General features: G+C 63.9%; 46 protein-coding genes and 1 pseudogene. 22 read left to right on the top strand and 25 right to left on the bottom strand.

The annotated features are described in order from the left end of the window. From AX702_RS22530 to AX702_RS10395, 3 genes and pseudogenes are all read left to right on the top strand, one after another. Positions 1 to 508, top strand: a pseudogene (locus AX702_RS22530) (hypothetical protein); the annotation flags it as partial. A gap of 42 nt (positions 509 to 550) precedes the next feature. Beyond that, positions 551 to 925 (top strand): fluoride efflux transporter CrcB, encoded by a 375-nt coding sequence (gene crcB, locus AX702_RS10400; protein WP_066779133.1) that lies wholly within the window; start codon positions 551 to 553, stop codon positions 923 to 925. After that, positions 922 to 2010 (top strand): RluA family pseudouridine synthase, encoded by a 1089-nt coding sequence (locus AX702_RS10395; protein WP_066779131.1) that lies wholly within the window; start codon positions 922 to 924, stop codon positions 2008 to 2010. The genes crcB and AX702_RS10395 overlap by 4 nt, the downstream gene beginning before the upstream one ends. Positions 2011 to 2291: 281 nt before the next feature. Here AX702_RS10395 and AX702_RS22870 read toward each other — a convergent pair whose 3' ends face one another. Further along, positions 2292 to 2660 (bottom strand): hypothetical protein, encoded by a 369-nt coding sequence (locus AX702_RS22870; protein WP_231731811.1) that lies wholly within the window; start codon positions 2658 to 2660, stop codon positions 2292 to 2294. Positions 2661 to 2682: 22 nt separating this feature from the next. On the opposite strand from AX702_RS22870, the gene AX702_RS10385 reads away from it, so the two are divergent. Continuing rightward, positions 2683 to 2895 carry a hypothetical protein gene (locus AX702_RS10385; RefSeq protein ID WP_066779126.1) on the top strand — a complete coding sequence of 71 codons (213 nt, stop codon included), beginning with the start codon at positions 2683 to 2685 and terminating at the stop codon, positions 2893 to 2895. Beyond that, the gene (locus AX702_RS10380) at positions 2892 to 3575 is read left to right on the top strand and encodes an ATP12 family chaperone protein (protein WP_066779123.1); all 684 of its coding nucleotides are present in this window, start codon (positions 2892 to 2894) and stop codon (positions 3573 to 3575) included. The genes AX702_RS10385 and AX702_RS10380 overlap by 4 nt, the downstream gene beginning before the upstream one ends. A gap of 3 nt (positions 3576 to 3578) precedes the next feature. On the opposite strand, the gene gmk is transcribed toward AX702_RS10380, so the two are convergent. The 4 genes from gmk to AX702_RS10360 all read right to left on the bottom strand — a co-directional run bounded on the left by gmk (position 3579) and on the right by AX702_RS10360 (position 6617). After that, on the bottom strand, positions 3579 to 4253 hold the full coding sequence (gene gmk, locus AX702_RS10375; protein WP_066779120.1) for a guanylate kinase: 675 nt from the start codon (positions 4251 to 4253) through the stop codon (positions 3579 to 3581). A 142-nt stretch (positions 4254 to 4395) separates the two neighbouring features. Beyond that, entirely contained in the window at positions 4396 to 4611 is a 216-nt protein-coding gene (locus tag AX702_RS10370; protein ID WP_066779117.1) for a hypothetical protein, read from the bottom strand. A gap of 46 nt (positions 4612 to 4657) precedes the next feature. Then, entirely contained in the window at positions 4658 to 6046 is a 1389-nt protein-coding gene (fumC, locus tag AX702_RS10365; RefSeq protein ID WP_066779114.1) for a class II fumarate hydratase, read from the bottom strand. Positions 6047 to 6134: 88 nt separating this feature from the next. Further along, positions 6135 to 6617: an SspB family protein gene (locus AX702_RS10360; RefSeq protein ID WP_066779111.1), complete on the bottom strand. Its 483-nt coding sequence runs from the start codon at positions 6615 to 6617 to the stop codon at positions 6135 to 6137. 72 nt (positions 6618 to 6689) lie between these two features. Between AX702_RS10360 and hisB the strand changes: the two genes are divergently transcribed. The 11 genes from hisB (at position 6690) to AX702_RS10305 (ending at position 19990) form a co-directional block, all read left to right on the top strand. Then, positions 6690 to 7277: an imidazoleglycerol-phosphate dehydratase HisB gene (gene hisB / locus AX702_RS10355; RefSeq protein WP_066779109.1), complete on the top strand. Its 588-nt coding sequence runs from the start codon at positions 6690 to 6692 to the stop codon at positions 7275 to 7277. 43 nt (positions 7278 to 7320) lie between these two features. Then, complete coding sequence (gene hisH, locus AX702_RS10350) at positions 7321 to 7926, top strand: imidazole glycerol phosphate synthase subunit HisH (protein WP_066779102.1); 606 nt, start codon at positions 7321 to 7323, stop codon at positions 7924 to 7926. After that, the gene (gene hisA / locus AX702_RS10345) at positions 7923 to 8657 is read left to right on the top strand and encodes a 1-(5-phosphoribosyl)-5-[(5-phosphoribosylamino)methylideneamino]imidazole-4-carboxamide isomerase (protein WP_197420561.1); all 735 of its coding nucleotides are present in this window, start codon (positions 7923 to 7925) and stop codon (positions 8655 to 8657) included. Before hisH ends, hisA begins: the two co-directional genes overlap by 4 nt. A 76-nt stretch (positions 8658 to 8733) precedes the next feature. Further along, positions 8734 to 9495, top strand: a complete 762-nt coding sequence (gene hisF / locus AX702_RS10340; protein WP_066779155.1) for an imidazole glycerol phosphate synthase subunit HisF — start codon at positions 8734 to 8736, stop codon at positions 9493 to 9495. Between the two features lie 250 nt (positions 9496 to 9745). Further along, positions 9746 to 10081, top strand: coding sequence for a phosphoribosyl-ATP diphosphatase (locus AX702_RS10335; RefSeq protein WP_066779097.1), 336 nt, complete (start codon positions 9746 to 9748; stop codon positions 10079 to 10081). A 10-nt stretch (positions 10082 to 10091) separates the two neighbouring features. After that, a complete protein-coding gene (locus tag AX702_RS10330) occupies positions 10092 to 10484 on the top strand; it encodes a histidine triad nucleotide-binding protein (protein ID WP_066779095.1) in 393 nt (130 codons plus the stop codon). 125 nt (positions 10485 to 10609) lie between these two features. Further along, positions 10610 to 12187, top strand: coding sequence for an amino acid permease (locus AX702_RS10325; RefSeq protein ID WP_066779153.1), 1578 nt, complete (start codon positions 10610 to 10612; stop codon positions 12185 to 12187). Between the two features lie 115 nt (positions 12188 to 12302). Continuing rightward, positions 12303 to 14429 (top strand): NAD-dependent DNA ligase LigA, encoded by a 2127-nt coding sequence (gene ligA / locus AX702_RS10320; protein WP_066779093.1) that lies wholly within the window; start codon positions 12303 to 12305, stop codon positions 14427 to 14429. A 175-nt stretch (positions 14430 to 14604) separates the two neighbouring features. Next, on the top strand, positions 14605 to 17880 hold the full coding sequence (locus AX702_RS10315) for a TonB-dependent receptor (protein ID WP_066779090.1): 3276 nt from the start codon (positions 14605 to 14607) through the stop codon (positions 17878 to 17880). Positions 17881 to 18023: 143 nt separating this feature from the next. After that, the gene (locus tag AX702_RS10310; protein ID WP_443026293.1) at positions 18024 to 19100 is read left to right on the top strand and encodes a sensor histidine kinase; all 1077 of its coding nucleotides are present in this window, start codon (positions 18024 to 18026) and stop codon (positions 19098 to 19100) included. An 89-nt stretch (positions 19101 to 19189) separates the two neighbouring features. Continuing rightward, on the top strand, positions 19190 to 19990 hold the full coding sequence (locus tag AX702_RS10305) for a LytR/AlgR family response regulator transcription factor (RefSeq protein WP_066779150.1): 801 nt from the start codon (positions 19190 to 19192) through the stop codon (positions 19988 to 19990). A 72-nt stretch (positions 19991 to 20062) separates the two neighbouring features. Here the strand turns inward: AX702_RS10305 and AX702_RS10300 are convergent, their stop codons facing one another. Further along, positions 20063 to 22393 (bottom strand): TonB-dependent receptor, encoded by a 2331-nt coding sequence (locus AX702_RS10300; RefSeq protein WP_443026292.1) that lies wholly within the window; start codon positions 22391 to 22393, stop codon positions 20063 to 20065. 175 nt (positions 22394 to 22568) lie between these two features. Between AX702_RS10300 and AX702_RS10295 the strand changes: the two genes are divergently transcribed. Next, complete coding sequence (locus tag AX702_RS10295; protein WP_066779085.1) at positions 22569 to 24419, top strand: ABC-F family ATP-binding cassette domain-containing protein; 1851 nt, start codon at positions 22569 to 22571, stop codon at positions 24417 to 24419. An 88-nt stretch (positions 24420 to 24507) separates the two neighbouring features. Here AX702_RS10295 and AX702_RS10290 read toward each other — a convergent pair whose 3' ends face one another. Both AX702_RS10290 and AX702_RS10285 read right to left on the bottom strand, forming a co-directional pair. Beyond that, on the bottom strand, positions 24508 to 24969 hold the full coding sequence (locus tag AX702_RS10290; protein ID WP_066779083.1) for a DUF1465 family protein: 462 nt from the start codon (positions 24967 to 24969) through the stop codon (positions 24508 to 24510). An 80-nt stretch (positions 24970 to 25049) separates the two neighbouring features. Beyond that, positions 25050 to 25247, bottom strand: a complete 198-nt coding sequence (locus AX702_RS10285) for a YdcH family protein (protein WP_066779144.1) — start codon at positions 25245 to 25247, stop codon at positions 25050 to 25052. 184 nt (positions 25248 to 25431) lie between these two features. Here AX702_RS10285 and AX702_RS21625 point away from each other — a divergent pair, with 184 nt between their 5' ends. After that, entirely contained in the window at positions 25432 to 25587 is a 156-nt protein-coding gene (locus tag AX702_RS21625) for a YdcH family protein (RefSeq protein WP_082746196.1), read from the top strand. A 56-nt stretch (positions 25588 to 25643) separates the two neighbouring features. Here AX702_RS21625 and AX702_RS10280 read toward each other — a convergent pair whose 3' ends face one another. The 4 genes from AX702_RS10280 to AX702_RS10265 are packed head-to-tail and all read right to left on the bottom strand — an operon-like array spanning position 25644 to position 28505. After that, entirely contained in the window at positions 25644 to 27053 is a 1410-nt protein-coding gene (locus AX702_RS10280) for a coniferyl aldehyde dehydrogenase (protein ID WP_066779075.1), read from the bottom strand. Between the two features lie 18 nt (positions 27054 to 27071). Beyond that, positions 27072 to 27512 (bottom strand): hypothetical protein, encoded by a 441-nt coding sequence (locus AX702_RS10275; protein ID WP_231731810.1) that lies wholly within the window; start codon positions 27510 to 27512, stop codon positions 27072 to 27074. Next, a complete protein-coding gene (locus tag AX702_RS10270) occupies positions 27512 to 28261 on the bottom strand; it encodes a prepilin peptidase (RefSeq protein ID WP_066779070.1) in 750 nt (249 codons plus the stop codon). Before AX702_RS10270 ends, AX702_RS10275 begins: the two co-directional genes overlap by 1 nt. Further along, a complete protein-coding gene (locus tag AX702_RS10265) occupies positions 28254 to 28505 on the bottom strand; it encodes a hypothetical protein (protein ID WP_231731809.1) in 252 nt (83 codons plus the stop codon). The genes AX702_RS10270 and AX702_RS10265 overlap by 8 nt, the downstream gene beginning before the upstream one ends. 90 nt (positions 28506 to 28595) lie before the next feature. Between AX702_RS10265 and AX702_RS10260 the strand changes: the two genes are divergently transcribed. The 4 genes from AX702_RS10260 (at position 28596) to AX702_RS10245 (ending at position 33705) form a co-directional block, all read left to right on the top strand. Continuing rightward, entirely contained in the window at positions 28596 to 29780 is a 1185-nt protein-coding gene (locus AX702_RS10260) for a thiolase family protein (protein WP_066779065.1), read from the top strand. 3 nt (positions 29781 to 29783) lie between these two features. Continuing rightward, complete coding sequence (ppk2, locus tag AX702_RS10255; RefSeq protein WP_066779063.1) at positions 29784 to 30539, top strand: polyphosphate kinase 2; 756 nt, start codon at positions 29784 to 29786, stop codon at positions 30537 to 30539. A gap of 77 nt (positions 30540 to 30616) precedes the next feature. Beyond that, positions 30617 to 32437, top strand: a complete 1821-nt coding sequence (locus AX702_RS10250; RefSeq protein WP_066779062.1) for a flavin-containing monooxygenase — start codon at positions 30617 to 30619, stop codon at positions 32435 to 32437. A gap of 143 nt (positions 32438 to 32580) precedes the next feature. Continuing rightward, positions 32581 to 33705: an alcohol dehydrogenase catalytic domain-containing protein gene (locus AX702_RS10245; RefSeq protein ID WP_066779058.1), complete on the top strand. Its 1125-nt coding sequence runs from the start codon at positions 32581 to 32583 to the stop codon at positions 33703 to 33705. Between the two features lie 20 nt (positions 33706 to 33725). Here AX702_RS10245 and AX702_RS10240 read toward each other — a convergent pair whose 3' ends face one another. From AX702_RS10240 to AX702_RS22525, 13 genes are all read right to left on the bottom strand, one after another. Continuing rightward, complete coding sequence (locus tag AX702_RS10240; protein ID WP_231731808.1) at positions 33726 to 35441, bottom strand: glycogen debranching protein; 1716 nt, start codon at positions 35439 to 35441, stop codon at positions 33726 to 33728. Between the two features lie 125 nt (positions 35442 to 35566). Continuing rightward, on the bottom strand, positions 35567 to 37186 hold the full coding sequence (locus AX702_RS10235; protein ID WP_066779053.1) for an alpha-D-glucose phosphate-specific phosphoglucomutase: 1620 nt from the start codon (positions 37184 to 37186) through the stop codon (positions 35567 to 35569). After that, the gene (glgA, locus tag AX702_RS10230; RefSeq protein WP_066779051.1) at positions 37183 to 38616 is read right to left on the bottom strand and encodes a glycogen synthase GlgA; all 1434 of its coding nucleotides are present in this window, start codon (positions 38614 to 38616) and stop codon (positions 37183 to 37185) included. Before glgA ends, AX702_RS10235 begins: the two co-directional genes overlap by 4 nt. A gap of 91 nt (positions 38617 to 38707) precedes the next feature. After that, positions 38708 to 39967, bottom strand: coding sequence for a glucose-1-phosphate adenylyltransferase (gene glgC, locus AX702_RS10225; protein WP_082746195.1), 1260 nt, complete (start codon positions 39965 to 39967; stop codon positions 38708 to 38710). A gap of 115 nt (positions 39968 to 40082) precedes the next feature. Next, entirely contained in the window at positions 40083 to 42236 is a 2154-nt protein-coding gene (gene glgB / locus AX702_RS10220) for a 1,4-alpha-glucan branching protein GlgB (protein WP_066779049.1), read from the bottom strand. Continuing rightward, complete coding sequence (locus tag AX702_RS10215) at positions 42233 to 44662, bottom strand: glycogen/starch/alpha-glucan phosphorylase (protein WP_066779046.1); 2430 nt, start codon at positions 44660 to 44662, stop codon at positions 42233 to 42235. The genes glgB and AX702_RS10215 overlap by 4 nt, the downstream gene beginning before the upstream one ends. A 67-nt stretch (positions 44663 to 44729) precedes the next feature. Continuing rightward, complete coding sequence (locus AX702_RS10210) at positions 44730 to 45083, bottom strand: HesB/IscA family protein (RefSeq protein WP_066779043.1); 354 nt, start codon at positions 45081 to 45083, stop codon at positions 44730 to 44732. After that, entirely contained in the window at positions 45083 to 45541 is a 459-nt protein-coding gene (locus AX702_RS10205; RefSeq protein ID WP_066779040.1) for an SUF system Fe-S cluster assembly protein, read from the bottom strand. The genes AX702_RS10210 and AX702_RS10205 overlap by 1 nt, the downstream gene beginning before the upstream one ends. Continuing rightward, positions 45538 to 46749 (bottom strand): cysteine desulfurase, encoded by a 1212-nt coding sequence (locus tag AX702_RS10200; protein WP_066779037.1) that lies wholly within the window; start codon positions 46747 to 46749, stop codon positions 45538 to 45540. Before AX702_RS10200 ends, AX702_RS10205 begins: the two co-directional genes overlap by 4 nt. A gap of 154 nt (positions 46750 to 46903) precedes the next feature. Further along, entirely contained in the window at positions 46904 to 47983 is a 1080-nt protein-coding gene (locus tag AX702_RS10195) for a SufD family Fe-S cluster assembly protein (protein WP_082746194.1), read from the bottom strand. Beyond that, a complete protein-coding gene (gene sufC / locus AX702_RS10190; protein WP_066779034.1) occupies positions 47980 to 48723 on the bottom strand; it encodes a Fe-S cluster assembly ATPase SufC in 744 nt (247 codons plus the stop codon). Before sufC ends, AX702_RS10195 begins: the two co-directional genes overlap by 4 nt. A 142-nt stretch (positions 48724 to 48865) precedes the next feature. Further along, entirely contained in the window at positions 48866 to 50329 is a 1464-nt protein-coding gene (gene sufB, locus AX702_RS10185) for a Fe-S cluster assembly protein SufB (RefSeq protein WP_066779033.1), read from the bottom strand. Between the two features lies 1 nt (position 50330). Beyond that, the coding region (locus tag AX702_RS22525; RefSeq protein ID WP_231731807.1) for an RrF2 family transcriptional regulator at positions 50331 to 50592 on the bottom strand (262 nt) is incomplete at its 5' end.

Genomic DNA, 50592 nt, shown 5'->3' with positions numbered 1-50592 from the left:
GCCCGAGTCTTTGGCACTGCCGCCCGAGACCATCGCGGACGCTGCGCACAAGCCGGTCGCAGGCGCGCTTCGCACCGCACCGGCACCATCCGCGAATTGTCCGCAATGTGCCTCCGCCCGGCGTGCGCTCACCCTGGGCGCGCTCGCCGCCAGTCAGGGCGGGTCGGCCGACTGTGTCCGCAATGTGCGCTATTCCACCAGCTGGGCGAACCGCCTGCCCGATGCCGTGCCGCTCTATCCCGACGCGCGCGTGATCGAAGCGGCGGGTGCCGACGGGAACGGCTGCGCGCTGCGCGTGGTCAGCTTCGCCAGCGCCGCCCCCATGCAGCGCCTGCTCGACTGGTATTACACGCGGACGACCGATGCGGGCTATCGCGGAGGTCACGGCCAGGACGCTGGCGAGCATGTTCTTGCCGGTACGCGTGAGGCCGCCGCCTTTATGGTGCGGCTGCGCCCGCGCGCCGATGGCGGCACGAATGTCGATCTGATGGTGGACGCGCCGCGCTGACTGCCCTTCCGCCCTGACCTTCATGGGTCTAGGGGCGGTGGGATGAATGCATTGGTTCTGGTGATGGCTGGTGGCGCGCTTGGCGCTGGCCTGCGCCATCTCGTTGGTCGCGCGGCATTGTCCGCGCTGGGGGCCGCTTGGCCCTGGGGTACGCTTTTCGTCAACGTCAGCGGCGGATTGGCCATGGGGCTCCTCGCCGCTACCCTGTCGCGGATGGTGAGCGGGGAGCCGTGGCGGCTGTTCCTGGGTGTCGGTGTGCTTGGCGGCTTCACCACATTTTCGGCTTTCTCGCTTGATGCCGTGATGATGATGGAGCGCGGCGCCTGGGCGCAGATGCTGGCTTATGTCGTCGCATCGGTGCTCGGTTCGATTGCCGCACTGGCGCTTGGTTTTGGTCTGGCGAGGTCGGCAGCATGAGCGAATCGGTTCGCCAGTTCACCGTTGGCTCGGACGACGATGGCATCCGCGTTGACCGTTGGTGCAAGCGGCACCTGCCGGACACCAGCTTCACAACCGTTGCGAAATGGGCCCGCACGGGTCAGCTGCGGCTGGACGGTGCGCGCGTCGGCCCAGGCGACCGGGTCGCTGCCGGTCAGGTGCTTCGCCTGCCTCCACCCGAACCGGTTCGTGTCGATCCCAAGCCAAAGCGGGAGCGTCCGCCGCTCAGTGAGGACGAGGCGGCGTTCGCGCGTGAAATGGTGATCCACAAGGACCAGGCTGCGCTTGTTCTGAACAAGCCGCCAGGTCTGGCCACGCAGGGCGGCACGAAGACCACGGCGCATGTCGACGGCTTGCTGGACGCTCTGCAGTTCGAGGCAGAGGGGCGCCCGAAGCTGGTGCATCGTCTGGACAAGGACACGTCTGGCGCGCTGCTGGTTGCCCGTTCCGCTCGCGCGGCGGCGTTCTTCTCCAAGGCGTTTTCCAGCCGCTCGGCGAAGAAGGTTTATTGGGCACTCGTCGTCGGTGTTCCGTCGATCGATGATGGCACCGTCGATCTTCCGATCGCCAAGCAGCCGGGCACCGGCGGCGAGAAAATGCATGTCGATGAGGAAAACGGTCAGCCCTCGCGCAGCCGCTACCGCGTGATCGAGCGCGCCGGCAATCGTGCCTGCTGGGTCGAACTCCAGCCGTTCACCGGTCGCACTCACCAGTTGCGCGTCCACATGGCGGCGATCGGCCATCCGATCGTCGGCGATGGCAAATATGGCGGACCGGCCGCGTTCCTGACCGGCGGGATAAGCCGCAAGATGCACCTCCACGCGAGGCGGATCCGGGTGGATCATCCCGATGGCGGTGCCATCGACGTCACCGCTCCGCTGCCAACGCACTTCGCCGAAAGCCTCAAGGGGCTCGGGTTCGAGGAAATGGCCGGTGAAATGATGCCGATGGACACAAGGCCAGAGCCGACCCGAGAGGATCGCAAGGCCAGGGCGCGCGCCCATGCCAAGCAGGTCCGCAAGGCACGGCGCGGCGAACGGCGCGGCCGCGGGTCCGCGCAGTGACCCGCGACACCCCGATCAAAGACCCTGGCTGATGCTCGAATGGCGGGCCTGCCGCCGCAGGTCCGCAGCTGACTAAGATGCGAATCGGCTGCCGTTGAGCGGCCGCAGCCTGCTCAGGAACGAGCTCATCGTGCCGGGCCCGTCCCGGCATCCACCCGGCCGCAAACCGCGATCCACCGGCCCACGTGACGATCGCGTGGCGTGGGGGATCGCAGACCCACCGCCGCGCGCAGCGTTATCGCGGCGATCGGCTCACCTTCAGAAGAGGCGCGCCCTGCTTATCAGATCGCGAGTGCAATCAGGGGAAAGCCGGCCGACAGCCCAAGGGCATGGGCGAAGAGCAGCAACGAAGCGCCCGTGGTTACACCCACCAGTACATAGCCGACATAGGTCACGATCGGCGGGTTAGGCCGCTGCAACTTGGCGTTGCGCGACGCACCCGAGAAGATGAAGCTTACCAGCAAACCATAAACAAACACTGCCGCGCCGACCATCGCCGTACCATTCCTGATAGTGACATGTGAGGCTCGCCCCCCCGGGCCCGCTCTCGCTATTATCGGCAATAAACCATAAAGTGCATCTGTAACCAAGAGGTTGACGGCCAGCTGGGCTCGCGCCGCTGTCATCTGGTCGTGGCTGGCGCGCGTCATTCGCTTGCGTCATAGGCGGAGCATGGCAACTGACCCCGCCCGATCGCGCTGGCTTGTGCTGGTGCTCGTTCGCCTGGCCACCGCTGCCGCCGCGATCCTCGGCATCGTCCTGCTCGCGCGGGCGGTAGATACTCCGACGAAGATACTCGGCGGGGCGATCGTCCTGGTCGCCTTGTGGAGCATGGCCGTCCTTCCTCGATCGCTCGCGCGCCGCTGGCGGAGCCCACAACCGTGAAGCGTTTCTGGACCGAGGTTGCCGTCGATGAAGATGGCGGTATCCGGCTCGATGGCCGACCCGTGCGAACGCCCGGCCGCGCCGCCCTCGCGCTGCCCACCCCTGCCCTTGCAGCAGCCGTCGCCGCGGAATGGCGCGCGGTTGGAGAGACGATCGATCCCCGCGTCATGCCGCTCACCGGGCTTGCCAATGCCGCGATCGACCGTGTGGCGCCCGATCCCGCAGCCTTCGCCGCGGGACTGGCCGCCTATGCGGAAAGCGATCTTCTCTATTACCGCGCCGAGTCGCCGCCAGAACTCGTCGCGCGCGAGGAAGCGGCATGGGATCCGCTGCTCGCCTGGGCGCGCGATCGATACGACGTCCACTTCGAAACGATCAGCGGTGTGATGCACCGTCCGCAGCCGACCGCCACCGTTGCGCGTCTCGCGGAAGCGGTCGCCAGTCGTCCGCCGTTCGCCTTGGTGGCGCTCCAGCCGCTGGTCACGATCGCAGGCACGCTGGTCGGCGCGCTCGCGCTGGCGGAACGGGCCATAAGCGCGGATGACCTTTGGTCGGCCGCCATCATCGACGAGGCGTGGCAGGCCGAATTATGGGGCGAGGATGCCGAGGCCGAGAAGGCACGTGCGGTCCGCAGGCGCGATTTCGACTCGGCGGTGCGGTTCCTCGGCCTTCTTGGTTGAGGCTCAGGCCGGATCAGTCGCCGGATCGTTCTTCAGCAGGCTGCGGATGAAGCCGATAATGCCTGTCTGCCGCGATCGCTTCAGCCGCTCCGCCGCCAGGATCATGCGGACGCACTCGAAACAATGTTCGAGGTCATCGTTGACCAGGACATAGTCATAGCCGTCCCAGTGGCTCACCTCATTGGCGGCCCGCGCCATGCGCGCGTCGATCACGTTCTGGCTGTCCGTCGCGCGCTTCTGTAACCGATCGCGCAAGGTTGCCATGGAAGGCGGCAGGATGAACACCCGAACCACGTCGCCCCCGGCCAGCTGGTGCAATTGCTGCGCGCCTTGCCAGTCGATGTCGAACAGGATGTCGTGCCCCTCGCTCAGGGTATGGAACACATCGGCCTTGGGGGTCCCGTATCGGTTGTCGAACACGTGCGCCCATTCCAGGAACTCGTGGTTCGACACCATCGCGCGAAATTTCTCGAGCGAGACGAAGTTATAATCCTTGCCGTCCACTTCCCCCGGCCGGATCGGCCGCGTCGTATAGGATACCGACATGGTCAGCTCAGGCTCTGCGGCCAGCAACTTCCGAGCGATGGTGGATTTGCCGGCACCCGACGGCGAAGACAAAACGAACAGCACGCCGCGACGGCGCATGCCGTGCGGGTCGGTTGGAGAGGAAGCGGCCATGCGCGCTACTGCCGCGGCACGGGCGGAAGCGTCAAGGGCAAGCCCGCGTGTGGCCGAAATACTCCAATCTGTGCCAGAGCCAGGCCGATCCGCTCGGGTCGTACACCGGGATCGGCCGCGCCATCGCTACGACATACCTCGCTTATCGGCTAGTGCGCGCCCCCATGCCCTTGCTCGCGCGCCGGCGATCATACATTTTCTTCGCCACGTAACCGCCACCAAGCAGCAGTCCCAGCGGTCCGGTTCGCGTCACGGCGCGCGCCGCCAGCATGCCGATCGCCGCGCCCTTCAGGCCGCCGCGCCCATCCCGCTGGTCGATCTCCTTGCCAACAAGCGCGCCGATGATGGTGCGAAGCATATTCGTCCTTTCCGATACTTACCGTGATCAACCCGGGGCATGCCACTCAGGTTCCCAGCATCGCCTCGGGTCTGACAACCCGGTCGAACGTCGCTTCATCGACCAGGCCCAGCGCCATCCCGGCCTGCCGCAACGTGAGCCCCTCGGCATGGGCGTGCTTGGCGATTTTGGCGGCATTGTCATAGCCGATCTCGGGCGCGAGCGCCGTCACCAGCATCAGCGAACGGTCGAGCAGATCGGCGATCCGCCCCTCGTCCGCCTCCAGGCCTTCGACGCATCGCTCGGCAAAACTCTCCATGCCGATCGCCAGCAAGTCCATCGACCGCAACACAGCTGCGCCAATCAAGGGCTTGAAAACATTCAGTTCCAAGTGGCCCTGCATGCCACCGACCGTGATCGCCGCATGGTTCCCGATCACTTGTGCAGCGACCATCGTCAGCATCTCGACCTGGGTCGGATTGACCTTGCCGGGCATGATCGAGCTGCCCGGCTCGTTCGCCGGAAGGATGAGCTCGCCAATGCCGCAGCGCGGCCCCGAACCGAGCAGCCGGATATCGTTCGCGATCTTCGTCAGCGCCACGGCAAGGGTGTTCAACCGCCCGGAAAGATCAACCAGCGTGTCATTGCTGGCCAGCGCCTCAAACTTGTTACCCGCGGTCTGAAACGGAAAGCCGGTCAGATCCGCCAACTCCGCAGCAACATCCTCCGCAAAGCCTGGCGGCGCGTTGAGGCCCGTTCCGACGGCCGTTCCCCCCTGCGCAAGGCGCGAAAGCCCTTCTTCGATCAGCGGCTGCAGTCGCCCTCGCGCGAGTTCGAGCTGAGTCGCATAACCGGAGAACTCGTCGCCCAGCGTCAGCGGTGTCGCATCTTGCATGTGGGTGCGACCGATCTTCACGATCCCCTGCCACTTGTCCGCCTTTGCAGCCAATGCGCGCTGAAGATGCTCCAGCGCCGGCATCAGCCTGCGGCTGGCGGCCAGCGCGGCCGCGACATGAAGCGCCGTCGGAAAGGAGTCGTTGGAGGATTGGCCACGATTGACGTCATCGTTCGGGTGAACGGGCGTTTTACCTCCGCGCTCGCCCGTCAGCATCTCGTTGGCGCGTCCGGCAATCACCTCATTCACGTTCATATTGCTCTGGGTGCCGCTGCCGGTTTGCCAGATCACGAGCGGAAAATGATCGTCCAGACTGCCTGACACCACCTCGGCGGCCGCGGCCTCGATGGCGTCGGCCTTCTCCGCCTCCAGCCCGTGCTTGCGGTTCACGCGAGATGCCGCCTGCTTCACCAGCGCGAGCGCGTGAACGATTGCCATCGGCATTCGCTCGGATGGCGGAAAGGGAAAGTTCTCGATCGAGCGCTGGGTCTGTGCGCCCCAATACGCATCGGCCGGCACCGCTATGGCGCCGATCGAGTCGGTTTCAGTCCGGTTGTTCATGGCTCATCCCCGCGGAAGACGGAAAAGAGAAGCAATGAACCCGTGCTTCGGTTGCATGCAGGCCCGGCATCGCGTGGCGGGCCGCTGCTTACTTCTTGCGCTTGAAATCCACGCTGACGACGTTCGAACCATCCTCGCTGGAGGACGGCGGCCCGTCATTCTCTGCCGGATCGTGCGGTTCGGGGCCGTCACCCGGACCTTCCTGCGCCTGGAACCGCAGCTCGAAGTTCACTGCGGGATCGTGGAAGCCAGTGATCGCGGAATATGGGATCACCAGCTTCGAAGGCACCTGGTTGAAACTGAGGCCAACGGAAAACCGCTCGCTGTCGACCATCAGATCCCAGAAGCGGTTCTGGAGAACGATCGTCATCTCGTCCGGGAAACGCTCGATCAATCGCTGCGGAATATCTACCCCGGCGGCCTGGGTCTTGAACGTAATGTAGAAATGATGCTCGCCCGGCAAACCGCCGCCGGTGGCCACGGAGCCAAGCACGCGCGCCACCACGGCGCGCAGTGCCTCCTGTACGATTTCGTCATACGGAATCAGGCTGTCTGGTGCTTGGTCGTCCATTCTCGCCATGGGTAACGGTCGCAAACGGCTGGTCAAGATTGCATGACGCACAGGCCCCGCTATGTGCGCTCAATGCGCACCGCCACAATCCGCCGCGACACCAGCGAAACCAAGATTGCGGTCACCGTCAATCTCGACGGCACCGGCACCTACCGCATCTCGACCGGGGTTGGCTTTTTCGATCATATGCTCGAGCAACTGTCGCGCCATTCCCTGATCGATCTCGACGTGGAAACCCGGGGCGATCTGCACATCGATCAGCATCATACGGTGGAGGACACCGGCATTGCCATCGGCGAGGCGCTCGCCCGCGCGCTTGGCGATAAGCGCGGCATTCGGCGCTACGGCGATGCGCTTTCTCCGATGGACGAAACGCTTACGCGAGTCGCGCTCGATATCTCCGGCCGCCCATGGCTCGTGTGGAATACGGATTTCAGCCAGAAGCGGCTCGGCGAGATGGATACGGAGCTGTTCAAACACTGGTTTCACAGCTTCGCGCAGGCGGCCGGCATCACGCTGCACGTCGAGACCCTGCACGGCGAAAACAACCACCACATCGCCGAAAGCGCGTTCAAGGGGCTTGCCCGGGCGCTGCGCCAGGCGATCGAGATCGATCCGCGCAAGGCCGATTCCATCCCCTCTACCAAGGGGGTCTTGTGAGCGTCCGCCCCACTGATCGCCCGGTCGCCCGATCACGGGTGCGCTGATGCTTGCGCTGGTGGATATTCAGTCCGGCAACCTGCACTCGGTCGAAAATGCTCTGCGCGCGGCCGGCGCGGCCGATGTTTCGGTGACGGCCGATCCCGAGCGCATCAGTCGCGCCGACCGCATCGTCCTGCCGGGCGTCGGTGCCTTTGGCGCGTGCGCCGCCAATCTGCGCGCGGTGGATGGACTTGAGGCCGCCTTGCGCCAGCGAGTTCTGAATGAGGGCGCTCCATTTCTCGGCATTTGCGTCGGGATGCAGCTTCTGGCCGAACATGGCGAGGAACTGGGTCATCACCGTGGCCTCGGATGGTTTGCCGGCAGCGTCAGCCGGCTTGATCCAGCGGGCACCGACGCGAAGGTGCCTCACATGGGCTGGAACGATGTTCGCCCGCGTGGCGAGCATCCGTTGATCCCGGCCGGTGAAGCCTACTTCCTCCACAGCTATGCCTATGCTGGCGAGGGCGTGATCGCGGATACGTCGCATGCCGGGGCAGTGACGGCGGCGATCGGCCGCGACAACATTGTTGGCGTGCAATTTCACCCCGAGAAAAGTCAGCGCTATGGCCTCGATCTTCTCGCTCGTTTTCTGAAGTGGCGTCCATGAGCCTGATCGTATTTCCCGCAATTGACCTGAAGGGCGGCCAGGTGGTTCGTCTCGCCGAAGGAGATATGGATCGCGCCACCGTCTACGGCGACGATCCTGCCGCGCAGGCGATGCTGTTCGCGGAGGCTGGCGCCGGGCACCTTCACGTCGTTGATCTCGACGGTGCCTTTGCCGGGGAAAGCCGCAATGGCGAAGCGGTTCGCGCGATCGTCGAGCGATTTCCTGGGCGGGTGCAACTGGGTGGCGGCATCCGAACGCCTGAGAGCGTCAAGGCGTGGTTCGATGCAGGCGTATCGCGAGTGGTGATCGGCACCGCCGCGCTCGAGAACCCGCAGTTTGTGCGGGACATGGCTTCCGCTCATCCAGGCGGGATCGTGGTTGCGGTGGACGCCCGTGACGGCATGGTCGCTACCAAGGGCTGGGCCGAGGTTTCTACCACCACCGCGGCCGATCTCGCTCGCCGTTTCGAAGACGCTGGCGTCGCCGCGCTCCTGTTCACCGACGTAGGGCGCGACGGCCTGCTCAAAGGGTGCAACGTCGAAGCCACGGTGGAGCTCGCGCGTGCCGTCGCGATTCCGGTGATTGCGAGCGGCGGGGTAAAGGCGATCGACGATATCGAGATTCTGGCGCGTCACGCCGTGGACGGGATCGAAGGGGTGATCACCGGCCGGGCTTTATATGACGGCCGACTGGATCTTTCCGCAGCCCTCCAGCTCGCGGCTGCGGCATGAAGGCAACGTGGCGTGCAGCAATATCGGCACACAAGCCCCGTCTGATGCGCTGCGACTGCAATGTCGGGCAGAACCGATGACGGTTCGGGCCAGGGTCATCCCCTGCCTGGACGTCGCGAATGGTCGCGTCGTGAAGGGCGTGAACTTCGTCGACCTGATCGATGCCGGCGATCCGGTGGAGCAAGCCCGCGCCTATGACGCGGCCGGGGCGGATGAGCTGTGTTTCTTGGACATCACGGCCAGCCATGAGGGCCGGGATACGATCTTGGACGTCGTGCGCCGCACGGCGGCGGTTTGCTTCATGCCGCTAACAGTTGGCGGCGGGGTCAGGAGCGCTGATGATGCGCGCGCCCTTCTCCTCGCGGGGGCCGATAAGGTGGCGGTGAACTCCGCCGCGGTGACCCGCCCGGAGGTCGTTGCCGACATCGCGGAACGCTTCGGCAGCCAATGCTGCGTGGCAAGCGTCGACGCGCGGCGGACGGGCAGCGGCTGGGAGGTGTTCACCCACGGCGGGCGCCGCGCCACCGGCATCGACGCGGTCGAACATGCCTTGCGCCTGGCCGATCTCGGTGCCGGAGAGATCCTTCTCACCTCCATGGATCGTGACGGAACACGCGACGGCTATGATCTCGAGCTTGTCCGGGCGGTGGCTGACCGCACGAGCGTGCCGGTGGTTGCTTCCGGCGGCGTGGGCAGCTTGAATGATCTGGTTCGCGGCATAACGGAAGGTCATGCATCCGCCGTTCTCGCGGCCTCGATCTTTCATTTCGGGGAAGCGACTATCGCCGAGGCACACGATGCGCTGGCGCAAGCCGGCGTGCCGGTGCGCTCGCATTAATCGGCGCATGGCCCCGTCGGCTCCGGCTGCGATGGGAGCCGATCGACAGTGCTGACACTCGCAAGTTCGGCAACAAACCAGGCCGCTGCAACGAACGTCGCCACCGTGTCCACGCCCCGCACCGGCCCCGAGCCGTCCGACGTCGCCTTGTTCCTTGTCGCCGCCCTCATCGTTTGGCTGGCACGGCGCAGCCTGCGCAATCGCGGTCGGAAAGGTTGACCTGAGCGCGCCTGCGCGGCACCTCGCGCGAATGGCCGACGACATTCTCGAGCGTCTTGAAGCGACGATCCGTACCCGCAAGGACAGCCCGGCGGTGCGTTCCTACACCGCCAGCCTGTTCTTCCAGGGACGGCACAAGATTGCACAGAAGGTCGGCGAAGAGGCCGTTGAAACGGTGATCGCGGCCTGTTCCGGCGACGATCAGGATATCGTGCCGGAGGCGGCTGACCTGATCTTCCACCTTCTGATCCTGCTCGCCGACGCGAACCTCAGCCTCGATGATGTCCGGCGCGAGCTTGCGCGGCGCGAAGGTCAGTCGGGTCATGACGAGAAGGCCGGACGCCCCCTTTCCTTCCGCCCGGAATAAGGCAGAGCATATGCCCGTCGATGCAACCACGCCCTACGACGATCAGAACATCTTCGCTCGGATCCTGCGCGACGAGATCCCGTCGAAGAAGGTTTATGAGGATGAATTCGCCCTAGCGTTTCATGACATCGCGCCTTGGTCACCCACGCATATCCTCGTCATCCCGAAGGGCCCTTACGTCAGCTGGGATGATTTCTCAGCGAAGGCCAGCGATGCCGAGATTGCTGGGTTCGTCCGCGCCGTCGGTCATGTCGCACGGGAAATGGGCTTGGTGGAACCAGGATATCGGCTGCTCGCCAATGCCGGTCCGCACAGCCACCAGGAAGTGCCGCATCTCCACGTCCACATCCTTGCCGGGCGCCCGTTGGGGCCGATGCTGATCGAGAACGACAGTCGAAAGTGACATCGCGGACACGATCTGGCGCGGCGATGCGGTGAGGGATTGCGCCTGACCGATCTCCCGCTACTTTCACGCGATTCAATAATGGGCGGTCGGCAAGGCCGCGCCTCGTGGGGGAAAAGGGCCGCATGATCTTTGGCCGAGTAAAACCGCTCGACGCCATCTTGGCGACTGCCGAGAAGAAATCGCTTCATCGAACCTTGGGCTGGTTCCAGCTCACGTTGTTCGGCATCGGCTGCGTCATCGGCACGGGAATCTTCGTGCTGACCTCGGCGGGCGCACAAAAGGCCGGCCCCGGCCTTATGCTGGCTTTTGCGATCGCGGGGGCGATCTGCATCGTGGCCGCGCTGTGCTACGCTGAAATCGCCGCCATGATACCGGTCGCCGGCTCCGCTTATACCTACAGCTACGCCACCATGGGCGAAGTGATCGGGTGGACCGTCGGGTGGGCGTTGATCCTTGAATATGCCGTGGCGGCCAGCGCAGTCTCGGTCGGCTGGTCCGGATATTTCACCGGAACGATCCTCAACGAGTTCCTTGGCATATATCTGCCGCCATGGCTGTCCGGCGCCCCGCTTGCACTTGGCGGCGTCGAAGGCGGCTTCATCAATCTCCCTGCCGTTGTCATCTCGCTGCTGATCACGTGGCTGCTGATGGTGGGCACCACCGAAAGCGCGCGGGTCAATGCGATCCTCGTCGCGATCAAGGTCACCGCTCTGACGGCGTTCATCGTCCTGACCTTGCCGTCTGACGCCTTCAGCACCGATCGGTTCAATCCCTTCCTGCCCGCCGGCGTGTTCGGTGGCTTTGGCACCGGCGTTGGCGCGGTCGGCGCGGCCGCGACGATCTTCTTCGCCTATGTCGGCTTTGACGCGGTTTCCACTGCCGCAGAGGAGACCAAGAACCCGCAGCGAAACGTACCGATCGGCCTTGTCGGATCGCTGCTGTTCTGCACCGTATTCTACATTCTGGTCGCCGCGGGTGCGATTGGCACCGTCGGTGGTCAGCCGATCATGGGACCGAACGGCGTGCCGTTCCCGGCCGGTTCTGAGGAACTTGCCCGGCAGTGCGCGACCTATGCCGCGAACGAATTGCCGCTGGTGTGTTCAAACGAAGCCCTCGCCCATGTCCTTCGACAGATCGGCTGGTCGGGCGTCGGCAACATGCTGGGGATCGCTGCGTTCCTCGCGTTGCCGTCGGTCATCCTGATCCTGATGTTCGGCCAGACCCGCATCTTCTTCGTGATGAGCCGTGACGGTCTTCTGCCGGAAGCGCTGTCTGCGGTGCACCCGAAGTGGAAGACGCCGTATATCGTTACCGCAATCACCGGCGCAGCCGTGGCATTCGCAGCCGCGTTCCTGCCGGTGGGCAAGCTGGCGGACATCGCGAACGCAGGCACGCTGTACGCATTCATGATGGTCGCTTTCGCGGTGATGATCCTGCGCCGGACCGAAGCGAACCGCCAGCGCAGCTTCCGCACTCCTGTGCTGTGGCTGGTCGGCCCGCTGACGATCGTTGGCTGCGTCTTCCTGTTCTTCAACCTGCCGTTGGATGCGATGCTCGTGCTCCCGATCTGGGGCGCTGTCGGCCTCGTCATCTATTATGGCTATAGCTACCGCGCTTCGCACCTCGGCCGGGGCCTGGTCGAGGTGCACGAGGGCGAGTCGGTTCACACCATCGACCCGTCGGTGCCCGGTACACACTGACCTTCAAGGGTTGGCGCAACAAACGAGGGCCGGGGCATCGCTCCGGCCTTTTGCGTTGGCTCGGCGACGGGTGCGCCGGCTTGGCGGCGCGCCTCCCCTCGCCTAACCAACGACCATGACCGCGATCCCGAACACCGAAGAAGCCGCTGCCGCCGAGCTGGAACATCTGGCTGCCGAGATCGGACGTCACAATCGGCTGTACCATGGCGATGATGCGCCCGAGATCTCGGATGCCGACTATGACGCGCTGGTACGGCGCAACAATGCGATCGAGGCGGCCTACCCGAACTTGGTCCGCAAGGATTCGCCATCGCAACAGGTTGGCGCGGCGCCGGCCGGGCATCTCGCCAAGGTTGCGCACGCGCGCCCGATGACAAGCCTCGACAATGCCTTCTCGGACGAAGACGTCGAGGAGTTCGTCGCCCGTGTTCGTCGCTTCCTCCGCCTTTCAGACGCCGCTGACGTTGCGCTCACCGCCGAGCCGAAGATCGATGGCCTGTCCTGCTCGCTCCGCTACGAGAACCGCCGCCTCGTTCAGGCGCTGACCCGCGGGGACGGCACGACCGGCGAAGACGTGACCGCCAACGTACGCACCATCGCCGACATCCCCGCCGATCTCCCGAACGGTGTGCCGGAGATCTTCGAGGTTCGCGGCGAAGTTTACATGGCCAAGGCGGATTTTGCCGGGCTCAACCAGCGCTTGGCGGACGAGGCCGCTGCCGCCGGCAAGGAACCGCGGCAATTCGCCAATCCGCGCAACGCGGCAGCTGGCTCGTTGCGGCAGAAGGATGCGGCGATCACCGCCAGCCGGCCGCTCCGCTTTCTGGCGCACGGATGGGGCGAGGTCAGTTCGCTCCCCGGGGAAACGCAGTATGAGGTCGTCACCGCTTTGCGGCAGTGGGGTTTTCCGGTGGCGGACGACTTCGTCCGCGTTTCCAGCGCCTTGGAGGCACTCTCGCAATATCGCCAGATCGAGGCGCAACGTGCGGATCTCCCGTTCGACATCGACGGTGTGGTGTACAAGGTTGATCGGCTGGACTTGCAGGAGCGGCTGGGTTTTGTCGCGCGGGCACCGCGTTGGGCCATCGCCCATAAGTTTCCTGCAGAACGGGCGCAGACCACCCTAAATGATATTGACGTACAGGTCGGCCGCACGGGCAAGCTCACTCCCGTCGCGAAGCTGGAGCCAGTCACCGTCGGCGGTGTGGTGGTGCGAAATGCGACCCTCCACAATGCGGACGAGATCGCACGGCTCGGCGTGCGGCCAGGCGACCGCGTCGTTCTGCAGCGTGCGGGGGACGTGATCCCGCAGATCGTTGAGAATTTGACGAGAGACGCGGAGCGGCCGGAATGGCACTTTCCCACCCATTGCCCCGAATGCGGATCAGAGGCGGTGCGCGAACCCGGCGAGGTTGACTGGCGCTGCTCGGGCGGGCTCGTCTGCCCCGCTCAGGCGATCGAGCGGCTGCGGCATTTCGCCTCGCGTCACGCGCTCGACATCGAGGGCCTGGGCATCACGAATATCGAGAACTTCTATGCCGATGGGCTGATCGCGCGGCCGGCCGACATCTTTCGCATTACGGAAGAACAGCTCCTCACCCGCGAACGCTGGGCCGAGATCTCGGCCCGCAATCTGGTGGCGGCGATCGACGCCAAGCGTCAGCCGCCGCTCGACCGGTTCCTCTTTGCACTTGGCATCCGCCACATTGGCGAAGTCACGGCGCGCGATCTCGCTCGGCGTTGGCAAAGCTGGCCTGCCTTTCGCAATATGGTGCAGACGGGGATCGATGCTCGTGACGCCATGCTTCAGGCGATCGGAGAGAGCGACGACAAGCATCTGTCCCGTACCGCCAAGGAGCTCGCTACCGTTGTCGACACCAAGCAGGTCGGGCCTGAAGTCGCGCTCGCGCTGATCGACTTCTTCGCCGAGGAGCGCAACGACGCTGCCATCGCCGATCTGCTGACGGAGGTGACACCCGCAGACGTGGTGCACGAAACCCGTGCGTCCGAGGTCTCGGGCAAGACCGTCGTCTTCACCGGAACACTGGAAACGATGAGCCGCGACGAGGCCAAGGCTCAGGCGGAAGCGCTCGGCGCGAAAGTCTCGGGATCCGTGTCGGGCAAGACCGATCTGGTGGTCGCAGGCCCCGGTGCTGGATCGAAGGCGAAGAAGGCCGCGGATCTTGGGGTAAAGGTGATCGATGAAGCAGGCTGGCAAGCCATTGTCGCGGCGGCCAGCTGAGAAAACGCACCTGTCGCCTTTTTGCAACGCAGCATGATCGAATCCGGTTCCGTGCCGAATCCCACTTCGCATGTAACCGAAGAGAAATATTAGGGGCGCAACGGCGCGCCAGAAGGTTCGCCGAACGGTTCAGGACCGGACGTAACACAGCGGCGTTCGCTCAAGGGGAAAGTAGATGCGACATAACCTGTTTTTGGGCGTGGCTGCGGTCGCGCTCATCGCGCCGGCTGGCGCGATGGCACAGGAAACCACCTCCTCCATTCGTGGTGCGGTGACGAATAATGGTGCGCCGGTTGCCGGTGCCTCGATCGCCGTGATCGATACCGGCACGAACAGCCGTTCCACCGCCACGACGAACGCCAACGGCGCGTTCAACGTCGCCAACCTTCGCCCCGGCGGCCCCTACACCGTCGAAGTGACCAGCGCTGAGAGCAGCAAGACCGTCACCGACGTCTACACCGTTGTTGGCCAGCCCTATGACGTGACCGTCGAACTCGCCGCGGCCGAGGGCCAGGAGGGCGGCGATATCGTCGTCACCGCATCGGCTCTGTCGCGTGCCGGCGTCACTTCGGACGGTCCTCAGACGGTTCTGACCCAGCGCGAGATCGGTCGTGTCGCCTCGATCAACCGCGACATTCGCGACCTCGCGCGCCGCGATCCGTTCGCCCGCTTCGAGGAAACCGCCAGCGGCGGCCGCTCGATCTCGTTCGCCGGCATCAACCCGCGCTACAATCGCTTCTCGATCGACGGCGTGGTCGTATCCGACAACTTCGGCCTGAACCCGGACGCGAACCCCACCCGCCGTGGCCCGGTGCCGCTCGACTCGGTCGGCCAGTTCAGCACCTCGGTCGCGCCTTATGACGTGCGCCAGGGCAACTTCCTCGGCGGCGCGATCGACGCGATCCTGACGACCGGCACGAACGAGTTCCACGGCAACGCCTTCTACAGCCAGAACACCGATGGTCTGACCGGCGAGCGGATCGGCCGCAACATCGACACCAACCTCGATTTCAAGAGCGAGACCTATGGTGCGACGCTGTCGGGCCCGATCATCAAGGACAAGCTGTTCTTCATGGTCTCGGCCGAGAAGAACACCGAGGGCAACCCGCTCTCGCCGACCCCGAGCCAGGTTCCCGGCCTGACCCAGGGCCTCATCGATACCGTCGTCGGCACCGCCGATTCGGTCTACGGCTTCGACGCCGGTGGCACGCTGCTGACCTCGACCGAGAAGGACGAGAAGATCGTCGGCAAGATCACCTGGAACATCAATGACGATCATCGCCTGTCGCTGAGCTACATCAACGCCTACGACGAAGCGAACTTCCTGCAGAACAGCGGCACCAGCTCGTCGAATCCGCAGTATGGCCTGTCGTCGAACGCCTACAAGGCGACCGAGCTGCTGCGTGCGGGCATCGCGCAGCTGAACTCGCAGTGGACCGAAGTCTTCTCGACCGAAGCTCGCTTCCTCTACAAGAGCTACGAGCGCGGCGCGCTTTCGCTCAACGGCAACCAGTTCGCTCAGTTCGGCGTCTGCACCGACGCTACGTCGCGCGGCACGCTGAACCAGTGCACGGCACCGTCAGGCGGCGGCGCTACCCAGCCGACCCTGTTCTTCGGTCCGGACAGCTCGCGTCAGTCGAACGAGTTCTACACCGACACCTATTCGGGCTCGGTTCTCGCGCGCCTGAACATGAACGGGCATGACTTGAAGGTTTTCGGTCAGTATGACGAAATCCGCGTCTTCAACCTGTTCCTGCAGAACACCACCGGCAACTATTACTTCGACTCGCTGGCCGACTTCCAGGCCCGCCGTGCGAATTCGGTGACGTTCCAGCGTCCGGCTTCGGGCAACGTCAACGATGCGGCTGCTGACTTCAAATATCGTCAGTATGCCTTTGGTATCCAGGACGACTGGCAGATCACCGATCGCCTGAACGTTTCGCTCGGCATGCGCTACGACCTGTTCGACAGTGCGAACGACATTCCGTTCAACCAGGGCTTCCAGGACCGCTACGGCTTCCCGAACACCAAGAACTTTAAGGGCCTTGGCCTGTTCCAGCCGCGCATCGGCGTGAACTGGGAACCGATCGACGACGTGAAGCTGCGCGGTGGCTTCGGCATCTTCGGCGGCGGTACGCCGGACGTGTACCTGTCCAACAGCTACTCGAATGCCGGTGCGGGTCGCGGCGGGGTTGGCATCAACTCGGTCAACATCCAGCGCGTGCCGGTAACGGCGGCGAACCCGACCGGGTTCACCGTGAACGGCGCCGTCCTCGACGCGGCGACTGGTGCCGCGATCCTCAACAATGTGTCGGGCAGCAGCATCCCGGCCGAGCTTCAGGCGCAGATCCCGAATACGGGCGCCAACCCGACGGCGAACATCAACGCGCTGGATCGCGACTTCAACATTCCGTCGGTGTACAAGGCGACCCTGTCGGCCGACTGGACTCCGCGCGACTTCCTGGGCGGTGGCTGGCGTTTCGGTGCGGACTATTACTTCAGCCGCACCAAGGACTCGCTCCAGTTCGTCGATTATCGCTCGGTCCAGATCGGCGTTCTGCCGGATGGTCGTCCGCGCTTCGGCCCGCTGGTCGGCACGAACACCAACACCGATATCGTCCTGCGTAACGGTGATCGTGGCCGCAGCCACGTCGGTGTGGTCCGCGTCGACAAGACGTTCGACTTCGGCCTGATGCTGAACTTCGCCTACTCGCTGCAGGACGTGAAGGACGAGACCCCGGCGACGTCGTCGACCGCGGGCTCGAACTACGCGAACGGCGCGTTCCTTGGCGATCGCGCAGCCTATGGCACGTCGAATGATCAGGTGGCCTGGTCGTTCAAGTATGGCGTCGGTTTCGATCGCGCCCTCTTCGGCGACGCCCGCACCATTGTTCAGCTGTTCGGCGAAACCCAGGCCGGCCGTCCGTACAGCTACACGATGGAAGACGCCGGCAGCACGACGCGCAGCTCGGTCTTCGGCCTGACCGGTCGTGACGACCGCTTCCTGTTCTACGTGCCGACGTCGGGCAGCGATGCGCTCGTGACCTACGACACCCCCGAGACGCAGGCGCAGGTCGAGCAGATCATCGAAGGGTCGGTGCTAAAGAACTACCGCGGCAAGATCGCACCGCGCAACGTGGCTCGCTCGCGCGCCTACACCCGCATCGATCTCCACCTGGAGCAGGAGGTTCCGACCTTCCTCGGAAATTCGAAGCTGTCGGTGTTCGCCGACATCCAGAACGTGCCGAACCTGCTCAACAAGAACTGGGGCGGTTTCCGCCAGGCGGTCTTCCCGTACCTGGAGGACGTGGTTCGCGTCTCTTGCGTGCCGTCGGCAACCAACCCGTGCGCGCAGTACCTCTACACGCAGGCACGCCCTGCCAACGACAGCGTCGCGGAAATTCGTCCGTCGCTGTATTTCATCCGCCTGGGTGCGCGCTTCAAGTTCTGATCCGCGCCTAGTCACCTACGTTTCGGGGCCGCCGCTTCCTTTCAGGGAGCGGCGGCCCTTCCTTTTTGCGCGGCGGTGAACAGCCGTGTACAGGAGCCGGGATGGCGACCACCCTTCCCGCGCCCGCTTCTACGTCGACCCCGATCCGGCCAAGCAACTTGGCCGTGAGACCCTTTTTCGAGGACAAGGCTCGCGCGTTCTGGGTTCTTCAGGCAGCCGGCTGGACCGGCTATCTCGTTCTCAGAACCGTTTCATCGATCTCGAACGGCTTCACCATCCAGGGCGTGATCAGCACGATCGTCGAAACAATCGTCGGCTATTGCATCACGTTGCTGCTGTCGGTGCTCTACGGCTTCTACCGGGGGCTTCCACGGATTACCGCGATCATCCTGACCGTGCTGACGCTCGGCGCGGCGACGTTCATCTATGCCTTGCTGGACACATTCTCGTTCAGCTTCATCAAGCTTTCCGCGCCAGGCGTTGACGTGAAGCTGCTGATCGGCGCGCTCTTCCTGAACTTCACCGTGCTTGCCGGCTGGTCGGCGCTCTATTTCGGGATCAACTTCTATCTGATTGTCGAGGAGCAGATCGATCAGCTCCAGCACCTCGAAACACAGGCCTCGTCCGCGCAGCTGGCGATGCTCCGCTATCAGCTGAACCCGCACTTTCTGTTCAACACGCTGAATTCGATCTCGACGCTCGTGCTGCTAAAACAAACGGAGCGGGCGAACGCGATGCTCAGCCGCCTGTCGAGCTTCCTTCGCTATACGCTGGTCAATGAACCCACCGCGCACGTCACGTTGGCGCAGGAGGTTGAAACGCTGAAGCTGTATCTCGAAATCGAGAAGATGCGTTTCGAGGATCGACTGCGTCCCAAGTTCGAGATCGATCCGGCCGCCGAACGGGCGCGCCTCCCCTCCCTGCTGCTGCAGCCGTTGGTCGAGAATGCAATCAAATATGCGGTCACGCCGAAGGAGGAAGGTGCGGAAATCTGCGTCACCGCGCGGCTCAACGGCGATCGAGTACGGATCGGCGTATCGGATACCGGGCCGGGCTTGCAGCCAACAAAGAACAAGCCGAGCCTTTCCACCGGCGTCGGCATCGCCAACATCAGGGAGCGACTACAGCAATCCTTTGGAGCGGATCACCGGTTTGAGCTGCGCGCCATGCCCACAGGCGGGTTCGGCGTCGAGCTCGAGATACCGTTCCAGGTAGAATAACGGGGTGCAAACGGGGGTAGTGAAGTTTGATGACCGTCAGTCCGGAACAGCACGGGCCGGCGGCATTCGCATCGGAGATCGACCAGACCATGACCATCCGCACCATTCTCGTCGACGACGAGCCGCTCGCAATCCAGGGGCTTGAGCTCCGGTTGCAGGCGCACGACGACGTCGAGATCATCGCCAAGTGCCAGAACGGCCGCGAAGCGATCAGCGCGATCAAGACCCACAAGCCAGACCTGGTCTTCCTCGACATCCAAATGCCCGGTTTCGACGGGTTCTCGGTGGTTCAGGGATTGATGGAGGTGGAGCCGCCGCTCTTCGTCTTCGTCACCGCTTATTCGGATCACGCCTTGCGCGCCTTTGAAGCACAGGCGGTGGATTATCTCATGAAGCCCGTCGAAGAAGCGCGGCTGGGGGATACGCTGGACCGCGTGCGCCAGCGCTTGGCCGAGAAGTCGAGCGTGAACGAGGCGGAAAAGCTGAAGGAAGCGCTGGCCGAACATGCACCCGAGGCCGCGGCCGAGATCGTCGACGGCGGGGATGGCCCGACGGCGAACCGCTTCGAGAAGCTGATCAACGTCAAGGATCGCGGGCAGATCTTCCGCGTCGATGTCGACACGATCGAGATCGTCGAGGCCGCGGGCGATTACATGTGCATCAAGACGGCGGATAACACGCTGATCCTGCGTGAGACGATGAAGGATCTGGAAAAGCGGCTCGATCCGCGCCGGTTTCAGCGCGTCCATCGGTCAACCATCGTCAACCTTGATCAGGTTCGACAGGTAAAGCCGCACACCAACGGCGAATGCTTCCTGGTGCTGGACTCCGGCGCTCAGGTGAAAGTCAGCCGCAGCTATCGCGACGTGGTGGCACGCTTCGTCCACTGACACGGCCGTTCGACAGCCGTACGCCGTCTAAGGGAACTGGAGCAGGGCATCGTCGCCCTGCTCCATCTTCTCTCAGCGTGATTTGATCGCGAACGAGACGCCCAGGATGCGCGGCTCGTTATAGACCGCGGCGTTGTAGTTCTCGATCACGCCCTTCAGGTTCTTTTCGCCCGTGATGTTCCGCGCGAACGCTGCGATTTCATAACGGTCACTAGGATCGGTATAGCCCACCTTCAGACCGGCCTCGAAGTTGCCGTCGGAATAGAACTCCCGCGTCCGGTACAGCACGAAATTGGTGTAGCCCTGCGCGTTGAAATCGCCGGAAACGAACAACGCTCCGTCGTTCCACAGCGGAATGTCATAGCGGACCGCAGCGTTGATCTGCCACTTGGGGGCATTGGGCAGCGGATTGCCGTCGATCTGCGCAAGCACCGCCGGCGCGCCAAAGATGGGGCGCGTGATCGTCGGATCCAGCACCGTGCAGGTGACCTGCCCGTTCAGCGCGCAGACCTGCGCATAGACGCGGTCATCCTTGACCTCGGTCTTCAGGACGTTGCCGCCCAGCGAGAAGCTGATGTTGCGGATCGGCCGCCATTCCACCTCGGCCTCCACGCCCCAGGCATCGGCCTTGTCGGCGTTGAACAGCACGCCGTTGCCATCCGCGTCATTGCCGTTGAGCTGAATGTCGTCGACCTGCCAGTGGAAGGCAGAGGCATTCAAACGCAGGTTGGAGAAGGGCTCGCTCTTGAAGCCCAGTTCATAGGACATGATCGTTTCGGAATCGGCGGTCGTGAATGCCGAACCGAAGACAGCCGATCGACCCTGGATGGTCGGGCCGCGGAAGCCGCGCGCCACCCGCGCATAGACGTTCAGGTCAGGTGCGACTTCATACAGAGCCGACAGGTCCCAGCTCGGTTCCTTGCCAACCAGGCGCACGTCACGCGGCGCGGTCGCCGGGAAATTCACCGTGGCGCCCGTCATCGCGGGCTTGAGCAGCGTGGTGCGTTTGCGATCCTCGGTATAGCGGGCGCCAGCCGTCAACGTCAGCCGGTCGCCCAACTCATAGCTTGCCTGTCCGAACACCGCCCATGACGTGTTCACATTGCGCAGGCGAACCCAATTGTCGGGATTGTTGGTGTTGCCGTTGGACGCGACGAAAGGCGCCGTCAGGAAGAAGCGCCGCTGATAGAATTCCGTCGTGTCGCGGCTGTCGAAATAATATCCGCCGACCTGCCATTTGAACGGCCCTTGACCGTCGCTCGCCAGCCGCAGTTCCTGCGTCCACTGGTCCAGATCGCGAATGTTGCCTTGGCTCTGGCCATAGCCGTTCGGCACGTTGTTGACCGGATAGTTCACTGCGGCACCGCCATCGGTGTCGCCGCGGCTGTACCCCGATGTCGTCTCGTATCCGGTGATCGACGTGAGGGTGAGACCGCCAAAGTCCCAGGCGATGTTCGCCGAGCCGCCGTAGGTGGTATAGCCCTGCGGGTTGTCGAACGCTTCGTCCTGCACGATGACGTCGCGGCGCTTGTTCGGGTTGTTCGATCCGCGGGGCAGCGCGTTGCGATAAAAGATCGTGGACGTGCCATCATAATCGCGCACGTGCCCTGACAGGTTGATCGACAAGGTCTCGGTCGGCGTGAACAGCAGTTGCAGGCGGGCGTTCCGATCCTCGAAGCCGCCCATCACGTCTTCGCCGCCGCGAGTTCCGTCGAGACCGACACCCGTGAACGCATTGTCGATCCAGTCGTCGCGGCGCTGGTAGAGCCCGGACACGCGGAAAGCGATCTTGTCCTGGACGATCGGCCCGCCGACACCAACGTCAGCCGTGACGGTGTTGTAGCTGCCGTAGGAGAAATTGCCGCGCGCCTCGAAGTCCATCGACGGACGGATCGTATCGAACTTGATGATGCCCGCGGTCGTGTTGCGCCCGAAGAGCGATCCCTGCGGTCCGCGCAGGACCTCCACCTGCGCGACGTCGAACACCGGGTTCGACTTCAGCACCACATGTTCCAGAACGATGTCGTCCTGAATGATGGAGACTGGCTGCGAGGCGCCGAGGTAGAAGTCGATATTGCCCAGGCCCCGGATGTAGAATCGGGGGAAGATACGGCCGGTGGTCGTCTCCGCGTACAAGCCCGGCACCCGGCCCGCGAGCGCAACGATGTCCTCGCCGCCCGACTGGAACTGGCGAAGCGCGTCGCCCTGAACTGCCGTAAGCGACACCGGCACGCGCTGGAGGTTTTCCTCGCGGCGCTCGGCCGTGACGACGATCTCTTCAAGGCCACCTTCGGCCTGGGGCGCATCTGCTGCGGCAGATGTTTGCGCGATCGACGTTCCGGGAAGGGCGATTGTGGCAGCGGCAGTAAGGAACAGCGCGCAGCGTGCGGCACGGAAGGACACGAATTTTCCCCTTTGTACAGACAAGTCCGGCCACGTCTTCGTCCGCACGGGAGTCTGAGGGTCGGCCCCACTCACGCCGCTACGAACCAATTGCGTCCGGTTAATGACGAACCCGTTTGTTTGCATCCACGCAGAAAAGTTACCCCCGCGCGCCGGACCTGCTAGGGGGCCCGCCATGCTTACGATCAACGGCATCACCGTGCGCCTGGGCGGGCGCGCGATCCTCGACAGCGCTTCGGCATCCCTGCCCCCCGGCAGCCGCGTCGGGCTGATCGGGCGCAATGGCGCGGGCAAGTCGACGATGGTCAAGGTCATCGCCGGGCAGATCGAGCCGGACGGTGGCTCGATCGACATGCCCCGCGGCGCCCGCATCGGCTATATCGCGCAAGAGGCTCCGGCCGGGGACGCCACGCCGTTCGAAACGGTGCTGGCTGCCGATACCGAGCGCGCGCGCCTCATGGAGCAGAGCGAGACGGAAGCCGATCCGGAGAAACTCGGCGACATCTATGAGCGCCTGATCGCCATCGACGCCTATACGGCGCCGGCCCGCGCGTCACAGATCCTGCTGGGCCTCGGCTTTGACGAGGAGGCCCAGAACAAGCCGCTCGACAGTTTTTCCGGCGGATGGAAGATGCGCGTCGCGCTGGCAGCCCTCCTGTTCTCGCAACCGGACCTGCTGCTGCTCGACGAGCCGTCAAACCACCTCGACCTTGAAGCGGTCATGTGGCTGGAAGATTTTCTTCGCTCCTATCGTGCCACGATCGTCGTCGTCAGCCACGAGCGCGATTTCCTGAACAACGTGGTGGATCACATCCTCCATCTGCAGGGCGGGAAGACCACCCTGTATGTTGGCGGCTATGACGCGTTCGAGCGGCAACGGGCGGAGCGCATGGCGCAGATCGCTGCCGCCAAGGCCAATCAGGAGGCGCAGCGGGCCAAGCTCCAGGACTATATCGCCCGCAATTCCGCGCGTGCGTCGACGGCCAAGCAGGCGCAGAGCCGGGCCAAGATGCTGTCCAGAATGCAGCCGATCGCCGAACTTGCGAACGATCCCTCGCTTTCCTTCGCCTTCCCCGATCCCGAGCCGCTGCGTCCGCCTTTGGTCACCCTGGATCATGCGAGCGTCGGCTACGGCGAGACGCCGATCTTAAGGCGGCTAAACCTGCGCATGGATCCGGATGACCGGATCGCGCTGCTCGGGCGCAACGGCAACGGCAAGACCACGCTCGCCCGCCTCGTCGCGGCGCAACTGGCGCCGATGGACGGCTCCATGGCGGCCAGTAATCGCATGCGGGTCGGTTACTTCACGCAATATCAGGTGGAGGAACTGGACTCGGACGATACGCCGCTTGCCCATATGACCCGCGTGATGCCTGGCGCCACACCCGCCGCGGTGCGCGCCCAGCTCGGCCGGTTCGGCTTCTCGGGCGATCGCGCTACGTCAAAGGTCGGCAAGATGTCGGGTGGCGAACGCGCCCGCCTTGCACTTGCGCTGATCACACGAGAGGCGCCGCACCTGCTGATCCTCGACGAGCCGACCAACCACCTCGATGTGGATGCCCGCGAGGCGCTGGTTCACGCGCTGAACGACTATAAGGGCGCGGTGCTCATCGTCAGCCACGATCGTCACATGGTGGAGCTGACCGCAGACCGGCTGGTCCTGGTCGATGCGGGTACCGCGCGCGAGTTCGACGGAAGCCTGGACGATTACGTCTCGCTTGTTCTGGCGAAGGAGCCGAAGTCCGAAGGCAAGGTCCGCAAGGAAGATCGCAAGGCTGCGGCCGAAAAGCGGGAGAGCGACAAGCTCTGGCGCAAGGCGGCAAAGGACGCCGAGGCCGAAATCGCGAAGCTGGGCGTGGAGCGATCAGCGGTGGACCGGGCCATGTTCGACCCTTCCAGCGCCGAAAAGTCGCTCGCCGGATTGACCATGACGGAACTGATGAAGCGGCGCGCTACGCTCATCGAGCAGATCGAGGCCGCTGAGGCGCGCTGGCTCGAGGCGACCGAGGCACTGGAGGCGGCCTGATTGCACCTCCGGTGACGGCCGCATCATCGCAGGCCATCACCGGAACAGTCGTATGTTTTCCGCGCAGGTCGTGGCCTGGTGTGATCGCTCAGAACGACAGCGCGAGTCGCTGGAACATCTGCCGCGCCGGGCTCTCGTCGCTAACGACGGCCTTCTGAGCTTCATCGAGCCTTGCGACGCGGCGGTGAAGGTCCGCGCTCGCATGCACGAGCCGGCGGGCACGCTCCGGCAGCTCGAGGGCGACCTCCTCGTTGGTCACCGGCGCTTCTCCCAGCCGACGCGAATGGTCGAGCGCATCGGCCGCGCGCAGCTCTCCTGCGAATACCGCCCGCTGCGTCAGCAGCCAGGCGATCACGTGCATCAGCCGAGTTGTCACCTTCAGCGACTCGCAGCTGAACGTCACGCGCGCCATGGTCGAAAGGGAATCGCGCTCGTCCCGATTCCCATCGTCGAAATAGCTTCGCGCGTCGTCGGCGAGCACCATCGCCTCGACATACAAAGAGTCGATCAACCGTCGCTGCACCGACGAATCCTTCGTGCCCGCATACATGAGCCTCTGTTACCCCTGGGCAGGGATGAGGACAGCCGCCTGCTCACCGCCAGCCCGGTCGAGCCGTCCCAAAGCGATACTTACGCGATAATGTCCGGAATCAGCTGATCCTCGATCATCGCGATTTCATCGCGAAGCAGCAGCTTGCGCTTCTTCAGCCGCGCGATCTGCAACTGGTCGGAAGGCCCGTCGCTGGAAAGCGCCGCGATCGCGGCGTCGAGATCGCGGTGTTCGACCCGAAGCACACCAAGCCTAGCGATCAACTGATTATCGTCCACCACCTGGCTCCCTCGTTCGGCGTCCTAGCAGAGACTCCGCTTCCCGTCGCAGATTGTCGTTACACCCGCGAGACGTCCTGCAACATGGTCGATCGGTCGCGCATTAACCCTTTTCGTCCGGGACTTTTGGCGCCGTTGGTGATTTACTCCTGAGTCCCGTCAAGCAAGCAAGGAGGTTCCTGATATGCAGACTGCGCATCGTTCGGCTTTGGAGGCCAAGCATGCCGTGCTCGATCAGCGCATCGACGACGAACGGCATCGGCCGATGCCCGATACCATGTTGATTGCGGACCTCAAGAAGCAGAAATTGCGCCTCAAGGAAGAGATTTCAGCTCACTGACGATATGCCGGGTTCGGCGCGGTCATCCCGCGCCGAGCTCCCTTGAACCTCTCGCCTCAGCCGCCGATCTGGCGCGCGACAGCCTTCCGGGTAGCCGGGCCATAGGGCGGCTTCAGACCGGCAATCTTCGCTACGTCGAACTTCGACTGCTGGAACACCGCCTTGGCGTGGCTGAACGTGCGGAAGCCATCAAGCCCATGGTACGAGCCCATGCCCGACGGGCCCACCCCGCCAAACGGCAAGTCCTCCATCGAAACGTGAAAGATCACATCATCCAGCGTCACGCCGCCGGAGATCGTTCGATCCAGCACGCGGCGCCGCTCCGCTTCGTTCTTACCGAAATAGTACAGGCCTAACGGGCGATCACGCCGGTTCACTTCGGCGATCGCGCCGTCGATCATATCGTAGCGGCGTACCGGCAGAACGGGCCCGAAGATCTCTTCCTGCATCAGCGTCATGTCGTCGGTAACATCACGAACGATGTGGAGCGGCATCTTGCGGCTGTTGGTGCTCCCGAAATCCTCGTTCGCCGGATTGACCACCTCGACCTTCGCGCCCTTGGCCTGGGCATCCGCGATCCAGTCGTTGAGCCGTTGATAATGCCGGTCGTTCACCACGCTGGTGTAATCGGGATTGGACAGCAGGGTCGGGTACATGGCGGTGGCGGCCGACTTTAGCTCTTCCACAACGGCGCTTTCCTGACTGGAAGGCACCAGCACATAGTCGGGCGCGAGACAGATCTGGCCGGCGTTCAACATCTTGCCCACCACGACTCGTTCGGCGACCTGAGCGGTGTCCGCATCCGTCCCCACGATCACCGGGGATTTGCCGCCAAGCTCCAGCGTCACCGGTGTGAGATTGTCGGCGGCAGCATGGAGGATGTGACGGCCGATACCGGTCGCCCCAGTGAACAACAGATGGTCGAACGGCAGTTCGGCGAATTCCTTGCCAATCTCCGGCCCGCCGGAAACAAAGGCAAGCTCGGTCGGGTCGAAATAGCGGCCGGCAAGTTCCTCGAACAGGGCGGCCGTCGCCGGGGTATATTCGCTCGTCTTCACCATCGCCCGGTTCCCGGCGGCGAACACACCTGCCAGAGGCGACATCACGAGGTTCACCGGGAAGTTCCAGGGCGCGATGATGCCGATCACCCCTTTCGGCTGATATTCGACCCAGGCCTTCGCGCCCAGCAGACCAAGCGGGAACTGCACGCCACGCTTCTCAGGCTTTGCCCACTTCTCCAGGTTCTTCAGCGCGTGGTTGATGGGGGAGATCGATCCGCCGATGTCCGTGATCATCGACTGCTCGCGGCTGCGATGGCCAAAATCCTCGCTGAGCGCGTCGCAGAATCGATCCGCATGATCGCGGATCATCGCCGACGCGCGCTTCAGCCGATCTTTTCGAATGGAGAATGGTTCCGGCAATGCCGCCATGAAGCTTTCACGCTGAGCGGCCAATATCCCCTTCATTTATCCTCTCCCCTCCTTTTAGGATGTCTGGGTTGCGCATCCGATCAGGCCTGCAAGCGGCAGAATGATACTGTCTTCCCCGGGCCGATCCACGCGCAAAGTACCACGATCGACGATCGCGCCCTGCGTCAAGTCCCGCCGCGTCTGGATCTCGAGGTCAAGCCGGGCCGACATCTGCTCCGCGGCATAGTCGGTCGTCAGTGCGAAGCCGTAGCCGGCGCTTCCCGCCTGATTGCTGCGCGCAAGATCGATCGTCCTGCCGCCCATGGACAGCCGAAGAGAACCCGGCTCAGCACCCGCGACCGCCACCAGCGCGCGGGTCTTCCCCGTGCTGAACAGATAAGCCGCGCAACCGCGCGCAGGGAGGGATTGCGGCGGCAAGCCTCCGAGCGGCAGACCGTCGATCGAGGTCGGCGTCTTGGGCGGGTCGGCAGCCGCAAGGGCAAGGAGCAACGCCATCATGTCTCGAGATGTACCATGAGCAGCAACGCCGGGTAAGCCGCCGCGGCCAGATAGGCGCCGAAGGGAACGGCCTCGTCGCGCGCAACCGCGCGGCCCGCCGCAAGGCGCAGCGCCACCATGCCGAGCCCGATCATCGCTGCGAACAGCAGGACGGCCGGAAGCAGCCGCCATCCCAGCCACAATCCGATCGCACCGAACAGCTTGGGATCAGCGCCGCCCAGTCCCTCCTGCCCTCGCAGGCGCAGATAGGCAAAACCGATCAGCCAGAGCGAGCCGAAGCCGGCGGCACCGCCGATCAGCCGATCGGAAACCGGCGGCGGCAGTAGAACAGCGGTCGCCAGCCCTGTCACCGCGACGATCGCGATGAGCGGATCCGGTATCCACAATTCCGTTGCGTCCAGCGCCGCGACGAGCACGAGCAGCCAGCCAAAGGCCGCAATCACCAGGCTTGTCACGTCACTCGCCACCAGTCCGGCCGTCAGGCCACATATGGCGCAGGCGATCTCGACGGCCGAATGCAGCCTGCTTATCCGCGCGCCGCAGCAACGCGCCCGTCCCCGTAGGAGGAGCGCGCTAAGGATCGGGACGAGATCGCGCGCGGCGACAGGTCTGCCGCACCCGTCGCACAACGAGCGGCCGGACAGCGCAGAGCGCCCTGCCGGCCAGCGGATCGCTACCGTCGCAAGGAAGCTGCCGAGGATCGCGCCGAGAATAGAAAGCTCGAGCGGCCAGAAGAAGTCACACACCCTTCTTGCGTATCAGATATCGATAGACACCGAACAGGTTGATCCCGAACAGCACGGCATTCTGCGTGCCCAGCGCCCAGTCTCCGGTCAGCGCCGAGCCGCTGATCCAGCAGATCGATGAGCCGACGAACAGCACGAAGCCCCATCCTGTCACTCGGCGCCCGAGGTCGAGCGATACCATGAAGGCGGCGATCATCCCGCTGATCGAGGCGGACCATTTCAATATGTCGGTAAGCGTGTCCATCGCCCCCAAACGCCAATCTGTGGCCTTTGTATTCGAGATTGTTCGTGACTAGATCGGGACAAACAAAAATTCCCGCGGAGCAACATTCCCATGGCAACCGACCCCGTCGTCATCCTTTCCTATGCCCGCACCCCGATGGGGGGCATGCAAGGCGCGCTTGCCGATGTGTCCGCGACCGATCTTGGCGCCACGGCGGTGAAGGCCGCCGTTGAGCGCGCCGGGATCGACGGTGCCGATGTTGAGCGGATCTATATGGGCTGCGTCCTCCCCGCTGGCCTTGGTCAGGCGCCCGCACGGCAGGCGGCGATCAAGGCTGGTCTACCCAAGTCGGTCGAGGCGACGACGGTTAACAAGGTTTGCGGCTCCGGCATGCAAACGGTGATCATGGGCGCGGAGGCAATTTCTGCCGGCTCCGCCGATCTGATCGTGGCGGGTGGCATGGAGAGCATGACCAATGCGCCGTACATTCTGAAGAAGCACCGCTCGGGCGCGCGGATCGGCCACGACACGGCTTATGACCACATGTTCCTCGACGGGCTTGAAGATGCCTATGAACAGGGTCGGGCGATGGGCACCTTCGCGCAGGATACCGCCAACGAATATCAGCTGACCCGGCAGGCGCAGGACGATTATTCGATTGAGTCGCTCCGTCGCGCCCAGGAAGCGATCAAGTCCGGTGCATTCGCGGAAGAAATCGTCCCTGTGACGGTTGCGACCCGAAAGGGCGAGATCGTGGTCGACACGGATGAGCAGCCCGGGCGCGGCATGCCGGACAAGATCCCGTCGCTGCGGCCGGCTTTCGCCAAGGATGGCACGATTACGGCCGCGACCAGCTCGTCCATCTCTGACGGCGCGGCCGCGCTGGTGCTCAGCAAGGCGAGCGTGGCAGAGGCGAAGGGACAGAAGCCGGTTGCGCGCATCGTCGCTCATTCGGCTCACGCGCAGGAACCCGCCGCCTTCACCACCGCTCCGGTCGGCGCAATCGAGAAGTTGCTGAAGAAGGCCGGCTGGTCGATCGACGACGTCGATCTGTTTGAAATCAACGAGGCTTTTGCCTGTGTCGCAATGTTTGCGATGCGCGATCTCGGCATCCCGCACGAGAAGATCAACGTGAACGGCGGCGCAACCGCGCTTGGCCATCCCATCGGGGCGTCCGGCGCGCGGATCATCACGACGCTCATCGCGGCTCTGAAGCATCGCGGCAAGACCCGCGGGGTCGCCAGCCTGTGCATCGGCGGGGGCGAGGCGACGGCGATCGCGGTGGAGTTGATCTGAGCCATGGGAGCGGATCACGAGAAGGAGGACCACGATCTTCAGGTCGCGCTGGTCCGCTACCAGAGCTGGGCTGCAACGTCCGGCTCGCGCGCCGTTGTCGTGTTCGAAGGCCGCGATTCGGCCGGCAAGGACGGCGCGATCAGGACCATCACCCGTCACTTGGCGGTACGGCAAACGCGCGTCGTGGCGCTGCCCAAGCCCTCCGCGCATGAGCGATCGCAATGGTTCTTTCAGCGATATGTGGCCCACCTGCCGGCCGCCGGTGAACTCGTGATCTTCAATCGCAGCTGGTACAATCGTGCCGGTGTGGAGGTAGTGAACGGCTTCTCCACGGCGGAGCAGCAGGCGCGCTTCCTTGATGAAGTGCCGGCGTTCGAGGCAATGCTGGCGGCCGATGGGATCAACTTGGTCAAGGTCTGGCTCGACATCTCGCGCGAAGAGCAGGCAAGCCGGCTGGACTCACGTCGCAGCGATCCGTTGAAGGCATTGAAGGTCTCCGCGCTTGATGCCGTCGCGCAAGCGAAGTGGGACGATTACACCGCCGCCCGCGATACGATGCTGACACGAACCAGCACGCCGGTCGCACCCTGGACCTGCGTGCGCGCCGATCACAAGAAGCGCGCACGCCGGGCGATCATCCAGCATCTGTTGCGCGAACTGGCCCCCTCGGAAATTGGCGCCAAGGCAGACGCGCCGGACCCTGACACCCTGTTCACGTTTGAGGCGTCCGCAATCGGAGACGGACGGCTGGAGCGTTAACGGCGCATAATCGGGCTACCTCTCCGTCCGACACTAAGTCATAATGCGTTCCAGAAAAGAGGAACGAGGAGAGGCGAATGACACTCGAGTCGCAGGCTGTGCACAGCGCGCCTGACAGCCAGTTCAATTTCGATCCCCAGGCGCTGAAGTCCAAATATCTGTCGGAACGCGACAAACGGCTGCGCGCCGATGCCAACGAACAATATGTCGAGATGACCGGCAAGTTCGCGCACTATCTCGAAGATCCGTACATCGAACAGCCGATTGAGCGCCCCGCGCTCTCTGACGAGAAGGACGTGGTCGTCATCGGGGGCGGGTTCGGCGGGCTGCTCGCAGGGGCGAAGCTTCGCGAGGCTGGCGTTGATGATATCCGGCTGATTGAAAAGGGCGGCGAATTCGGCGGAACCTGGTACTGGAACCGGTACCCTGGCGCGGCCTGCGACATCGAAAGCTACGTCTATCTTCCCCTTCTCGAGGAGACGGGGTTCATGCCGGAGCGCAAGTACAGCCAGGGGCCGGAGATCCGCGCCTATTCGCGCCGCATCGCCGAACAATATGATCTGTACCGCGACGTCCTGTTCCAGACCGAAGTCACGGACATGCAATGGGATGAGGAGCAACGTCGCTGGACGGTGTTCACCAACCGGGGTGATGCGATCCGCGCGCGCTTCGTCGTCATGGCGAATGGACCGCTGCACCGACCCAAGCTTCCCGGCATCCCGGGCATTGAGGATTTCCAGGGGCATACGTTCCACACCAGCCGGTGGGACTATGCCTATACCGGTGGCGACCAGAACGGCGGTCTCGACAAGCTGGGCGACAAGGTCGTCGGCATCATCGGCACCGGCGCCACGGCGGTGCAGTGCGTGCCTCACCTAGGCGCCGCGGCGAAGGAACTGTTCGTCTTCCAGCGCACCCCATCCTCGATCGACGTGCGCGGCGATCGCCCGACGGACCAGAGCTGGGCGCAGTCGCTCACCCCCGGGTGGCACCGGCACCGGATGGAAAACTTCAACACGCTCGTCTCGGGCGGCTGGGCCGACGAGGATCTGGTGAATGACGGGTGGACGGACATCATCCGCAACCTGGGCGTCATCGCGCGGATGAAGGCCGTCAAGGAAGGCGCTGAAAACCCCGACGAACTGGTGCAGCTCGCCGATTTTCAGAAGATGGAATCGATCCGGTCCCGCGTGGATCAGGTGGTCGAGGACAAGGGAACCGCTGACGCGCTCAAGCCGTGGTACAACCAGTTCTGCAAAAGGCCCTGCTTCCACGACGATTATCTGGCGACGTTCAACAGGCCCAACGTGCGGCTCGTCGACACGCAGGGTCAGGGCGTCGAGCGGATCACGCGTGACGGGGTCGTAGTAGCGGGCAAAGAATACAAGCTGGATTGCCTGATCTTTGGCACTGGGTTCGAAGTCGGGACCAGCTATGCCCGGCGGGCTGGCTATGATGTCCGGGGGGTCGGCGGGCGCACCCTTGAGGAAAAGTGGGCTGATGGTGGCCGCACCCTGCACGGGATGACGGTCAACGGTTTTCCCAACATGTTCATCTTCTCGGTCATCCAGTCGGGCTTCACCGCCAATTATCCACACGCCCTGCTCGAACAGGCCGGCCATGCAGCGCACATCATCGGTGAAGCCATGCGATCGCAGAAATCGCGCGTGGAGCCGACCGAAGAAGCGGAGAATGCCTGGACCGAGCAGGTTCTCTCTGCGGTGCTCGACCGCCGCAAGTTCCTGGAGGAATGTACGCCAGGTTATTACAATGGCGAGGGTCAGCTTAGCCCCAAGGCCGCCAGCTTCTCCAGTTATGGCAAGGGCCCCAATGCGTTCTTCGCCATCATCAAGGACTGGCGTGAAGAAGGCACCATGAAGGGTCTTGAGCTGGCCTGACCACGCGCCGGTTCAAGGTGGCTGACCTTCTCTCCCGCACGGCCCATGTCGAGATGAACTAGCCCTGCGCTAATTGTCTCGACATCGCGCCCTGCGGGCGAGATGGACGGCAGGCGTGACAATCGTCTCATTCAGGAGCCGCCATGACAGATCTGCCCGATAGCTTTCGTCGTCTCGTGTCGACGGTGACCCCCGAGGGTCAGGTGAAGCTCAGCCTGCAGGACGCCCCCATTCCGTCATTGAACGATGACGACGTTCTCGTTCGCGTCGAGGCAACCCCGATCAACCCGTCTGATCTGGCGGTCCTGCTTGCGCTCACCGACGGAACCGAGTTCAAGCGCGAAGGCGACGCATCGGTCGCGCCGCTCAACCCGGCGGTGCAGCGTGCGCTCTCCGCGCGCGCCGGAGTCGACCTTCCGGTCGGCAACGAAGGCGCTGGCAAGGTCGTCGCGGCTGGCGCGTCGGCGGCGGCACAAGCGCTGCTGGGCAAGACGGTGGCGCTCGCGGGGGGCGGCTTCTACGCCCAGTACCGCAAGGTTCGCGCCGCCGATTGCATGATCGTGCCGGAGGGCACCAGCGCCGAAGAGGCTGCCTCCTCCTATGTCAATCCGCTCACCGCGCTGGGCATGGTCGGCACGTTGAAGCGCGAGGGATATCAGGGCCTCGTGCATACCGCCGCGGCCTCCAACCTCGGCCAGATGCTGGTGAAGTTGTGCGCTGCCGATGGCATTCCGCTCGTGAACATCGTGCGCAGCGACGCGCAGGCGCAACTGTTGCGGAGCCTCGGTGCCGAGCATGTCGTGAACATGACGGCAGACGACTTCCTGCCCAGCCTGATTGACGCGATCGCAGCCACCAGCGCTTTTCTCGCCTTTGATGCCGTTGGTGGCGGGAAGCTCGCCGGGCAAATCCTGACTGCGATGGAGCAGGCGGCGCTCCGCACGCAGCGCGTGGACGGGCCGTACGGGTCGCGGCAGATGAAGCAGGTCTATGTTTATGGTGGTCTCTCGCCCGCTCCCACCGAGTTCAACCGCGGCTTCGGGATGCGCTGGCGCATGGGCGGGTGGCTGCTGACCTATTTCCTTGAAGATATCGGCCCGGACAGTGCGAAGAACCTGCGTGACCGCGTTGCCAAGGAACTGAAGACGACTTTCGCCAGCAACTATACCAAACGCATCACGCTAGCCGAGATGCTCGATCCGGCTGTGATCGCCGCTTATGGTAAGCGTGCCACCGGCGAGAAGTATCTCGTACTGCCGCAGGCCTGATCCCGGACTCCGCCCTGGGCTTATGCCCGGGGTGGAGGCAGCAGATCCACGATCCGGCTGGCCCGATCGATTCTTATGCCGGCACCCTCGGGTAGTTTCATCACGAATCCATCCGAAGCCTCCCAGTCGCCGGCGTTCATCGCGTCGCCCCTAATCGTCGACCATGTAAGATCGTGCCGGCTCTCTGGCGCGCCGATGCCGGCGTTCGCACGCCGCCAGGCGGCGAGACCTGCCACATAGCGCTCCAGGTCGCGATCGCGGGCGCTCCAGTTTAGCCAGGACGTGGCATTATCCTGGGCATAAGCATTGTTGTTGCCGCCCTGGGTGCGTCCGAATTCGTCCCCGGCGGTCAGCATGATCGTGCCCCGCGCCGCGAAAAGGCTGGCGAGCAGCGCGCGCACGTCCTCACCCCTGCCCTCCCCTTCCGAGCCTGCGTTCCAACTCACCTCGTCGGCGTGACCATCGCGGTTCTGTTCGCCATTCGCGTGATTGTGCCGCGCGGCATAGGCCACGGTGTCGGCAAGGGTGAATCCATCATGGGCAGCAACGAAATTCACGCTGCGCGTCCGTTCAGTCCCGAAGATGTCCGTAGATCCAGCCAGGCGCGTCGCCAGCGCCCCCGCACTTCCGTCACCACGCCAGAAACGGCGGACATCGTCTCTGAAGCGGTCATTCCACTCAAGCCAGGTCGGGGGAAAGGCGCCAAGCTGATATCCTCCCGGCCCGACATCCCAAGGCTCGGCGATCATGATCCGGTCGGCAAGAAGCGGGTCCGCAGCGATCTCCGCAAAGATCGCGGCATTCGGATCGAAACCGGGTGAACGCGCAAGCACGGGTGCGAGATCGAAGCGGAAGCCGTCGACACCTGCCTGACTGACGAAGTGCCGCAAAGTCGCAAGCGTCATTTCCCGAACATGTGGTTGCCCGAAGTCCAGGATATTACCCGTGCCCGCATCGTTGATGAGGGCACCGTCCGGTGCGCGCGCATAGACCTGATCGTCCAGCCCCCTGAACGATAGCGTGGGCCCATGCAGGTCGCTTTCGCCGCTATGGTTGAACACGAGATCCAGGATGGTGCCGATCCCCTCCTGCCGCAGCGCTTCCACCGTCGCGCGCAGCTCCGCCATGCCGCCTGGGCAGAGCCTGGGGTCGAGTGCCATCGGCACCACCGGGTTATATCCCCAGGCATTGCGCAAGCCGAGTGGCGGAAGGTGCCGCTCGTCGATCCAGGCGACGATCGGCATCAGCTCGACGGCATCCACTCCCAAGCGCCTGAGATGTGCGACCACTGCTGGGTGGGCGAGTGCAGCCACGGTACCACGCAGCTCCTCCGGCAAGTCCGGGTGCAGCATGGTGAACCCACGAACATTCACTTCATAGATAAGCCCGCCGGCCTTGAAGACCGGCGCTCGCCACAGAAGCGGCGGCAACGGCCTGGTCACGACCGCCTTTGGCACCAGCGCGGCCGTATCCACGCCCGGCTCGCACAGTTCGGGATGGAAGGTGAACGGGCCATCGAGGTGCGTGGCGCCCGGATCGACGAGCAGCTTGCTGCAATCAAACGGAGGCGGTCCAGCTGCGCGCAGCCCGTATCGCGTTCCTTGCGCCAGCGTCAGATCGCAGCACCAATGCTCACCGTTTCTGACCATCGGCAGGCGCGTCTCACCCGCGGCATCGAAGAGGCAGAGCCACAGCTGGTTCGCCTTGGGCGCCCTGACCCGAAAAACATGCGTCATCGCTGGGTGTGAGGTCGTCCCTTCGTCGACGCTGGCGTTCACCATTCGGCCCCCGGCTGATCCGTCGACAGGAGTACCGGCGCAGGTGACACAGACGAGCTATCGAGCGGCTTGATCACCCAGGATCACGTGACGACGTCTGGGCGAGCGCGCCCGGTATGCCGCACGATGCCCGCCACCTCATCCGCCGCCGCCGCGATACCGGAAAGCATCTCGGTCGTATCTGCATCGAGCTGGCCACCAGCCGGCTCATATCGCTCCAGATACACGCGCAGCGTCGCACCTGATGTTCCGGTGCCGGACAGGCGAAATACGACCCGGCTCCCACCCATGAATAGAATTCGGATGCCCTGGTTCTCGCTCACCGATCCATCCGTCGGGTCGTGGTAAGCGAAATTGTCGGCCGTCTCGACGGTAAGATCGCCGATCACGCGCCCCGGCAGATCGGCAAGCTTTTCGCGCAATCCCGCCATCAGCGCGTCTGCCGCCGCGCTCTCGACACCCTCATAGTCATGACGCGCATAGAAGTTGCGGCCATAGTCCGCCCAGTGATCCTGCGCGATCTGCTTTACGGTCTTGCCAGTCGCCGCCAGGATGTTCAGCCATAGCAGCACCGCCCACAACCCATCCTTCTCGCGGACGTGGTCAGACCCGGTACCGGCGCTCTCCTCGCCGCAGATCGTTGCCTTGCCCGCGTCGAGCAGGTTGCCAAAAAATTTCCAGCCGGTTGGCGTTTCGAAGGCCGGAATGCCGAGTGCTGCAGCTACTCGGTCTGCCGCCGCGCTGGTCGGCATGGATCGCGCGATACCCTTCAGGCCCCCGGCATACGCCGGCGCCAGATGGGCATTGGCTGCCAGCATCGCGAGACTGTCAGATGGCGTGATGAAGATCCCGCGCCCGATGATGAGGTTCCGGTCGCCATCTCCGTCGGAGGCGGCACCGAAATCAGGCGCATCAGGCGACATCATGAGGTCGTGGAGCTCGCGCGCATGGACGAGATTGGGATCGGGGTGATGACCGCCGAAATCCTCCAACGGCGTACCATTGCGGACCGTGCCCTGCGCAAAGCTGAGGCGCCGCTCCAGGATCTCCTTCGCATAGGGCCCCGTCACGGCATGCATCGCATCAAAGGCCATGGTCAGCCCTGCCCCGCGAATGGCGGTGAAGTCGAACAAGGTCTCCATCAAATCCGCGTAGAGCGAGACCGGATCAACGATCTCGATCTTCATCCCGCCCAGTTCCTGCGGATCAGCCCGATCAAGATCGATCGCACCATCCCTTACGATGCGGTACTTCTCGATCGCTCGCGTTCGCGCATAGATCGCATCGGTGACCCTCTCGGGTGCCGGCCCTCCGTTTTCGGCATTGTACTTGATGCCGAAGTCCTCGTCGGGGCCGCCGGGATTATGGCTCGCCGACAGGACGAGCCCGCCGATCGCGCCCGAACTGCGGATCAGGTGGGAGGCGGCGGGGGTGGACAGGATGCCGCCTTTTCCGACCAGCACGCGGGCGAAGCCATTGGCCGCCGCCATGCGGATCGCCTTGTCGATGACCTCTCGGTTCAGATACCGGCCGTCACCCCCGATGACCAGGGTCGCACCCGGTCGATCCTCCACCACGTCGAAAACCGACTGAATGAAATTCTCGGCGTAGTTCGGCTGCTGGAAGACCTTCACTTTTTTGCGAAGGCCGGACGTGCCGGGCTTCTGGTCCTGAAAGGGCGCAGTGGCCACCGTCTCGATCATGCGTCGATCAATCCCCGATACAGCGCGGCATAGGCAGCCCCGCTCTTCCCCCACGAAAAATCGGCCTTCATGCCGCAGCGCTGAATGCCCTGCCAGCAACGCCGATCCGCGAACAGCTGACATGCGCGCCGCATCGCATGCAACAGGCTGTCCCGCGTGACACCGTCGAACTGGATCCCGGTCGCGACCTGTGCATCCATTGCGGCAATATTCGCGTCGATGATCGTATCCGCGAGGCCGCCTGTTCTCGCGACGATCGGAACGCACCCGTAAGCAAGACCGTATAGCTGCGTCAGCCCGCAGGGCTCGAAGCGGGACGGGATCAGGATCGCATCGGCACCACCCTGCAGAAGATGCGACAGTGGCTCATCATAGCCGATGCGCACGCCCACGCGTCCGGAATGGCGCGCCGCGGCGGCGAGAAAATCATTCTCCAGTCCGGGATCACCCGAGCCAAGCATGGCAAGCCGCGCGCCCATTTCAACGAGTTCGTCAAGGCAGCTGGCGAGAACGTCCATGCCCTTCTGCCACGTCAGGCGGCTGACCACCGTGAAGATCGGCCCGTCGCCCGGCGCTAGGCCGAACTCGCGCTCTACCGCCCGCTTGTTCGCCGATCGCCGCGCCAGCGTCTTGGCCGAGTAACGGGCTGGCAACGCGGCATCATGCTCGGGATTCCATATCGCCTTGTCGATACCGTTCACGATGCCCGACACCCGCGCCGCGCGCTCGGCAACCAGGCCCTCAAGCCCCATGCCGAAGTCCGGGCGAAGGATTTCGCGCGCGTAGGTCGGGCTGACCGTCGTCACCGCGTCTGCCGCTTCGAGCCCAGCCTTCAGGAAGCCGACACCGCCATAATATTCGACGCCGTCGATCGCCCATGCATCCTCCGGCAGGCCAAGTTCGCCGAAGATGTCGGCGCCGAAGCGTCCCTGAAAGGCGATGTTGTGGATGGTCATGACGGATTTGATCGGCGAACCTGCGTAGCGCAGATAGGCAGGGGCAAGCCCCGCTTGCCAGTCATGGGCATGGAGCAGGTCGAAGGACAGGCCCTTCACCCCGCCCCGCCCGATCTCCGCAGCCGCCCGCGCGAAGGCGGCGAACCGGCGCCAGTTGTCCGGCCAGTCTGCACCCGTGGCGTCGCCATACAATCCGCCCTCACGCATGAAGAACGCAGGCGCATCTAGAATGATCAGCGGCTGGCCCGCGATCTCACCCCGCAACAGCCGCGCGGTGCCCCCGCCGAGCAGGTCACGCCAGGTGTGAACCACGCGCCCGGCTGCAGCCTCCATGACCGCCGGATAGCCGGGCAGCATCGTCGTCGTTGTGATCCCATGAGCGGCAAGCGCCTGCGGCAACGCGCCTACCACGTCTGCAAGGCCACCCGTTTTGACCAGCGGGAAGGCCTCAGAAGCGACCGCGAGGACTTTCATCCCCTCTCCTCGGCGGAACGCAAAGCGACCATGTGATCGTTAGCCGCATCGCGCGGCCGCTGCCCGCTGATCAATCGTACCGCCATCACCCTCATACGAGCCGATCGATCATCGGCTTTGTGATGAGACAGATCCCTTCATCCGTGCGCCGGAAGCGCCGAGCATCAAGTTGCGGATCGTCCCCCACGACCAGCCCGTCGGGGATCTGAACCCCTCGATCGATCACCACCTTGCGAAGCCGAGCGCCGCGCCCGACCTTCACATAGGGCAGGACCACCGCTTCATCGAGCATGGCGAAACTGTGCGTGCGGACGCCGGTGAACAGCAGCGACCGATAGATGGAGGAACCCGAGACGATACAATCACCCGAAACCAGGCTTGCGACCGCCGATCCACGCCGCCCGTCAATATCATGGACGAACTTTGCTGGAGGCGTAAGCTCCGAATAGGTGGAGATCGGCCATGACCGATCATACAGATCCAGCGCCGGCACCACGTCGGTAAGATCGATGTTGGCCTTCCAATAGGCATCCACCGTCCCGACATCGCGCCAATAGGCGGACGCTTCGTTGGAGGAGCGAACGCACGACGTGCTGAACTGATGGGCCACGGCTTTGCCGTTCTTCACCAACCACGGCACGATATCGCGGCCGAAATCCCGGTTCGATCCCGGCGTTTCCGCATCCCGTCGCAACTGATCGATCAACAGCGACGTCTTGAAAACATAGATCCCCATGGATGCGAGCGCCACGTCCGGCTTGCCCGGCATGGCGGGGGGATCGGTGGGCTTCTCGACAAAGTCGATGATCCGGCCGGTCTCGTCTATGTGCATGACGCCAAAGGCGACCGCTTCCATCCGCGGCACTTCCATGCACGCGACCGTCACATCGGCTTCCTGCTCGCAATGCTGCTGCAGCATCAGCTCGTAATCCATCTTGTAGATGTGATCACCAGCCAGGATCACCATATATTCGGGATCGTAGCTCTCGATGATGTCGATGTTCTGAAACACGGCATCGGCCGTGCCCTCATACCATTGAAACTCACTCACGCGCTGCGACGCGGGCAGGATATCGAAGCTTTCGTTTCGCTCGGGGCGGAGAAAGTTCCACCCGCGCTGAAGATGCCGGATTAGCGAGTGCGCCTTGTATTGCGTGGCGACACCAATCCGTCGAATGCCGGAGTTGATGGCGTTCGACAGCGCGAAGTCGATGATCCGGCTCTTGCCACCGAAATATACCGCCGGCTTTGCGCGCGTATCGGTCAGCTCCGCCAGACGGCTGCCCCGTCCGCCCGCAAGCACATAAGCCATGGCGTCACGCGCGAGCGGCTGTCCCTTCCGGTGTTCCATCCTCGTCTTCTTTCTCCCCTCATTTCGAGAGGGTTCGTGGAGGTAGTCCCTCCGGCATGGCATCTCTGGAGGACAGCCCCTCCACCAACAATCATCTACATCAAGCGTCTGCCGCTCACTCCGCAAACTCGAACATGATCGTGGCAAGCGGCGGCAGTGTCACCATGGCGAACCCATCCTTGGCCTCCACTCCACCAAGATTGCCAAGGCCGGATCCCCAATAGTCGTGCGCATCCGAATTGAGGATTTCACGCCACTTTCCCGCTTTGGGCAGCGGCAGGCGATATGGCGCCCGCGCCACGGGCGTCATGTTGCACACCACCGCTATGGGCGGCGCGCCCGACGCCTTGCGCAGCCAGACGAACACGGAATTCTGAGCATCGTCAGCCACCAGCCATTCGAACCCATCGGGTTCGCAATCGAGCGCATGAAGCGCCGGTTTCTCACGATACAGAAGGTTCAGATCGCGAACGAGATTGCGAACGCCTTCATGCGCGGTCGATTGGCACAGATCCCAGTCGAGCGCGCGATCCTCGCTCCATTCGCGCCGCTGGGCAAATTCCTGCCCCATGAACAGCAGCTTCTTGCCCGGATAGCCCCACATCATCGCGTAGAAAGCACGTAGATTGGCGAATTGCTGCCAATCGTCGCCGCTCATCTTGGTGAGCAGCGATCCTTTCCCGTGCACCACTTCGTCATGGCTGAGTGGCAGAACGTAATTTTCGCTGAACGCGTACACCAGGCCAAAGGTGATGTCGTGGTGATGATGCCTGCGATGCACCGGCTCGCGCGCCATGTACTTCAGCGTATCGTGCATGAAGCCCATGTTCCACTTGAACCCGAAGCCCAGCCCGCCGCTATGCGCCGGATGCGTGACGCCCGGCCACGCCGTGGACTCTTCGGCAACCGTGAAGAAGCCGGGATGCGCGCCATAAACCGCGCGGTTCATGGACTGCAGGAAAGACGCCGCTTCCCAGTTTTCCCGGCCGCCTTCGGTATTGGGGATCCATTCGCCCGCCTTGCGGCTGTAATCGCGGTACAGCATTGACGCCACCGCATCGACCCGCAAGCCGTCGACGTGGTACCGTTCGGCCCAGAAAAGCGCGTTGTTCACCAGAAAGGCAGACACTTCGCGCCGCCCGAAATTGTAGATCGCCGTGTTCCAGTCCGGGTGATAGCCCAGCCTTGGATCCTCATGTTCGTACAGCGCCGTGCCATCAAACCGGGCAAGCCCATGCGCATCGGTCGGGAAGTGGGCCGGCACCCAATCCAGCAGGACGCCGATGCCCGCGCGGTGCGCACCATCCACGAAGCGGGCGAATCCTTCGATATCGCCGAACCGCGCCGATGGCGCGTAAAGCCCGGTCGTCTGATACCCCCAGGAAGGATCATAGGGATGTTCGGAGATGGGGAGGAACTCGATATGCGTGAACCCCATGTCAACGACATAGGGGATCAGCCGATCGGCCAAATCGTCCCAGCTAAGAAACCAACCGGTCTCGTCGCGATCCCACGAGCCCGCATGCACTTCGTAGATACTGATCGGCACGCGACGGGGATCGACACTGGCCCAATGCGCGCGGTGATCATCGTCGCCCCATTCATGCGCGAGGGGCGTGGCGGTTATGGATGCGGTCGCCGGCCTCAGCTCTGACGCAAAGGCATAAGGGTCAGCCTTCAGCGGCTGCAGCTGGCCGTCAGGGCCAACGATCTCATATTTGTAATGCCGACGGTCGCCGAGATCGGGGATGAAGATCTCCCAGACGCCGACGTCGGTGCGCCGGCGCATCGGGTGGCGCCTGCCATCCCAATCGTTGAAGTCACCCACCACTGACACGCGCTGAGCATTGGGCGCCCAGACGGCGAAGTGAACGCCGCTCGCCCCTTCATGCTCGATGAGGTGCGCGCCAAGCTTGTCGTGCAGCCGAAAGTGCGTGCCTTCCGCCATCAGCAGATCGTCAACCGGGCCAAGGACGGGACCGAACGTGTAAGGATCGGTCACAAACCATTCCGATCCGGAAGCCGTGGCGCGATATCGGAGCGGTTGCGGCTCGCCGCCAACATTCCCCTCGAACAGACCGCGCGGATCGACTTGCTCGAGCGTGCCGAGCCGCTCGCCGGAAAGGCTGAACGCCTCCAGTGTTTCCGCACCGGGCACCAGCGCTCTCGCGAAAGTGCCCGCAGGGCCGGCATGACTGCCCAGCAGGGCAAAGGGATCATCGTGACGACCCCTGAGCAATGCCTCGATGGCGCCGGCCGGTGGCTTCACATCACGCCCCAGATCTCACGTGCATATTCGCTGATCGTCCGGTCGGAGGAGAACCAGCCCACCCGGGCGACATTCCTGATCGCAGACGCCTGCCAGCTGGCCTGATCCGCCCATCGGGCGTCAACCGTTCGCTGCGCGGCCGCATAGCTGTCAAAATCAGCCGCAACCATGAACCAGTCATGGTCGTAGAGGCCGTTCATCAGATCCCGATAACGGTCGGGATCGTCCGGAGAGAAGACACCGGACGCAATGGCATTCACTGCCTGGGACAATTCGCGGCTGCCCTCGATCACCTCGCGCGGCCGGTACTCTCCTGCGCGCTTCGCCGCCACCTCATCCGCCGTGAGCCCGAAGATCACGATGTTGTCGTTGCCGACATGGTCCTTGATCTCGATATTGGCGCCGTCGAGCGTCCCGATGGTGAGCGCACCGTTCAGCGCGAACTTCATGTTGCCGGTACCGGAGGCCTCCATCCCGGCGGTGGAAATCTGCTCCGAAAGGTCCGCGGCGGGAATGATGCGTTCCGCCAGGCTGACGTTGTAATTGGGAATGAACGCCACCTTCAGCAGCCCGCCCACCGACGGATCGCTGTTGATGCGTTTCGCAACGTCATTGGCCAGTTTGATGATCAGTTTGGCATTGTGGTAACTGGACGCCGCCTTGCCGGCGAACAGCTTCACCCGCGGGATCCAGTCCTTTTCCGGGTGGCTGCGGATTTGATCGTAAAGCGCCACCGTCTCGATGATGTTGAGCAATTGGCGCTTATATTCGTGGATGCGCTTGATCTGCACGTCGAACAATGCCGCCGGATCGACGCGCAAACCGGTGTTTTCCTTGATGAAGTTCGACAGCGCCACCTTGTTTGAACGCTTCACCGCGGCAAAACGCTCCCGGAACGAAGCATCGTCTGCAAAAGAATCCAGCCCGTTGAGCTTGGCCGCGTCATCGCAGAAGTCGGGCCCGATCGCGTCGCGGATCAGGGCCGTCAGCCCCTGGTTGCAATCCATCAGCCAGCGGCGCGGCGTTATGCCATTGGTCTTGTTGTTGATGCGGTCGGGGTAAAGGCGATGGAGATCCGCGAACACCGTCTGCTTCATCAGATCGGTGTGCAACGCCGCAACGCCGTTGACGCTGTGGCTGCCGGCGAACGCCAGATTGGCCATGCGCACCCGACGTTCGCCATTCTCGTCGATCAGGCTGATCGCTGCCACCGAATGATCGGTCGTGCCCTCCGCCTTCCGCGCTTCCCGAAGCACCCGCCCGTTGATCGCATAGACGAGTTGCATGTGCCGCGGCAGCAGCCGCTCGAAAAGCGGCAGCGGCCAGCTTTCCAGCGCTTCCGGCAACAGCGTGTGGTTGGTGTAGCCGAACGTCTTGCGCGTGACCTCCCACGCTTCTTCGAACGGCAGGTCATGATGATCGATCAGTAGCCGCATCAACTCGGCCACCGAAACGGCCGGATGCGTGTCGTTCAGCTGGATCGCCGCCTTGTCGGGCAAGGTCCGCACATCGCCGAAATACTGAACATGGCGACGGACAATGTCCTGGATCGACGCCGAGGAGAAGAAATACTCCTGCCGCAGCCGCAGTTCCTGGCCCGCAGCGCTGGAATCGGAGGGGTAAAGCACACGCACCAGGCTTTCCGCCCGCGCCTGGCCGGCCAACGCGCCGATGTGATCACCGGCATTGAACGCATCGAGACGGATGGGATCAAACGCGCGGGCGCTCCACAGGCGAAGGGTGTTCACCCGCTTGCCACGCCATCCCACCACCGGCGTGTCATAGGCCACAGCCTCGACCGCCTCGGCCGGCTTCCAGTGAACATGGCCCACCTCATTCCCGGTGACCTCGCCACCAAAGCCGACGAAATAGGCGCTTTCCCGCCGTTCGAACTCCCAAGGGTTGCCATGCGCCAGCCAGGTTTCCGGAAGCTCGACCTGCCAGCCGTCGTCGATCCGCTGCCGGAACATACCGTTCACATAACGGATGCCATAGCCGTAGGCGGGCAGTTCAAGCGTCGCCATGCTCTCCATGAAGCAGGCAGCAAGACGCCCGAGCCCGCCGTTGCCCAGTGCCGCGTCAGGCTCGATCTCCTCGATCTCGGCGAGGTCCACGCCCAGCGACGCCAGCGCCTCCGCCACCTCCGCGTTACGCCCCAGGTTGAACAGCGCATCGCGCAACAGGCGCCCGATCAGGAATTCAAGGCTCAGATAATAGACGCGCTTCGCACCTGCGGCATGGGCTTGCCGGGTCGATGCCATCCATTTGTCGATGATCTCGTCCCGCAGCGTCAGGATCGTCGCGGCAAGCCAGTCATGCTTGCGCGCCGCGCGTTCGTCCTTGCCGATGCGGTGAATGAGGGTGTCGACGATGCGGGCAGCGAGCGGCGAGCGGGCATCGACGGGCGCGGTTTCGGGCGAAGTCATCACCCTTCGAGCTTAGCGCCCGCCGCGCAGGAGTCACGTGGGATGCTGCAGCGCAGCTTGTCCCGGATCAAACCGTGAAGCTCTCTCCACAACCACAGGCACCCTTGGCGTTCGGATTGTTGAAAACGAAGCCGGCGGTGAAATCGTCCTCGACCCAGTCCATGGTCGACCCGATCAGATACAGGATCGATCCGCCATCGACGAACAGCGTGCCGCCCTCGGTCACGATCCGCTCGTCAAATGGCTGGGCTTCGGTGACATAGTCGACCGAATAGGCGAGCCCCGAACAGCCGCGTCGCGGTGTCGAGAGCTTCACGCCGATCGCGCCCTCAGGCGCGCTGGCCATCAGCGCGGCGATGCGCGCTTTGGCTGTGTCGGTGAGGATCAGCGCCGCAGGGCGCTCACGAACGCTCGTTGCCATCACAACATCCCCAGTTCGAGCCGTGCCTCGTCCGACATTTTCGCCGGATCCCACGGCGGATCCCACACGAGGTTCACGTCGACGATAGCGATCCCGGGCACCGAGCCGACGCGCAGTTCCACCTCCGCCGGCATGGACTCGGCAACCGGGCAATGCGGCGTCGTCAGCGTCATGGTGACTACGGCGTGCCCCCCCTCCGTCACCTCGACGTTATAGATCAGCCCCAGCTCATAGATGTTCACCGGGATTTCGGGATCGTAGATCTCCTTCAGCGCATCGATCACCGCCTCGTACAGCGCGCCACCAGGCTCATGCGCTGCATCGCCCTGCGGCTGTTGCTTCAGGAAACCATCCAGATAGTCCCGCTGGCGACCCGAAGTCTCCACCGCATCCTCGACGCGCGCGCGCGGCGGCTTGGTCTCCGCTTCCACTTCCTCGATCCGGATCGGCTCGCTCATCCGAAAATCCTCGTTACTCTTTCTATGCCCTTGGCCAGTGCCTCGACATCGGCCGGGCCGTTGTAAACGCCAAAGCTCGCCCGTGCGGTCGCCTCGACGCCAAGCATCTCCATCAGCGGCTGCGCACAATGGTGGCCGGCGCGGATCGCAACCTTCGCCTCGTCCAAGATGGTGCCGATGTCGTGCGGATGCACCCCCTCGATCGAGAAGGAGACGATACCGGCGCTGTCATCGGGGCCGAACAGTCGCACCGAGTTGATTGAGGACAGCGCCTCGCGCGCCTGGCTCACCAGGGCGGTTTCATGCGCATGGATGCGATCGAGACCGATACCCTCGACATAATCGATCGCGGCGTGGAGGCCGAGCACCCCAACAATATGCGGCGTCCCCGCCTCGAACCGCGTCGGCGCGGGGGCATAGGTCGTCCTGGCGAAGCTGACACGGTCGATCATCGAGCCGCCGCCCTGATAGGGCGGCATGGCATCGAGCAGGTCCGCCCTGCCCCACAACACGCCAAGCCCGGTCGGTCCGTACAGCTTGTGCGCGGAAAAGACGTAAAAGTCGCAATCCAGATCAGCGACATTGACCGGCAGGCGTGGAACCGCCTGGCATCCGTCGATCAGGATCTTCGCGCCGACTCCATGCGCCAGCTCCGCTGCGCGCTTGGCGTCCAGCACCGATCCCAGCACGTTCGACACATGGGCAAGCGCCACCAGCTTGTGCGCCGGGGTCAGCATCGCGGCCATCGCGACCAGATCGATGCGGTGATCCTCGGTCAGCGGCACGACATCGATCGCGGCGCCGACCCGCTCGGCAACCATCTGCCACGGCACGATGTTCGAATGATGCTCCAGCGCAGACAGCAGGATGCGGTCGCCCGCCTTCAACTGCGTCCCGGCCCAGCTTTGCGCGACGAGGTTGATCCCCTCCGTTGCGCCACGAACGAACACCACCTCGTCCTCCGCGCCGCCGATGAAGCCCGCGACGCGGCGACGCGCGGCCTCATAGGCGAGCGTCATGTCCGCCGATCGCTGGTAAACGCCGCGGTGAACGGTGGCGTAGGTGGTATCATAGCCGCGCGTGATCGCATCGATCACCGGCCGCGGCTTCTGCGCCGTGGCGGCCGTATCGAGATACGCCCAACCGGCCGGGATCGCCGGGAAATCGGCAACCACATCAAGCGGGCGGGCAGCGGCGAGAACGGTCATGCGACCTCGCATCTGTTGAGGATGAGGCTCCACCGTCGCGCAGAGCAGGCTGGTCCGTGCGCTCCGAGCATTGTCCAGGAACGCGTGACAAGCGATGCGCCTGCGGCCAGTCCTTCGACTGCGCTCGGGGCGAACGGGGTGGGCGACCGGTTCATCAATCCAGCGCCGCCTCGAGCCAAGCGTCTGCATCCGCCTCGAATGCGTCGCGCACGGTCTCGTCACCGATCCGCTCCAGCGCGTCGGCAACGAACGCGCGGGTCAGGATCGCCTCGGCGCGGGCGCGCGGGATGCCGCGGCTCTGCATGTAGAACAGCGCCCGGGAATCAAGCTCACCGACCGTCGCGCCATGCGCGCACTTCACGTCGTCGGCGAAGATCTCCAGCTCGGGCTTCAAATTCACCGTCGCGGTGCGATCGAGCAGCAGCCCGCGCAGGCTCTGCTCGCCATCGGTCTTCTGCGCATGGCGCGCCACCTCGACCGCCGCGGCAAGGCTGACCTGCGAGCGATCCGCCGCTACCGCGCGCCACACCTGGCGCGAGGAGCCGTTGGGATGCGCATGATTCACGCGAACCGCGCATTCCTGCTTCTGATCGGCGGAGGTGAGCAGCGCGCCGCCATATTCGGCAAAGGCTCCGTCGCCCGCCATCGTCAGCTGTGCGTCGATCCGGCTCCCCTGCCCGCCAGCGCCGAGGAACACGGTAACGAGGCTCGCCGCTTCGCCGATCTCCGCCGCCTCGCGCAGCGACACGAAGCCAGCCGGCTGCAGCAGCCGCACCGAGCGCATCAGCCGCGCGCCCTTGCCCAGCCGCGTGCGAGTGAAGCGGTTCTGCCAGCCGGCGCCGACGAACGTTTCCACCACCTCGGCCGCGGCATCGTCCGCAAGCACGATCTCTGCCGGCACATGGTTCTGCCGCCCGGTGGCGACATGAACGATCTGCACCGGGTGAGTCACCGCCTGCGCATCAAGACGGAGCGTCCAGCCGGTGCCGCCGGCGCGGCGCCCCAGCGGGTGATCGTCCGCTGCGAGCGCGCCAATCGTCACGCGGTGAAGATCGCTGCGCGCCTCGTCCAGCACCCCGTCGATAAACAGCAGCTTCGCACCCGGCAGGTCGAGGAAATCGGCCTCTGGCGCCGCGATCGGCGCAAGCGCCGCCGCGGCGGCCAACCCACCGAGGTCAGCCCAGCGCCACGCCTCCTCGCGGCTGGAGGGCAGATCGAGCACGGCGTCGCTCACGCCGCGACCTCCGCATAGCCCTCTCGCTCGAGCTGATGCGCGAGTTCCGCGCCGCCCGAGCGGGTGATGCGGCCATCGGCGAGCACGTGGACGAAGTCCGGCTTCACATAATCGAGCAGGCGCTGATAATGGGTGATGAGCAGCACAGCCTTTTCGGGCTTGCGCATGATGCGATTGATCCCGTCGCCAACGATGCGCAGCGCGTCGATGTCGAGCCCGCTGTCGGTCTCGTCGAGGATTGCGAACTTGGGATCGATGATCCCCATCTGCACCATCTCGTTGCGCTTCTTCTCGCCGCCGGAAAAGCCGACGTTGACCGGCCGCTTCAGCATCTCGTGATCAAGCCCAAGCGCATCGGCCTGGCCACGCGCGAGCTTCAGGAACTCGCCGCCCGACAGCGGTTTCTCGCTCCGGCTGCCGCGCTGCGCATTGAGGCTTTCGCGCAGAAACTGGACGTTGGAGACACCGGGGATCTCGACCGGATACTGGAACCCGAGGAACAGGCCAGCAGCGGCGCGCTCATGCGGCTCAAGTTCAAGCAGGTCGACCCCGTCAAAGGTGACGCTGGCCTCGGTCACTTCATAACCGGGACGCCCGCCCAGCACGTAGCCAAGCGTCGATTTGCCGGCGCCGTTCGGCCCCATGATCGCATGCACCTCACCCGCATTCACGGTTAGGCTGAGGCCCTTGAGGATCGGCTTGCCGTCGATCTCGGCGTGGAGGTTTTCGATTTTCAGCATGGTCATTCCGAAATGAAGGCGGTCGGAGCGGCCGACCCAAGATTTTCGTCATTCCCGCGCAGGCGGGAATCCATCTGTCCACCTGCGCTTGCGGCACGATGGATCCCCGCCTGCACGGAGATGAAGAATGAGCAAAGGGCGGTCATCCCACCGAACCCTCAAGGCTGATCCCCAGCAGCTTCTGCGCTTCCACCGCAAATTCCATCGGGAGCTGCTGCAGCACCTCGCGCGCGAAGCCGTTGACGATCAGCGCCACGGCGGCTTCCTGATCCAGCCCGCGGCTCATCGCATAGAACAGCTGGTCCTCGCTGATCTTGGACGTCGTCGCCTCATGCTCGATCTGCGCCGAGGGGTTGCGCACCTCGATATAGGGCACCGTATGCGCGCCACACTGGTCGCCCAGCAGCAGGCTGTCGCACTGCGTGAAGTTGCGCACGCCCTCTGCGGTCGGCGCGACCCGCACCAGCCCGCGATAGGTATTGTCCGAACGGCCGGCGCTGATCCCCTTCGACACGATGGTCGAACGGGTGTTCTTGCCCAGGTGGATCATCTTGGTGCCGGTATCCGCCTGCTGGCGATTGTTGGTCACCGCGACCGAATAGAACTCACCGACGCTGCCATCGCCCGCAAGGACGCAGCTCGGATACTTCCACGTCACCGCAGAACCAGTCTCGACCTGAGTCCAGCTGACCTTGCTGTTCTTGCCTTGGCAGAGCGCGCGCTTGGTGACAAAATTGTAGATCCCGCCCAGGCCGTTCTCGTCGCCGGGATACCAATTCTGCACGGTCGAATATTTGATCTCGGCATCGTCGAGCGCAACCAGTTCGACCACCGCCGCATGGAGCTGGTTCTCGTCGCGCATCGGCGCGGTGCAGCCCTCAAGGTACGAGACGTACGCGCCCTTGTCGGCGACGATCAGCGTGCGCTCGAACTGGCCGGTATTCTCGGCATTGATGCGGAAATACGTCGACAGCTCCATCGGGCAGCGCACGCCCTCCGGAATGTACACGAACGTGCCATCGGAGAAGACCGCGCTGTTGAGCGTGGCGAAATAATTGTCATGCTGCGGCACGACCTTGCCGAGCCACTTCTTCACCAGCTCCGGATATTCGCGGATCGCTTCCGAGATCGACAGGAAGATGACACCCGCGGCCTTCAGCTCCTCACGAAACGTGGTCGCCACGGAGACGCTGTCGAATACCGCGTCGACCGCGACCTTGCGCGCGCCCTCGACGCCGGCGAGCACTTCCTGCTCGGCGATCGGGATGCCCAGCTTCTCATAAGTCCGGCGGATTTCCGGATCGAGCTCGTCAAGCGACGCGATCGTCTTCTTCTGCTTGGGCTCCGCGTAATAATAAGCGTCCTGATAGTCGATCGGCGGAATGTCGAGCTTCGCCCAGTCCGGCGATTCCATCGTCAGCCACTTGCGAAACGCCTTCAGCCGCCAGTCGAGCATCCACTCGGGCTCGCCCTTCTTGGCGGAGATGTAGCGAACGGTGTCCTCGTTCAGCCCCTTGGGCGCGAAGTCCTGCTCCACCTCAGTGGCGAAGCCCCATTCGTACTTCTTGGATACCGCGGCGAGCGCCTCGGCGTTCTTGGTGGCCATGTCAGGCGTCCACTTTCATGTCGGTCATGGTTCGTGCCTCGGTCGGAGGAACGATCGGCGTCGTGGCGGTGAGCTGGGTCAGCGTAATGCCGGCGAGCGCGCCGCGCACCGCATTGTTCACCACCGCCCAATGCGGCTTAACGCGGCAACTGCCGTCCAGCGCGCAATCATGCTGCGCCGTATCGACACAGGTGGTGAGCGCGATCGGCCCCTCCACCGCCTCGATGATGTCAGCCAGCGTGATCGTCGCCGGCGGGCGCGAC

Origin of the sequence: Sphingomonas sp. CCH5-D11 (assembly GCF_001557395.1) — a bacterium.
GTDB lineage: Bacteria > Pseudomonadota > Alphaproteobacteria > Sphingomonadales > Sphingomonadaceae > Sphingomonas.
Note: the sequence above shows the minus strand (reverse complement) of the source record. Positions and strands in the feature narration are given on the sequence as shown.

Bases quoted from the DNA above. Each gene is read 5' to 3' on its own strand.
- crcB (WP_066779133.1), top strand. From the start codon at position 551: ATGAATGCATTGGTTCTGGTGATGGCTGGTGGCGCGCTTGGCGCTGGC.
- AX702_RS10395 (WP_066779131.1), top strand. From the start codon at position 922: ATGAGCGAATCGGTTCGCCAGTTCACCGTTGGCTCGGACGACGATGGC.
- AX702_RS22870 (WP_231731811.1), bottom strand. From the start codon at position 2,660: ATGACGCGCGCCAGCCACGACCAGATGACAGCGGCGCGAGCCCAGCTG.
- AX702_RS10385 (WP_066779126.1), top strand. From the start codon at position 2,683: ATGGCAACTGACCCCGCCCGATCGCGCTGGCTTGTGCTGGTGCTCGTT.
- gmk (WP_066779120.1), bottom strand. From the start codon at position 4,253: ATGGCCGCTTCCTCTCCAACCGACCCGCACGGCATGCGCCGTCGCGGC.
- AX702_RS10370 (WP_066779117.1), bottom strand. From the start codon at position 4,611: ATGCTTCGCACCATCATCGGCGCGCTTGTTGGCAAGGAGATCGACCAG.
- fumC (WP_066779114.1), bottom strand. From the start codon at position 6,046: ATGAACAACCGGACTGAAACCGACTCGATCGGCGCCATAGCGGTGCCG.
- AX702_RS10360 (WP_066779111.1), bottom strand. From the start codon at position 6,617: ATGGACGACCAAGCACCAGACAGCCTGATTCCGTATGACGAAATCGTA.
- hisB (WP_066779109.1), top strand. From the start codon at position 6,690: ATGCGCACCGCCACAATCCGCCGCGACACCAGCGAAACCAAGATTGCG.
- hisA (WP_197420561.1), top strand. From the start codon at position 7,923: ATGAGCCTGATCGTATTTCCCGCAATTGACCTGAAGGGCGGCCAGGTG.
- hisF (WP_066779155.1), top strand. From the start codon at position 8,734: ATGACGGTTCGGGCCAGGGTCATCCCCTGCCTGGACGTCGCGAATGGT.
- AX702_RS10335 (WP_066779097.1), top strand. From the start codon at position 9,746: ATGGCCGACGACATTCTCGAGCGTCTTGAAGCGACGATCCGTACCCGC.
- AX702_RS10330 (WP_066779095.1), top strand. From the start codon at position 10,092: ATGCCCGTCGATGCAACCACGCCCTACGACGATCAGAACATCTTCGCT.
- AX702_RS10325 (WP_066779153.1), top strand. From the start codon at position 10,610: ATGATCTTTGGCCGAGTAAAACCGCTCGACGCCATCTTGGCGACTGCC.
- ligA (WP_066779093.1), top strand. From the start codon at position 12,303: ATGACCGCGATCCCGAACACCGAAGAAGCCGCTGCCGCCGAGCTGGAA.
- AX702_RS10315 (WP_066779090.1), top strand. From the start codon at position 14,605: ATGCGACATAACCTGTTTTTGGGCGTGGCTGCGGTCGCGCTCATCGCG.
- AX702_RS10305 (WP_066779150.1), top strand. From the start codon at position 19,190: ATGACCATCCGCACCATTCTCGTCGACGACGAGCCGCTCGCAATCCAG.
- AX702_RS10295 (WP_066779085.1), top strand. From the start codon at position 22,569: ATGCTTACGATCAACGGCATCACCGTGCGCCTGGGCGGGCGCGCGATC.
- AX702_RS10290 (WP_066779083.1), bottom strand. From the start codon at position 24,969: ATGTATGCGGGCACGAAGGATTCGTCGGTGCAGCGACGGTTGATCGAC.
- AX702_RS21625 (WP_082746196.1), top strand. From the start codon at position 25,432: ATGCAGACTGCGCATCGTTCGGCTTTGGAGGCCAAGCATGCCGTGCTC.
- AX702_RS10280 (WP_066779075.1), bottom strand. From the start codon at position 27,053: ATGAAGGGGATATTGGCCGCTCAGCGTGAAAGCTTCATGGCGGCATTG.
- AX702_RS10275 (WP_231731810.1), bottom strand. From the start codon at position 27,512: ATGGCGTTGCTCCTTGCCCTTGCGGCTGCCGACCCGCCCAAGACGCCG.
- AX702_RS10265 (WP_231731809.1), bottom strand. From the start codon at position 28,505: ATGGACACGCTTACCGACATATTGAAATGGTCCGCCTCGATCAGCGGG.
- AX702_RS10260 (WP_066779065.1), top strand. From the start codon at position 28,596: ATGGCAACCGACCCCGTCGTCATCCTTTCCTATGCCCGCACCCCGATG.
- ppk2 (WP_066779063.1), top strand. From the start codon at position 29,784: ATGGGAGCGGATCACGAGAAGGAGGACCACGATCTTCAGGTCGCGCTG.
- AX702_RS10250 (WP_066779062.1), top strand. From the start codon at position 30,617: ATGACACTCGAGTCGCAGGCTGTGCACAGCGCGCCTGACAGCCAGTTC.
- AX702_RS10245 (WP_066779058.1), top strand. From the start codon at position 32,581: ATGACAGATCTGCCCGATAGCTTTCGTCGTCTCGTGTCGACGGTGACC.
- AX702_RS10240 (WP_231731808.1), bottom strand. From the start codon at position 35,441: ATGACGCATGTTTTTCGGGTCAGGGCGCCCAAGGCGAACCAGCTGTGG.
- AX702_RS10235 (WP_066779053.1), bottom strand. From the start codon at position 37,186: ATGATCGAGACGGTGGCCACTGCGCCCTTTCAGGACCAGAAGCCCGGC.
- glgA (WP_066779051.1), bottom strand. From the start codon at position 38,616: ATGAAAGTCCTCGCGGTCGCTTCTGAGGCCTTCCCGCTGGTCAAAACG.
- glgC (WP_082746195.1), bottom strand. From the start codon at position 39,967: ATGGAACACCGGAAGGGACAGCCGCTCGCGCGTGACGCCATGGCTTAT.
- AX702_RS10215 (WP_066779046.1), bottom strand. From the start codon at position 44,662: ATGACTTCGCCCGAAACCGCGCCCGTCGATGCCCGCTCGCCGCTCGCT.
- AX702_RS10210 (WP_066779043.1), bottom strand. From the start codon at position 45,083: ATGGCAACGAGCGTTCGTGAGCGCCCTGCGGCGCTGATCCTCACCGAC.
- AX702_RS10205 (WP_066779040.1), bottom strand. From the start codon at position 45,541: ATGAGCGAGCCGATCCGGATCGAGGAAGTGGAAGCGGAGACCAAGCCG.
- AX702_RS10200 (WP_066779037.1), bottom strand. From the start codon at position 46,749: ATGACCGTTCTCGCCGCTGCCCGCCCGCTTGATGTGGTTGCCGATTTC.
- sufC (WP_066779034.1), bottom strand. From the start codon at position 48,723: ATGCTGAAAATCGAAAACCTCCACGCCGAGATCGACGGCAAGCCGATC.
- sufB (WP_066779033.1), bottom strand. From the start codon at position 50,329: ATGGCCACCAAGAACGCCGAGGCGCTCGCCGCGGTATCCAAGAAGTAC.